This window comes from Paraburkholderia bannensis (assembly GCF_014200455.1).
GTDB classification, from domain to species: Bacteria; Pseudomonadota; Gammaproteobacteria; order Burkholderiales; family Burkholderiaceae; genus Paraburkholderia; species Paraburkholderia bannensis_A.
In genome coordinates, this window is sequence record NZ_JACHBW010000034.1 from 1 (window position 1) to 44384 (window position 44384).

Below are 44384 nucleotides of genomic sequence, written 5' to 3' on the forward strand. Positions count from 1 at the left end.
GCCCGAAACATTGGCTGGGTTGCATTTCGTCGTATTCTCCGTGCTTATGCTCGTCCACTTTGCAGCCCTTAACAAAAGTGCATAACACCTTCTAGGCGTCTTAACTGGCAACGCGGTAAGACCGTGCGCGTCAAAGGTAACTCCGCGCTTGCTTTGTGTCGCAAGTGGGCCGACCTTGATCGATACAGTGCTCTTCAAGCGCATTTTGACGCTTGCGACGGTCAGCTCAGCTAGCCAGTGGTTCGAATTGAGTCGCGCGAGCACAGTGAAGCCTCTTTTCTGCTGGTCGTTGCAAGAGATTGCTCCGCCCACCGCCAAAGAATGCGTGTGCGAGTTCCATCTCGCGATTTAGCGAGGATTGACTGGAAAACTCCCCTCCACAAAGTCCCTCAACTGCGTGCCGTCGGTGCGCGCATAGGCCGCGGTCGTTTGCACCGAGGCGTGACCGAGCAGCGCCTGGGCAACCGGTAATGGGACGCGGTGATCGACCACCAGCGTGCGGGCATAGCCGTGACGCAACCAGTGCGTGGAAGCGCCTTCAAGCGCCGCGCGCATGGCGCTTTCCTCCGGCGGCAGCCGGGTGGCTGCCAGTGCAAACACCGCCCGCACCTCGTCGTAGAGGCCACTCCCACCCAGCGCCCGGCCACGTTCGCTGTGGATGAGCGGTAACTGTTCCCCGGGCGGAGGATCGTCGGGCAGTCCGCGCACACGCCGGTAGGCGCGTAGCGCCGGCAGGCAGGTCGAGGGCAGGGGAACTGCGCGGACCTTGTTGCCCTTGCCGTTGACGTGCAGGGTCCATTGCCGGGCGGCGTCCACCTCGATGCGCGGCAGCGCGAGCGCCTCGTTCCACACCAGTTCGGCGAGCCGGATGCCGGCGAAGCGGTACAGCGCCCAGATGGCGCGGCGCCTCGCCCAGATTACGGAAGGAACGTCTTCCGGCGCGTCTCCGGCTGCGACTGCGTCGCAGTGCGCGAGCGCGGCGGTGGAGAGGAAGCGCACCGGCGTCCACGTCATACGCGCGCGCCGCCCGGCGGCGAGACCCTCGGCCGGATTGACGCTGAGATACCCCGTGCGGTGCCACCAGGCGTAGAGGCTGGAGACCACGGCGAGCGCGCGGGAGACCGACGCCGGCGCCGCGCGCCGCACGGTGCCTGACGCGCCGGCACGGGCGGCCTGGAGAACGTCACGGTACGCCATCAGGTCCTGGCGGGTGAGGTCCGAGAACGGGCCCAGATGTTCGCGCGTGCACCAGGCGGCGAGCCGTCGCAGTTCGGTGACGTAGGCACGCAGCGTGTGCGGCGAGTGCGAGGCCCGCTCGCGCAGGAACAGTCGCACCGCCTGCGCGTCGTCGGCCACCCCGAGGGTGTTGGTCAGCGCCACCGCACTTGCAAAGCGCCCGGCGCGCGCGAGCCACGCGGGCTCGACTCCCGCAGCCTTGAGCGCAGCGTCTTCGGCCACTTCGTGTCGCATTGCAAGTGAGGTGTCGGGCACCTCGTCATCGGGCGCCAGGCGGAAGCGCCGCCGGTGCTGGCGCAGCACCCGCTCGAGCACCATGGCGGCGGAGGGTGCCACTGTTTCCGGCTGGGCGCGCAGGCGCCCGCGCTCCCAGTACTCCACCGCCGCGTCGTGGTCGAGCAGCAGTGCAAACACGGACGGGTGCTCATGCTTCGCGTCGGCAAGCGACGGGCAGCCACGCTTGAGTATCGCGAGTGTCCAGCGTATGTAGACCGGGTGACCGAGCGCCTGCGCGACGTATTCAATCGCCGCCTCCACAGAGTCGGGCAGGCGCTGCGGCGGCCTGCACCCCGTGTCGAGCCAGCGGGGCGCCGGGGGCGCCTGAGACAAACCGGACGGATCGGGTGGATCGGGTGGACAGGACGGTTTCATCGTGGCTTTCTCGTGGACGGGCCGGTCGCCGCTTTTGTCGTCGGGGACGTAGGGCCCGCACTTCGGGCTGCACTTCGCGCCGGACGGCGCGCACCGGCAGCGGGCGTGTTCACCATCGTGGCGCTCATCAGCGCGAGGGTCTGGCGCTGCTGTTCCACCACGGTTGCCAGCGCCGTCGCTTCCGCGGCGGCCTGCTGTCGGGCGGCGCGTTCGTCTGCGAGTTCCGTCAGGATCCGTTCGCGCAGCGACTCGAGGGCGGCGAGCCGCTCGGCCGCGCGTGTGAGTTCGGCTTCGAGGCGCTGGCGCTCCGTCTGGAACGCTTCGCGCTGGTGCGCAGTTTCCCGCAGCAGTTGCTTGGACAGCCCCTCGTAGCGCACCCGCTCGGCGGCGAGTTCGCGCTCGTGCTGCTGCACCGCGTCGGTGGTGGCTGTCTCCGCGTTTGTGAGCCGTGTCCGCAACTGGGTGCAGGTGGACTCCAGCGTCTGGGCGCGTTCCTGCAGCGCCCGGCCTTCGAGCCGCAGGCCAAGCAGGTCATCGTCACGCGCCGAGAGCTGGGCACGCAGATCGGCCAGCTCCGCGCGGAACAGTTCTGTGCGCAGTTCGGCCTCGTGGCGCGCGGCCTCCGCTGTTGCCTTGACGTCCTCTGCCTGCTGACGCAACTGCATCACGTCGGCGAGCTGCGTGGCGACGGCCGCTTCCCACAGTGCGCGCATCTGCGCGGCGATCTCTTGTGGCACGTCGGGCACCGCGAAGCCGGCAAGACCCGCCTGCACGACCTCGGCCTCGATGGCGTTCAGGTGCCGCGAGAGCGTGGCGGGGTCGCCGGCACCCAGCCGTGCGCGGAGTTTTCGCACCGACACGATCTTGCGGAAGCGGGTACCAGACGCGGGGGCCGGGTCGCCCGCCTCGGCGAGCAGGGCGAGGACGGTGGCGCGGATGGCGTCGGGGGTGACAGCGGCGGGGCGGGCCATGGGGGCCTCCGGCAGCAGAGGGAAGCAAACGGGAAGCAGGTTGGCACTCAACGCCGGCGCCACGCGGAGAGGTCGGAAAGGCCGGCCGCGCAAGGCGCAGGGCGGGATTTCCAGTGTGGATTACGCACGCGCCTAACGCAAGGAAACCCGATTCGGCGCGATTAAAAAGAGCCGTGCCGCGATAAACCGCATTATCGCGGCCAGCGCGCCATCGCATGCGAATGGGGGGGCTACCGAGTGGGCGAGCCTGGGCGGAGCGGTCCTTCTGTCGTGGAGCATGGGGTGAACGTTAGTCCCGGGCTTCATCGCTGGGGCCCGGAAAAGATGCGGGGTTGGAATGCGTGAAGATCGAGAAACACCCGACGTCACTGTGCTGCCGGTGGATATGCCACTCGAGACCCGGCGCGGCCATCCCATCGACTCCGGCAGGCTGAGGGCAATGGGAATCAGCGCCTCGCTCGCCGCGCACATCCTGAGTCCGGTGGCTGCAGCGGCTGTCGCAAACAGTCCAAAAGCATGTTGACCGTCTTGGTGTCGGAAGGCGATGGTTCAATCAGACGCGAAACGCCAGGATTGCACTCCAACCAGAAAAAATCGAGGGAGCACCTGATCGCAGCACAAGTGCCATGTGGGTCGTCACTGCTCAGAGGTAGTTATCAACCGGCTGCTGGCAAGAAAAGAATACTTATCGTGCGCCATCCTTTACCGGACGAGCAGGGCGAGCTGTATCCGGTCGGGGCGAACAGAAGTCGTCGCGTGAGTTTTGGTATTTTGAGCCGGCTCAGGCACGTATCGCGCGATGCCCGAACCATCGCCGCTTGGAGCCCGGCCCGACCAGCGACACAGGACGCATTCAAAGGAAAACCCGGCGCGGGCAAAAGGTCGGATCGAAATGCCGAGGCGGATGTCGCCGTGCGGCGCGGGAGGTCAACGGCGCCGAGCGTTTCTCTTTGCCGGAACAGGCCTCCCGTGGTGCTTCGAACCGCTTACAATTCCGCTGGGGAAGCTGCCGGCGCGCCGAGGTTGCGGTCAGGCGGATGGACGAGCAGCAAGTGGTAGCCACTATATTTAAAACGCATGAGATCCGATCAGTATATTGACACCGTTGTCGGGAAATGCACGGCGCTGGTTTCGGCGGGGTTGTGGTGCCGCTCGCCGATAGTCCGCCCAGCGGCATGGCTCAACAATTTCGAGAAGGATGATCAGGTCGCGGCTGCAGTGCTGCTCGATCATTTCACCTACTTCGCGAGCGGTGCGGTCGACCAGATGCTTATGTCCTTGTACCGCCAGATGCGTGACGGGCTTATCTCAAGGATGGGGCCCAGAAAGGCGCTTGAGACGCTGGACAATGCGGTGTTCACCAGCGTTGAAGGCGAGGATCCGAATGTAACCGACTCGGGGAATCTCTTCTGTCGAAAGCTGCGTCAAACGGCAAGAATCGCCGACAACCGCTTTATGGATCCGAAGCGCGCCCTCGAGCAGGCGAAGGCGGGGCGACTGGTGGTTTTCCTCGACGACATACTCGGTTCAGGAAGCCAGATTTCCGCGACGTGGAGGCGCGACTATCTGAGCGAGCAGCCGTATTCGTTCGCCGATCTCGAGGCGATCAATGGCTCGCATGTGATTTACGCCACGCTGGTGGCCACCCGCAAAGGTCTGGATCGCCTGCGCGCCGAGCTCCCCGGACTGCAGGTCGTCGCGGCTCATGTACTCGATGCTGCGGACACGGTTTCGGGTATTCCACGCAGCGCGCTGAAGCCCGACCTGGACGATATTCCTGGAGCGATCCAGCAACTGCTCGAAAAATATGCGCCGCGCCTTGGTGTCCCCCAGTATCTCGAGGCCGCGGCCACGCGCATGTATGGGCACACCGAGGCCGGCTTGCTGCTCGCGTTCGAGCACTCGACGCCCGATTCTACTCTCCCCCTATTCTGGGCCGTTGGGCCAGATCAATGGACGACTTTGGTGCGACGCGTATGAGTTCAAACAAGGAAGTTGTTCAGCATCTGTTTGGCGACTACCGCGCCGAATGGTCCCAGCCCGACTTTGCGTCGCTGTTCACGCCTCCGCCGTACACCGAAAAACTGGTGCACCAACGGCCCAGTTTTCTGGTGGGGGGGCGGGGTACAGGGAAGACGACAGCTCTACGCTCGCTTCGCTTCGACGCGGCGTATGCGCGTTCCCAGGCCTCGGAATCCGGCGGGAGTGGGTTGCCTCATTACGGCATTTATGTCCGGATCAACAAGAATCGAGTGCGTGCGTTTTCGGTGACTGAGCTCGGTCCGACGGATCGGCAGCGTACGTTCGCCCATTATTTCAATATTCTCACCTGCATCGAACTGTGCCAGCTGTCCAGCTGGCTTGAGCGGGACCGTCCATCAGGTCGCCCCATCGAGATTGACGCAATTGCGATCACCTTCGGGCTGGACGAAGTCACCGATCTGAGGCACCTGCAGACCGCGCTTACCGCAGGCCTGGCCCAGCTCGAGCTGTACGTGAACAACGGCGGCCGGACAAAGCCGCCGATACTGTCGGCAAGTGATGCCCCGTTGAAGGCATTTGCATCGGCCCTTCTGGACGCCGGTTACCTCGAAAACAAGCTCCTTTTCTGTTGCATCGACGAATACGAAAATCTCGCGCTCGAACAACAGTCGCTGCTTAACGCGTATATCAAGCATTCCGAACCACCAATCTCGTTCAAGGTTGGTATGCGGCGAGGCGGACTCAAGACGCACCATACGCTGGATTCGGGAGATCAGCTTTCGACGCCGGACGACTTTGCCATCATCGACATTGCCGAAGAGCGGTTCGACACGTTCGCGGAAACCGTTGCGAACCATCGTCTGGCGAGTGCACGGAAGCGTGGCGTGCCGATTCCTTCGGAGCTGGCAGAATTTCTGCCCGACATGTCCTTCGAAGAAGAGGCCGGGAAGTTGGGATGCTCGCGCGTGGCCAAAATCGCTGAACAGGGATTAGAGAAGGCGCCGACGGAAGTACGCGAATGGTTTGCTTCGCTGCCAGATACGAAATCCTACTTTCTTCAATATTGGCACGAAAGCTCCGGCGAGCCTTTGCTCGAACTGGCGAAGAGCTGGATGGAGAGGCCTTCCGAATGGGATACACGACTCGGCAATCACGGTGTTTCGAGTCTCTTCTGGCTATCGAAAGGGCGGAAAGGCGCACGGATCCGAAAATACTATGCGGGCATCAGCACGTATCTCGCGCTCGCCTCTGGAAACATCCGCTTTTTTCTCGAGCTCATTGATGAAGCGATTCAAAATCAACTCGACAACAACGGATGGGATGGTGAAGCACCCCTGGTAATTCTCCCGCGTTCGCAAACCGAATCAGCGCGGCTCGTCGGCAAGCGTCGGCTGGCCCAGCTTGAGGGGCTCAGTGAACACGGGGTCGAGATCAAGCGTCTGGTCCTTGCGATCGGCAAGACGTTCTTCGAGTTCGCCCGTGACCCGATTGGGCGCGCGCCGGAACAGAATTCGTTCGTCGTGAGCGGAGATCCCAGTTCTTGCGCAAAGATCGAGCCGATCCTTGTTGATGGTGTCGCCAATCTGGCATTCGAGGTGACCGCCCGAACAAAACCGACGTCAGAGCTGGAGATGAAGGACGATGAATATCGTCTCCATCCCATCTTTTGCGCATTCTTCGAGTACTCGCACCGACGGAAGCGTCGCGTCACTTTTCGCGCGAGCAGCTTGTTGAAGCTGTCCAGTCATCCCGCAGCGGCACTCGCGGAGATGATGAACACCGGAAACCCGGCGCCGACAGATGAGTTGCCTGCCCAGCTCGCGATGTTTACCGATTTCTACCAGGGTTGATCAATGAATCGATACATCGCGCACGACGGCCACACCGAGACGATTGCAGCGCTCAAGGAGCAGCACCTTGCTGAGAACGCGATTTACGTCTTTGGGGCATTCAGTGAGGAACACCGGCTCCAGCAGGCGATATGGCGACAAATGCAGGACAAGCGTCCCGGGCAATGCGTCCAGATTGTCGAACAGCTTGAGACATCCATACGCTACAGGACAGGGGAAGGCGAAGCATCCGTTGGCCTTTCGGACAACAAAGGCCTACAGCGGTTGCTCGAGTCGCCCGCAGTCTATGTCGATATTACGGGCCTCAACCACAGCGTCTGGGCGGCGCTGATGCGTGTGTTGCTGACAGCCTGTCCGGCAATCTATTTTGTTTATACAGAGCCGGGCGCCTACAAGGAGCACGAAAGCCCTTCGTCATCAAGTCTTTTTGATCTCACCTCGACGTTTGGCGGGGTATCGCCCCTTCCAGGCATGGCGAATCTCGCGGGACCGGACCGGGATGTGAAAAGCGTACTCGTGCCATTTCTCGGCTTCGAGAGCGCGCGCGCCAGGCACATCGCACTCGACTTCGATCCTCAACCGCGGATCATGCCGATCGTCGGTCTGCCCGGTTTCAAGACCGACTATCCGCAGATCACGATAGCCACCAACGAGGAATTCCTGAACGACGCTCGCGCCTTTGATCACATTCGATACGCTCGCGCGAGCTGTCCTTTCGAGGCGTACTCGGCCTTGTTTGAAATCCACCGGGACAACCCTGGCAGTTTTCTGCATATCGCGCCGACGGGCACCAAGCCCCACGCGCTGGGCGCGGTCTGGTATGCACTCGATCACCCACGGGATACCGAAATCATTTATGACCATCCGATTCGCAAGGGAAAGCGAACGACCGGAGTGGGTCCCACGCACATATATTGCATAAAGCCACGCGATGCTCACATCTGATTCGGATGCTTATTACTCGCCGGGACATGTAGCAGACGTGGTTGCGCAAACGGTCGGGCGCGCGCGATTGAAGTCGGTCCTTGACAGTCATTGCGGCCGGGGAGCGCTCCTTGACGCCGTCGAGCGATCCTTTCCCAACGTCCACTGTGCGGGTATCGACCTTGACGGGATCGCGATCTCGCATCTACGGAAGGCGCGTCCGCACTGGACGCTGGTACGTGGTGACTCACTCGCCTGGTCGACGTGGGAAAGGGTGCGTGCGAAGTTGAATGGGAGTGTAGATGTCGCGGTGCTTAACCCTCCCTTCAGCATGGGTCACGCAAAGGGGGTAGATATAGAGCTTGACGGAAGGACGATTCGCGGAAGTCTCGCGATGGCGCACGTTATCGCGACAATCCACCACTCACGGCCGAGGCGGATCGTTGCGGTTCTTCCCGAATCGACCATGTTTGCCGACATGGACAGACAGGGGCGCGCTGAGCTGGAGTCGCTGTACGACATCGATGTTGTCTCCCAGTTCAAGAGCTCGACGTTCCGGGGAGCCCGGGCGAATTCGCTGCTCGTCGCAATGACGAAACGTTCACGGCCGCGATTGCGAAAGCTGGGTGAAGAGTCGAAGGTTCCTGTTGTCCAGGGATCTGTCGTGCGCGGCGGGCTTGCGTGTTTCGAAGCTGTTTCGTTGCGCGGTGGTCTGCCTTTTATTCATTCCACGGACATCAAGGATCTTGTGCGAGGGGCACCGATATCATCTCTCCGGCGGGTGCGCCCTTTCACGCGCGGCATTGTGGCCGGTCATATGATCCTTCTGCCCCGCGTCGGGATACCGAAAAAGGAGAACATTGGCGCATGGCATGTCGACTCGGATGTGCAGCTATCCGACTGTGTTCTCGCGTTGCCGTGTGGCGGAGGGAGCGAAGCAAGCGCGCGGGTCGATGCGATTCAGGCTAGCTATGAAGCTTTCGCGGGTCTATATAGGGGCACGGGTGCGCGCTATGTTACGGTTGAGCGCCTGTTGGAGTGGTTGAACACAGTTTGGTCGTAGGACGCAGAGTCGCGTTGCTCCGGCGTTCTGCAGGCGCTATCGGTCGGCAAGACACGCAACACCGTAATGGCATTCGACAAGGAAGCGACGGCCGTGGCCGATGCTTACGTATTCGCCCCACCGGTCGGTAGCGCCAGCGGACGATCGAGAGTGACCTGCGCAACCCGATCGCTCCCGACGATCATCGTATTTTTGCGGACTCAGGGGTCCCTTTGACTTTCGTGCATATCTCCGGTCACGTGACGCCAAGCGTATAGGAGCTTTGCCTTCGGCCCCCATATAAATTTCGTTTCTAATCAGCGATCTGCTGACTCCTTATCTCATACAGAGATGGCGCTTCCGACGATGATAGCGCTGTTGCGCGTCCCACCACCGTCGTTACTCGTCGGTGCGAACGTTGGAGGTCTTCTAGCTACCGGGTACGCAGAACTGCCAGTGGGTACTGCCACCAGAGCCAAGCGATTTGTGTCGCCTTCTTCAATGAGCGTGACGTTACCGTCACCGATTTACAGCGGTCAGCCTGCAACTCTTGGGATGTCACTGGCGTTAGGCTGTGTGGCTGATTCGGGCAAACGTGTGCGCGACGGCACGAGCAGGATCGGGCATCGGGAGCTTCGTAGTACCCGATCTGCAACACTGCCTAGCACAAGCCGTCTGACGCCACGCCGCCCATGTGTTCCCATCACGATGAGATCTGCTTTGGATTCTGCTGCGGTGCGGGCGATGCAATGCGCGATATCTTCCGCACCGAGATCCACCTCTACCGATCGGGCTACGCCTCTGACGCCAGCCACCATCATTTTCTCTTGCGCGTCGGTGCATAGGAGTCGCCCTTCCTCGAAATACGCATCGCGAACGATCGACGGATCAAAGCCTGGTACATCATAGGCCATGACAGGCAGGTCGATTACATACAGTGGCGTCAGCTCTGCCTGCGATTCCAGCGCAAGCTGTATCGCTGTGTCGAGCGCATGCGAGGCTGTCTTGCTGCCATCGATTGCAACGAGAATACGAGAATACATGAGAGCCTCCAGCACGACTCTTTAGCGATCAGTGCGAGCAATGTATTTATAACGCCTTGTGGCGGTCGTTAATGGGACATCAATACCGGCAGTGTCGCTGTGAGCAGGATGGAGCGCGTCGCGCCGCCCAGTACGAGTTCCTGTAATCGGGCGTGACCATAGGCGCCCATGACAAGCAGGTCGAATCCGCCGTCAACGGCGAAGTTCAGCAGGGCATCGCCCGTGGTTTCTGCTGCGTGCCGGTCGAAGCGCGAGATGTCGATGGAAGTCGCGCCATGACGCGCGAGCATTGCTGCAAGTTCGCTGCACGATGCCTGTGATGGCGCAGGAGAAAATGTCGACGAAGACGTTGCGATTGTGACGTGAGCGGCACTGACGATGAAGGGGATCGCGTCATGCACGGCTCTCGCCGCCTCGCGGCTGCCATTCCAGCCGATAAGCACGCGTGTGCCAACGGTTTCGAAATACCCGGTGTTAGGCACAAGAAGCACTGGGCCTCCGGTGCCCAGGACGACCGTCTCAGAAAAATGGTCGGATACAAACGTTTCCGGATCGTTGGGGTTCGCCTGTCCAATGATCGTCAGATCCGCGCTGCGGCTGTGGTGCAGGAGCGAGGAAACGATATCGGTATTTTTTTCTGCGTCGACAAGTGTGCCTGCGACCTGAGCCCTCTCCAGTTCAGCCCGAAACAGCCGCTCAATGGCTGCACGCTGCTCAGCGCGTAGTTTGCGATGTGCGTCGTAATAGTCCGCCGTGCCGGCCATGACATAGAACTCTCGCGGATGTGGCTCGAAGGCCGCAAACACGCCGGCCAGATGTGATCCAAAAGAACGTGCCAATTTGAGCGCAAGCGAAACGCGCGCATTGGCACGGGTACTCGAATCCAGATGAACCATCAGGGTCTTGTAGCTCATTGCGGATCTCCGGAGAGAAGAAAGAAGTCACGGCCTCGCATAGGGCACGCATCGGGTGAAACTGAGTTTATGAGCCGTCCTCTGTTTGCCGTTGACGTGGATCAAGCGATGACTCGCTGTCCGTTGGACGCGGCAGGTGTTTGCCGAGAAAGGTAGTTGAGGCAGATCAATTGCAAACGGCGCTTATTTCTTACATTGGAAGCGATGTGTGCGAGGGCGCGCGGCTCTACACGGGCCGAATTCCGGAACATTGCGCGGCCCTTTTTGTGCTCGAAGGAGGATGGAAAGATGAACAACCTGACCCGTTATGATCCGTTCGGGATCGAACCAGTTTCTGAGCTGTTTCAGGGGCTTTTCCGCCCGTTACGTAGTGCTTCTGTAACCGACAGCAGTGAGTTGGCATCCATAAAGCTCGACGTGACAGAAAGTCCGCAGGCATACATGGTGAAGGCCGAACTTCCCGGCGTTGACAAGAAGGACATCGACGTGAAAGTCGACGGCAACACAGTTTCCATTCATGCGAAAGTCGAACGCAGGAGCGAGCAGAAAGAGGGTGAACGATGGATTCGACGGGAACGTTATAGCGGATCCTTTGCGCGCACGTTCTCACTCGCGAGCGAGATCGATGACTCTGCAGCAAGCGCCCAGTATCAGGACGGCGTGTTGTCCCTGAACCTTCCCAAACGAGCACCTGCCGCACAGAAGAACGTGCAGATCGATTGATGCATCGTGATTGCGTGCCGGGGAGCCGGCACGCGGTGACTGAACGAAACGATAAAGCGAATGGGATGCTGAATGTGAGCACCATGCCGGCCAGGGAGGCCACACGATGGGACTCGGAATGCAGATGGTCTATCTGGGATTTGCAGGGTCTGCCGCGATCGAGGCAGAGGCGGGCGTGCAACTGTTGCGGCTGGAGCGCTTCGGCAAATTGTTGAAGTCCTGTCACCTCGCGATCGAAGAGGTGCATGGGAGCGATTCGTCGCAGACGTACGATGTGCGTCTCGATCTTGTCACAGTATCAAGAGACTTTAGTCCGGTTGCCCATCATTGCGGTCCAGATCCTCTTGTCGTTATGCGGGAAGCTTTTGACGAAGCGGAGCACGAACTCGAGACGAATTCAGCATGATGAGAAGTACGTGGGGCATTCCGATGCTGGCGAGCTGATGCCAATCAGCGCTCCATCAAGGAGCGCTGCATGCACTGGTACGCTGGGTCAACCTGATCGATAGCAGAACCTACGAGGTGCTATCAGTTTTTTATTTTTTATCAGCCTATACGCGCGCGAGTGCCTGGGCATCGACGATGTGGATCTGCTTGCCGTTGGGTTCGACCAGACCATCACGATGAAAGCGTGAAAACATGCGGCTGACGGTCTCGAGTTTCAGTCCGAGGTAGCAGCCGATTTCCTCCCGGCTCATCTTCAGATTGAACTGTGCGCCGGAGTAGCCTCGCGCACGAAAACGTGCCGCCAGATCCAGTAGAAACGAGGCGAGGCGCTGCTCCGCGGTCATCGTGCCGAGCATCATCATCAGGCTGGATTCGCGCACGATTTCGCTGCTCATCAAATAATAGAGATGACGTTGCATGCGCCGACTGTCGCGGCACAGCGATTCGAACTGGGCAAACGGGATGATGCAAACCGTGCTGTCCTCGAGCGCAATCGCCTCGCAACTGTGCGTGCCCCAGCAGACGCCGTCGAGGCCCAGCGGTTCGCCCGGAATCTGGAATCCGGTGACCTGTTCGCGCCCGTCGCGGTGCATCACGATGGTCTTGAAGGAACCCGTACGCACCGCGTACAGGCTTTGGAAAACATCGTGGGTGCGAAAGAGCGCCTCGCCGCGCCGCACGTGTCGCGTCGTCAGGACGACGCTATCGAGTTGTCGGAGTTCTATGCCGGAAAGATCGGTGGGCATGCAGACCGCACGCAGCGAGCAGGCCGAGCAGCGAGTCGGCAGACATCCCGGCCCGGCCATCGGCGTGAATGACGATACTGACGTTACGGAGGAGGGGGCTTCGCAGACAAACTCGGCATTCATGATCGTCTCCAGTTTCACCGCGCGATGCGCGCGCGGCTTCGGCAAACGCGGCGGGATCTGCATGTATCCAGTATTGGCAGCGCCATCCCGAAAATAAATCGGCGGCGGTGGAAACTGGCGTACGCCGGGAAGAAGTCTTGTAGGGCAATTCCTACAGATATGCGGGGCTCGGCCGCGCGGGTCAATTGCCGTGCCGGGTCCGGCGCCGGTTCGGCCAAAAGCTAGATTTCGTCCTGATCGTCGATCAATTTATGACGCAGGGCATAGCGCACCAGGGCGGCTTCGTGAGGCATCTGCATTTTTTCCAGAATCCGGACCTTGTAGGTGCTCACAGTCTTGCTGCTCACACACAGGGCGTGGGCAATTTCGGTAATGGTCTGCCCGGAGGCAAGCCGTCGGAAGACGTCGAATTCGCGGTCGGAGAGACGCTGGTGTGGGAGAGCATCCGAGGGCTCGTTCAGACTTTGCGCGAAGCGCTCCGCCATGGCCATGCTCACGTACACGCCGCCGGCAGCCACTTTTGTCACAGCGCTCACCAGTTCCGCGCTGGCGCTTTCCTTCGTGAGATAGCCAGAGGCTCCCGCCTTGAACGCACGCACGGCATACTGCTGCTCGGCGTGCATGGTCAGGACGAGGATGCGCAAGGCCGGTTTTTCTTCCTTGATCTGCTTGATGAGATCCACGCCGCTGCGACCGGGCATCGACAGGTCGAGCACGAGCACCTGGGCGGGCTGATTGCGCACAAGGGCCAGCGTGGTCGCGGCGTCCCAACCTTCACCGGCAACCTCGAAGTCATGAGCGCTTTCGAGGATGCGGCGCAGGCCATCGCGCACGAGTGTATGGTCGTCGGCGAGGATTACCTTGATCATGAAGTTGTCTCGTCGGATAGAAGCGCGTCGAGTTCGAATGTGATGGAGAGGGAAAAGCCTTCGCCTGGCGCGGTGTCGATCTCGACGACGCCATTGAGCATGTGGGCACGCTCCCGAATGCCAAGTAATCCAAAGGTTTTGTCGTGTCGTGTCCGATGGTGGGCGTCGCCGCCTTCGCGGGTCGTGCCGCAGCCGTTGTCGGTAATACGCAAGGTGCAACGCCGCGAGTCCACCGCCAGCGTCAGGTCTACCCGGTCTGCCTGCGCGTGGCGGGCCACGTTGGTCAGTGCTTCCTGAACGATGCGAAACAGCGTGGAGGCCGCTGTGCTTGAGAAGACCACATTGCCCGTTTCCAGCCGCAGCCGCACCTTGATGCCGTAACGGCTGGTGAAATCGTTGGCGAGCCACTCGATGGCTGAGGCCAGCCCCAGGTCGTCCAGCATGACGGGGCGAAGATCGGCGGCAATGCGGCGTACTCCGCGCACGGTGGCATCGATCAGTTCGCTCATGCCTGCGAGGCTGGCTGTGATATCGGGCGCAGTCTCAGGCCCCAGACGCTGCGCCAGCGACGACACGTCGATTTTGAGCGCGGTGAGTTGCTGACCGAGATCGTCGTGCAACTCGCGCGCGATGCGGGTCTTTTCGGCTTCGCGCACGTTTTGCAGATTGGCGGACAGCTCGCGCAGTTCTTCGCGCGAACGCTTGAGCGTGTTTTCGGCGCGCAACCGCTCGGTGATATCGCGCAGCATGACGGTATAGAGCTTGCCGGACCCATCGCGGATCTGCGAGATCGAGGCTTCGATGGGAAATTCCTCGCCGTTCGCGCGCAAACCATAGAGCACACGCTGCTGATGGCCCATCTGGCGCTCCGTCACCCCGGTGACGCCAAACTGCTCGACCTGCTGCGCGTGCGCGGTGCGAAACCGCTCGGGAATAAAGCGTGAAAGCGGCGTGCCGATCGCCTCCATGGCGGTCAATCCAAACACATACTCGGCGGCCGGATTAAAAATCACGATCTTTTGCGCCTCGTCGATCGTAATGATCGCTTCCATCGACGATCGGATGATGGCCATCATCCGTACTTCGTTGAGGCGGGCGTCGCTGGCGCTGGTTGACTGCGTCAGTCGCGCGGCGACGAGCCGATACGCCAGCCATGCGCATGCCGCCGCTACGAGCGCCCCCACCAGCAGGATGGCAGTGGCGCTGATGGCTGCGCCGGTGAGCAGTGGACTGCCGTGCGCGCGTGTGTCGATCGTCAGTGCCGTGCCTCCCGCGAGCAACTGATCGGTTTGCTCAAACCGGTGGGAGGAAAAGATTTCGTCACTTTCAAGCGGCGCGCTCCGGTAAACCTCGACCGGCGGATGCGTGGCGCGCACGGTGATTTCGAGTCCTGGCTGGGCCGCCAGCAGCGGCTCGAAGAGGCGCTGGGTATCGAGTGCGGCGACCGCGAAGCCGACTGGATTGCGTGAACCGCTTCCTCGTGCCGCCGAATCCTCGTAGACGGGAAGCCACAGCGTCAAGGCAGTCCTGGTGGTAGGGTCTGCCGCGGCCACAGCCAGCACCACTTCTTCAGGTTGAACTGCGGCAGGCCGATCGGACTGGCCGGGTTCGTTGCCCGAACTGGCTGCCGGACCCGCCCAGAGCGTGACGCCGGATGCGCTGGGGACGTAGCCGAGCGCGACAACCGCCGTGTTCGAGCCGTCCAGATCAAGCGAAGACACATAATGTGTCCAGCTCCCGGCTTCAGGAGAAGGCATCCCGGCGAGATGCGCGCGGGCACCGCGCAGCACGGCTTCGTTGGCGATCAGCGAGAGCGCGATGGACTCGCGCAGTGCAACGGCGCGTTGGCCAAACCGCTGCTCGGCCGCGTTCTGCCATTGCTGCGCGACGAACACGGCTACCGCGCCCGCGAGGGCGAATGCCGTCACAAACGCTGCGATCGCGGCCACGGCTGGCCGGCGGATTTGCGCGGGTAGTGGCGTGACGTCAGTGACCGATGTCATGGCAGCCGTCTCTAGCGAGATGCTCGTGGGCGGGCGAATCGTAAGTCTTTTGTAGGCAAACGGGCGGCGCGATTGAGACGGCCCGGCGCGCGGGCACATACGCCGCCCGTCTCGATATTATGTCCCCAAGATCAAGCGCGTCGCGATCTTCAGGGGGTTCAGTTCGCCGTACCCGGTAACTGAGCGGCTTCGCAGGGCGGACAAGGGTGTTCGCGGACCGGATCTTCAGGGAGTTCCACCGTATCGCGGTATTGCGGCACGCAGCAATCCCAGTGCAGCGTCTCGACGATCCGGCGGCGCAGCGCGTCGGCGGCCGGGGGGTCGCCGTGCGTCACAAAGGTGCGTACCGGCGGGCAGTTCATGCCGGCGAGCCAGCGGATGGTCTCGCGATAGTCGGCGTGCGCGGACAGCGAGGAAATCGACGAGATCTCAGCACGCACGCGCACATAGTCGCCGTGCAATTTGATCACGGGGGCATGAGCTTCCAGCGACGCCCCGCGCGTGCCGGGCGCCTGATAACCGACGAGCGCGATCGTATTGCGCGGGTCGGGCGCATAGCGGTTCAGGTGATGCAGCACGCGGCCTCCCGTGGCCATGCCGCTGCCCGCGATGATGACCATCGGCCCGCGGCGCGAGGCGATCGATTTTGAGTCGTCGACGGTGCGCGCCATGAACGCGGCATGGTCGATTGCGTGCATCTGCGAGACAGTCAGGCGGTGCTCGCCCATGTGGCGGCGATAGAGATCAGTCACGCTGATTGCCATCGGACTGTCCAGGTAGACGGGCACGTTCGGCATACGGCCGCCTTCTTTCAGACGGGCGATGTAGTAGAGAATTTCCTGCGCGCGGCCAACCGCGAAGCACGGCATCACCACGATCCCGCCACGCGCAAAGGTTCGCGCGAACATCGCGGCGAGTTCGTCCTCCGGATTGAGTGCATCGTGCAGCCGGTCGCCATAGGTCGATTCGACTACCAGATAGTCGGCATGCGCGGGCGGAGCGGGCGCGCGCATGAGCGGATCTTCAGGGCGGCCAAGGTCGCCGGAGAATGCGATCACGGTGTGGCCGCAACACAGCACCACGCTGGCCGCTCCCAGAATGTGCCCGGCGGGCAGGAGGCGAAAACCTAGCCGGTTGCTTAGGGCAAAGGGCGAGTCGAACTCGCGTGGCCCGATCAGGCGCAGGGTGTTCTCGACGTCGCTGGTGGTATAGAGCGGCAGCGCCGGGTGATGTTTCGAGAAACCGTGCCGGTTGGCGAACGCGGCGTCTTCCTCCTGCAACCGGGCACTGTCGCGCAGCATCACATCACACAGGTCCGCGGTGCCGGGTGTGCAATAGACCGGCCCTCGATATCCGTTGCGCACGAGTACCGGCAGGTAGCCGCAATGGTCGATATGCGCGTGGGTCAGGATCACGGCGTCGAGCGTGTCCGCCGCGAAGGGCAACGGTTCCCAGTTGCGAAGGCGCAGGTTTTTCGTTCCCTGAAACAAGCCGCAGTCGATCAGCACCCGCTTGCCGTCTGCTTCCAGCAGGTAGCGCGAGCCTGTCACGGTCTGGGCCGCGCCCAGGAAGGTCAGCTTCATCATGTCCTCCTCGCATTGCGCCCGACGGCGCCACTGAGGTCGATTGGAGCGCGCTCCGGGAAAACCCGTTTGATCTGCATCAGAGGGAAAGGGTGGTTCCGAACATTCCATACGGATTGAGCCAGATCAATCGCGCGAGGGCGCCCTTTTCTACAGTGGAAACACTGACCGGATCCGACGCGGCCAGATTCTTGTGGAAACCCGACCATGGCTGTCCGACAACGTTTGTTTCTCCTACCGGTTTCGTTGAGGGTTTCTTTGCTCGCGCTAACGCTGGTCGCGTGTGCTACGGACGCCAGCCGCATGGCGTTCCGGAATTCCGAAGCGGAGCTGGAGCTCGCGCGCGAGCATGCGCAGGTCGAATGTGCCGGACCCCAAGCTTGTGCCCAGGCGTGGGGGCGAGCACGTCTTTTCGTGCAGCAGCACTCCGCTACACCCATAGAGCGCCTGGACGACAACACCATCGAAACCCGGATGCCTCACGAGTTCGGCGTGGCGTATTTCTGGGCGCTGCGTCTGAAGGCGGACGACGGGATGACCGTCATCCGGCTCAAAGGCTTGTGCCGCGGTATGTACAGCGTCGATGGCGGTCCGGGCTGGACCTACCGCAGTTGTGCGGCGCAACTGCGCGAGGCCCAGAACGAGTTTGCGCGTGAGGTGGGGGAAGCGCACTGAGCATCGGGCGGTGCGGGGCCCTGATTCGGATGACAGTCTTGCATGGCGGCGACAAGACGGCATGCTCTGCGCTGATTGAGCAGTGGTTTCACTCCCCACCTCGCGCGCTGACACCACTTCATGTCGATCTACAGCCCGGCAGTGCCCTCGACCCGCGATCGCTACGCCATTGCGGTCCTGCTCGTCTTCCTGAAACTGGGGATTTCGAGTTTTGGAGGACCGATTACGCACATCGGTTACTTTCGGCGCGAGTTTGTCGAGCGCCGGCGCTGGCTGGATGAGCGTACTTTCAGCGATCTCGTCGGCATGTGCCAGTTTCTGCCCGGGCCGGCGAGCAGTCAGGTTGGTTTCTCCATCGGGCTTTTAAAGGCAGGCTGGCGAGGCGGCCTCGCCGCATGGCTTGGCTTTACGCTGCCTTCGGTCCTGCTGATGCTCGCGTTCGCGGCTGCGGCGCCGGACCTGGGCGGCCGCGCCGGTGATGGAGCCGTGCATGGGCTAAAGCTCGTCGCGGTGGCGGTGGTCGCGCAGGCAGTCTGGGATATGGCGCGAAAGCTTTGTCCAGACCGGCGGCGCGCTGGCATCGCGCTGCTCGCGGGATTGGCGACGCCCTATGCGCAGGTGCTGGTGATCGCTGTGGGGGCGCTGCTTGGCCTTGCTTTCTGCGCAGTGATAGCCGCAACGTCCCATGAGCCGCAGCCAGAGCCGCTGGCGCAATGGCGAGGATCGCGCAAGGTATCGGCCGTGGCGCTCGCGCTTTATCTGGGCCTCCTCGCTGGCTTGCCGGTATTGGGCGCTGCGGCTGGACAGGGATGGCGCCTTTTCGATGCCTTCTATCAGTCGGGGGCGCTGGTATTCGGCGGTGGTCACGTCGTGCTGCCCTTGCTCCAGCAGCAGACGGTTGCACCGGGATGGGTGTCGCCCGCGGCATTCCTCGCAGGCTACGGTGCTGCGCAGGCGGTTCCCGGTCCTTTGTTCACGTTCGCCGCGTATCTCGGCTGGGTGAGCCACGCAGGACCCGGCCACGGGTCTGGTGCCGCCATCGCGGTCATCGGCATCTTTCTGCCAGGCCTGCTGCTGGTCGTCGCGGCGCTGCCGTGGTGGCAGGCGATGCGTGAGCGTCCCCGCATGGCGGCGGCGCTTGCTGGCGTGAACGCCGCCGTGGTCGGCCTGCTGGCTTTCGCGTTGTATTCGCCGGTCTGGACAGGTGCGGTGCGTTCGCCTTCTGATTTTGCGATCGCCGCCTGCGGGTTCGTGGCATTGGTGAAGTGGAAGGCACCGCCGCTCGCGGTCGTGCTGTTTTGCACGCTCGCGGCATTGCGGCGAACATGTTGTTTATCTAGCTGTGGGGAAGTTAAGGGGCTCTCGTGAGCAAGCAGAGCGCCTCACGGCATCATGCGCTGTAACGCGCCGTCGCGCAGCACAAATCTATGGTACAGCGCTGCGGTGATGTGCAAGCCAATCAGCACCAGCAGTGCCCATGCGAGCGCGCTGTGCACATCGCCCATCGCATGTCCCAACGACGAGCCGACCGTTGAAAGCGAAGGGAGCGCCACGAGGCCGCCCAGCTTGACGGCCCACGCGCGCGACGACGCATTGATCCACCCAAGCAACGGCACCGCGAGCAAGAGCATGTAGAGAGCGCCGTGCGTAAGTGCGGAAATCGCGCGCATTGCGTTGGGCAGGTTATGCGGCGGCGGCTGGTGAGTGGCGCGCCAGGCGATACGACAAGCCATGACGGCGAGGAGCGCGGTCCCCACGCCCAAGTGCCACGCGATCTCGCCGATGGGCTTCGTATCGCGGTGCACGTCGGGCATCGTCCAGCCAATCACGAACTGCTCCGCAACCAGCAGGACGACGAGCCAATGGAGCAGTCGTGCAGTCGTGCAGTCGTGTCGTAGCGCGTATTGGCGGCAGCGTGCATGGCCACTCTCTCCTGGGAAAATAAGCCGGGCGAAAAGCGCGATTCTAGAAGCCCGGAAATTAACGTTAGATTAAGCACGCTGAAATCAAGCGTCGGGATTGGTCGCCCGGACATCCTCCGGGGCTGGCAAACGAAGTTCGGCCACGATCTCCGTTCCTTTGCCTGGCTTGCTCTCGATCGAAAGTGTGCCGCCCAGTTGCAACATGCGTTCCCCCATCCCGGTCAGGCCAAATGCGTCGGCGCGCGCTGCGGCGTGCGTATCGAACCCGGTGCCGTCGTCACGGATTCTCAGCCTGATGGTCGTGCCGTAACCCGAGAGGTCAAGCGTTACGGTGCGAGCGCTGGCGTGTCGCGCGATATTGGTTAGCGCTTCCTGTGCGACGCGGAAAAGCGCGGTTGAGATGAATTCGTCTAGCCGTGGCATTTGTGGATCTAGATCACAATGCACTGTTACGCTGTGACGCTGCTCGAAGTCATGCGCCATAGATTCAAGCGCGGCCTCAAGCCCAAAATCATCCAGCAGCAGTGGACGCAGATCGGCTGCAATGCGGCGTACAGAGACGGTCAACTCGTCAATCTGCACGGAAATGTCGCCGAGCGAGGCCAGATGTGCGCTATCTACATTGGGCGACTCTTTGATGAGTTCGGCCTGATGACGGGCTAATGCCATCTTCAGGGCGACCAGCCGTTGTCCGAGGTCATCGTGCAATTCGCGGGCAAGGCGTTTTTGCTCGTTTTCGCGAGCTTGCTGCACAAGCGCCGACGCTGTGTGGGAGCGCTCAAGGTCATCCAGCCTGCGCCGTTCGGTCAGGTCACGGGTAATCTTGGCAAACCCAACCAGTGCAGCATGTTCATCGTAGACCGCGGTGATAATGACATTTGCCCAGAAGCGGCCACCATCCTTGCGGACGCGCCATCCTTCGTCCTCCGGCGGCCCAACCGCGCCGCAGAGTCGAGCAGTCGTGCAGGTTTGCCGCTGGCGATATCTTCTGCCGTATAGAACAGCGAAAAGTGCTGGCCAACGATCTGGTCCGGCGTGTAGCCCTTGATACGTTGAGCGCCCGGATTCCAGCTCGCTACGCAGCCGGTCGGATCCAGCATGAAGATCGCGTAATCCTGAACGGCGTCGATGAGCAGACGATAGCGATCGACGATCGCGATACTGCTGTTGTTTCGCCCATTCCAGGACGCCAACCCAGCCGTTTGCATGAAGCACTCCGGTGATTTTGGCGACAATGCGGGAGTCGACGTAGTTTGCACGTCGGCAATGGAAATAATAGGCCAAAGTCGTGGGGCGATCGTAGACGCGCTGCAGGTAGTGGCTTCGCGCTTAACTCCAAAGGGCGGTACTTCAATGCGACATGAGAACCGGCAGTGTCATCGACTCGAGCAGCGTGCGCGTGACGCCGCCCAGCACCCGTTCGTGCAGATTTGAGTGAGCCCATGCGCCCGCCACCAACAGGTCGGCGTTGACATCACTTGCGCGGCTGAGCAGCGTCGCGCCGGCTTCGAAATGATGTTCGCAGACACTTTCGTGGAATGACGCGCTGATGCCGTGGCGCTCGAGCCATCCCGCGGCATCAATTGCAGCGCTGGTTGCGCGAGCGAGATCGGGACTGCGTGGCGGCGTGACGACCGCGAGCGAAACGAACTGTGCATGCGTAAGAAGCGGCAACGCGTCTGATGCCGCGCGCGCCGCCTCGCGGCTGCCGTCCCATGCAATCAGGACATTCTGTCCGAATGAGGCAAATGCGCCTGCATACGGCACGATGACGGCGGGGCGCGCAGTTGTCATCAACAGGTCGGTGACGAAATTTGCAGCGACGGTGATCAACCGGTTTTGCGGGTCATGCTGGCCGAGCACGAGGAGGTCGGCGTGTCGTGCATGGAGCGTCGCAACCGACAGGTCAGCCGGCTCAGGGGCGCGCCATTCGACGATCCGTGCTGCGCGCTCGGCTGCGCAGAGAAAGCTCGCATGGGCGTTGGCCCGGCGTTGTTCCGCTGCGCGCGCATCATCGGGGCCACTGACACGCGAAAGGGGCAAATATAGCCCGACAAGATGGGCGTCGAAGCGCTCGGCGAGATCAAGCGCGAGTGCTACGCGCACGGTGCATCGGTCGGTATCATCAAGGTGCACAAGCAGACTCTTGTAACTCATAGCCAGTTTCCTCCGGACTGTTGCGCAGATCCGTCTCGCGCATTCAATGCGACATCAGGACTGGAATGGGCATCAGCCCCATCACCGCATGCGTCACGCCGCCGAGCAAAATTTCTCGCCATCGGGCATGGCCGTAGGCGCCCATCACGAGCAGGTCACAGCCGTCTTTTTGCACAGTCGACAACAAGGCCTTTTCGACGGAAACCGTCGGCGGCGGACGTAATGCGGAGACCTCCACCTGAATGCCGTGGCGGGCCAGCACGAGGCCGATGTCGGCGCCAGGAATACGGCTGCGTTCCTTGTTTGCGAGGGTGAACGTAACGAGTGAGGTCTGTTGCGCCTGTCGCATGAAGGCCAAGGCGTCGTAGAGCGCGCGCGTGGCCGACTGACCTGCGTCCCATGCAACGACAATCCGGTTGCCGACGCTCGGGAACCGGCCGGTGTACGGCACCCATAGAACCGGTCGGCCGGCCGCCAGGGTGAGGTGCGTCTGGAAGCGGTTGCCCAGCGAGGCATTGGGGTCCTCTGGATCGCTTTGACGCAGCACAATCAGGTCGGCGTACCGTGCACGCGCCATCATTTCCCGCTCCGCGTTTTGCAGTGCCGTGTGCCAATCGCCTTTGAGCTTTGCGTCTACTAGCCGCTGCAAAAAGTAGTGTTCCAGCGCACGTCGGCGATCGTCCTCTTCGCTCATTTGCCGGTCCCAGTATTCGGTTCCGAACGTGAACACATAGTCGAGCCGATGTTCGATGACCGCTGGCGCGTAGAGGGCGCTGACATGTGCGCCATGCCGCTGCGCGACCTGTATCGCAACATCGACGCAGGCTCGCGCTCGCTCGCTGCTATCAAGATGAACAAGGATGCTGCGGTACTCCATGATCGACACTCCCAGCAAGACAAAGGCGAACTGTTTATTCAGCGATTTAGTCTATGCAGTAATGCGTTACGGCGATTGACCTGAATCAACGCTACGCGCGCTCCGTCAGCCAGGGTACCGGCCTGCATCCATGCAATGATCAGCACCGCCGCGGCCGCCATGCCTCCCAGGTGCGCAAAATGAGCCACTGCTGGCTCCAGACGATTGATTCCGAGCACCAGTTCGACAACGGCATAACCCCATGCGAAAAGCCGTGCGGGCATCGGCACAGGAGGAAAAAGCAGCATGACGCGCCGCTCGGGGAACAGCAGTGCGTATGCCATGAGCGCGCCGAAAACTCCGGCTGAGGCGCCAATCGTTGGCCAAGCCGGTGTCGTTGCGGAAATCAGCCACAGCATAGTGGCCAGTTGCGTCAGCGCTCCGGCGACGATGCTTGCGAGGTAGAGCGTGCCCATGCGGCGCGCGCCAACTACCCGTTCTACTTCGCGCCCGAACATGAAGAGTCCCAGCATATTGAAGGCGAGGTGTCCAAAGCTGCCGTGCAAAAAAGGCATAAGTGACAAGTTGCCAGAAATGAAATCCAGCGGAATCGGGCGCGAGTGCCTCGGGCGGCCAAAGCGCGAAGGTATCAAGCAGGCGGTCGCCAACCTGAGTGAGTTCGAGCAGATAAATGGCCACGGAGAGCACGATCAGCATGGCAGTCATGATTGTCGATCCGTCTGGTCTCGTGAACGCTGGGAGATGATGAAGCGACAATAGCCGCCCAGTGGCCATGCTGAGTGATCCAGATCAGTCGAGACCCGCAGCCCCGTGCGACGCTTGCCTTAGGCGAGTGATTTCTGTGAACCCAGGTGGAGGCAGCAATGAAATCTGACCTGCAGATCAGGCATGACGTCGAGGAAGAACTGGAATGGGAGCCCGGCGTAGCAGCATCCAGTATCGACGTCGAAGTCAAGGAGGGTGTCGTGACGCTCAAAGGGCATCTGGCAAGCTTCGGCGAGAAAGTCGCCGCCGAACAGGCGGCGCAGCGTGTAGGCGGGGTTAGAGCGCTGATCGCTGAGCTGACCGTGCACCTGCCGCAGGAAGAGGTTCGCGGCGATGGCGAAATCGCCAACTTCGCGCACAGCATGCTGCGGTGGACCACTGGCGTGAGCGAAGGCTCGGTGCGGGTTCTGGTCAAGCATGGCCATGTCGTGCTCAGAGGCACTGTCGACTATGCCTGGCAAAGCCGTGCCGCAGTGCGGGCGATTGCACAGTTGCGCGGCGTCATCAGGGTTGCCAACGAGATCGAAGTGAAGCACCTCGCCGAACCAGAAGAGATCAGCAGGGACATTCTGGACGCCATGCACCGTCACGCCGAGCGCGAAGCAGGGCACATCCGGGTATCGGTTCGCGAGGGGACAGTGACTTTATCGGGAACGGTACATTCGTATGCGGAGCGCGCAGTGGCGCGCGGCGCAGCTTGGGCCGCGCCCGGAGTTGGGGCGGTGGTCGACGATCTGAACGTGGAGTGAACCGTAGCGGAGGAAACCCTGATGGATGTCGAGAACACGGCACGAACCGGCATCCTGAAGGGGTGTCTTGTCAGGTTGAAGGCGCATCCGCTCTCGAAAGTCGGACCCGGACTGATTACCGGCGTAGCCGACGACGATCCCAGCGGTATCGCAACCTACTCCCAGGCGGGCGCGCAGTATGGTCTGGGAATGTTGTGGACCATGCCGCTTGCCTTCCCGTTGATGGCCACAATCCAGTTGATGTGCGCCGATCTCGGCCGCGTGACAGGCAAAGGGCTAGCAGCCAACATCAAGGCGGCATTTCCGCCATTCGTGCTCTACTCAGTGGTGGTGTTGCTGCTGATCGCTAACACGTTGAATATTTCTGCCGACGTCGCAGCAATGGGCGAGGTCGCGGAACTGGTGACCGGCGTCAACAGGCATTGGATGACGGCCTGCTTCGTATTTGCCACGCTGGTATTGCAGGTCTTCATCCCTTATCACCGATACGTGCACTTTCTGAAGTGGCTGACGCTTTCGCTCGTCGCCTACGCGGCAGTGCTGTTCACCGTACACGTCCCGTGGCGCCAGGTCGCGCTGCGTACGTTCTGGCCGACCTTCACGCTTGATGCTTCCTCGGCCGCAGTCATCGTGGGCGTATTCGGCACGACGATCAGCCCCTACCTGTTCTTCTGGCAGGCCGCAGAGGAGGTCGAGGATATGGAGCGCAGTGATGGGAGCGCTCCGCTGGTGTCTGACGTCCGCGCGGCGCCTCCCGAGTTGCGGAGAATTAGCTGGGACACATGGAGCGGAATGTTCTATTCCGACCTTGCCGCCTGGTTCATCATGCTCGCGACTGCCGTGACTTTACACGTTGCTGGCGTAACGAATATTGATACGGCGGCGCAGGCTGCTAGCGCGCTTCGTCCTCTTGCTGGTGATTTTGCTTATGCACTCTTTGCGGCCGGCATCTTCGGCGTCGGGATGATTGGCGTGCCCGTGCTGGCAGGCTCAGGCGCCTACGCATTGTCGGAGGCGATGGGCTGGAACGAAGGTCTGGAGAGAAAGGTGGCCGATGCCAGTGGCTTTTACGCAATCATCGCGGTAAGCGTGTTGATCGGTCTGGTGTTGCAATATTCTCCGATTAGTCCCATGCGAGCCCTGTTGATCAGTGCGGTCATCAATGGTGTAGTCGCTGTACCGCTCATGGCGGTCGTTATCCTGCTGGTATCAAAAGCCTCAGTGATGGGTAAATTCACAGCGCGATGGCGAATCCGGATGCTAGGCTGGCTGGCCACGGGGGTAATGGGCGTTGCCGCAATTGCGATGCTGGTTGCGCATTGAACTTTGCCTGAATCGGTTGACCGAGATCAATTGCAAATGCGCCTTGAGGGCTAGATTGGCTGTTACAAATCCATTCGACCTTGGGAGCACGCTCATGCAAGCCTCTGACATCATGACAACGGAAGTCATCTCGGTGCCTGTTTCGGCGAGCGTTTTCGACGTTGCCGAGTTAATGGCGAAACATCACATCAGCGGCCTTCCGGTGCTAGGCGATGACGGAAAGATTGCCGGCATGGTGAGCGAGGGCGATCTGCTGCATCGCGTCGAAACCGGCACGGGCAAACCACAGCGTTCCTGGTTTGCCGAGTTTCTCTATTCGACGCGTCGGCTCGCGACGGAATATCTCAAGGAGCATGCGCTGAAAGTCAGCGACGTGATGACGGCGAATGTCGTGAGCGTCCTGCCGCAGACGCCGCTCGCGGACGTGGCTGACCTTTTGCAGCGGCATCGGATCAAGCGCGTGCCCGTGGTCGTGGACGGCAAGGTGCTCGGCATCGTGAGCCGTTCCAATCTTGTGCAGGCACTTGCGCGTGCTGCTCAAGGTCCGTCTGGCGCACTGGCTTCCGACGAAGCGCTGCGCCAGCACGTCGTGCAGGTGCTCGGCGGCCATCGCTGGGCGATGGCTGCGGAAGACGTGGTGGTGAAGGATGGCATCGTCCATCTTTGGGGTACGGTCACCTCGGAAGAAGAGCGCCGGGCGATTTGCGTCAGCGCGGAGCGGGTGATCGGCGTCAAAGGCGTAGAAGATCATCTCGGCTACCCAACCTATTTCACGCCGATGTGACGGCCGATGCGTCGGCTAACCGCTAGCAACACGACCGTGCTCACTGGTTCTGCATTTGGAATACGCGGCACCCTGATAAAGGTCGACGTAGGTTTGCACACCCTGCACGGTCTCGACGTCAGATGCGGATGAAATGCCCTCTGACAAAACGCGCGGGGACAACGCGCAGAGCTGAATCGAGGTTTGTATTCCTCGCGGTCACCATTGATCCAGATCAAATTGGCGGGCGTTGCGCGCAGGCAGCATTCATGGCCGGACAATCTGACTATCAACCACGCCGTGAGGAAATGCTGGATGCGCTCTTATCGTGAGCTGGAACGTGACCTGTTGCATATCGAGGCGGCAATCGCTTTGCTGGAGCAAACAAGGGCTTACCTTTCGTTGGGGGGGCCGGTCAATGACCCTGCCTACTGGAAAGCGAAAATCAGGCAACTCACGTCTGAATGGCCGCGCGACCGCATGCTGGAGCGCCAGGCGGCCGACATGATGACCCGCGTTGAGAATCTCGCGCTGATTCCGACTTCAGACAAGCCGTCACCACAGACAACATGACTAGCCATACTACGAAGCCGACACACATGCACCGTTCCACAACATCGGTGGCGCAAAGCGTTGAGAACATCGAAATAGTGTTCTACAAGCAAATTCTGGATCACCGTGGATTCCCGCACCGGTGCGAACTGATGCGCATCCCTAAAAAAGCAGCGAACGTCGACGGGGCAATCGCCGATGCCATTCTGGAGTTTGAAACGTCGCAGCAGGTGAACGACTGGTCGATCGCGGCAGACTGCTACGACGTACAGCAGCGTTGCGCGGTGTACTGACCGGGGGAGGAGCAAAGCTTTTCAGCAGTTCGAGCCTCCAGACATGGCTCAAGCCGAACCAAAAATGTTGACCGCGAATGAGCGATTTCGGAGCGGCGCTGGGGCGCTCAACAATGGGCACGCAAATGGGCAGCGGTGAACACGATACAAATACAAATCCTGGTCATTCGTCGAACAGAAAAAGCTTGACGGATGCACCGTCGTTCGCGCACTGGGCCTTGCTCACGGGCTGTCTGATTGCCATTCCTGCGTTCTATCTCGAACTACTCGCGACGTCGCACGCTACGCTGCTGATTTCCCGATTGCTTTACGCAGCGATGGCCGCAGCTTGCTCAGCCGCTATTGTTAGACCATTGTGCCTGGAGTTCACGCCCAAGCAGTTTTATGGAAACTATGGTTTCGATGTCGTCATCACTGCTGGCGCCGTTCTTAGTGTGTTCGGTGGCGAGACACCCTGGTCGTCCTTCGAATGGATACTCAGGCTCGCGTTCATGGGAGCGATCGCGCTGCGTATTGCCACTATGCTGCGCGCGTACGTTGAACCAACCCGCCTCGCGTGGCTGCCTGTAGCGGGAGCAGGTGTTCTTTTGCTTGGCGGCGCGGGCTTTTACGCGTTGGAGCCAGGCGTGCACAGCTATGCCGAGGGATTGTGGCTGGCATTCGAGAGTAGCGCTACTGTCGGGTACGGCGATATCGCTCCTACGACGCCCGCGTCGCGCATTTTTGCCGTATTCGTTGTGTTGCTTGGCTACGGCATGTTTTCGCTGGCATTTGGCGGGCTGGCTGCGTGGCTCATTGGCAAGGAAGAGCGGCGGCTGAGACACGAGATGCACCGGGATATCAAATCGCTCCGTGAAGAAATCCAGGCACTGCGTGGGGAGTTCAGCAGCGCGCCTGCGGCCATCACGCTGCGGCATGGAAGAGCTTCGTCCCGTGCTTTCGCGCATCAGGTGCCAAACGCGCGCTCACGGCAAAAAGGGGCACGCGTCAATTAGAGCGTGTTAGGCACTTACGGCTAGACCTGGTATCCTGGGCGGATGGCAAAACGCAAACCTTACCCGACGGATGTGTCCAACGAAGAATGGAGCTTTGCGGCTCCGTATCTGACGTTGATGCACAAAGATGCTCCACAGCGCCGATACGAACTGCGCGAGATGTTCAACGCGTTGCGCTGGATCGTGCGCGCGGGCGCGCCCTGGCGCATGTTGCCAAATGACTTTCCGCCTTGGGAACTAGTTTATCAGCAGACGCAACGCTGGATTCAGGCGGGTTGTTTCGAGGCCATGGTCAATGATCTGCGTTCGGTTATCCGCGTCGCGCAGGGCCGCAAGGGTCAGCCCAGTGCCGTCATACTCGATGGGCGTACGCTGCAATCGAGCTGCGAGAGCGGACCTCGCGCCGGTTACGACGGCTATAAGCGTAAGCGAGGCAGCAAGGTTCACATGGCGGTCGATACGTTGGGACAGTTGCTGGCTGTACACATTACACCGGCCAACGAGCAGGAGCGAGCCCAGGTTGGCGAACTCGCGCGTCAGGTCCAGGAGGTTACAGGCCAGACGGTTAAGGTCGCGTTTGCCGATCAGGGCTATACCGGTGAGGAACCCGCTCAGGCAGCGCTGGACGAAGGAATTGAGCTTGAGGTAATCAAACTGCCGGAAGTGAAAAAAGGCTTTGTTCTGTTGCCACGCCGATGGGTGGTCGATCGTAGCTTCGGTTGGCTGAACCGCTTCCGCCGGTTGGCACGAGACTATGAGCGATTGCCCGAAACCCTAGCTGGTCTGCATTTCGTCGTATTCGCCGTGCTCATGCTTGTCCACTTCGCAGCCCTTAATAAAAGTGCCTAACACGCTCTAAGTGAGGCTGGCGTAGACACTCTCTGAGCGCGGACTTTATTTGGTTTCCTGGATTTTTTGATCAGGCAGCTGCTTGATCGACATCAAACGAGCCGCCTCGCCTCGGGCCATCATTGAATCATTGCCCTGATTTTCATGCACGCGCAGGCGGTCGTCTTCGCGGCGACAGGGGGCAGAATTTCGTGGAGGAAACATGAAAGCCCTGGTCTACAACGGTCCCGGCAAGTTTGCGCTTCAGAGCTGCCCGATGCCCACCTTGCAGGGACCGGGCGATGCGATCGTCAGGATGTCGAAGACGACGATCTGCGGAACCGATCTCCATATCCTCAAGGGTGATGTGCCCAGTTGCGAGCCGGGCCGCATTCTCGGCCATGAAGGTGTTGGCGTGGTGCACGAAATTGGCAGCGGCGTATCGACGCTCAAGCGAGGCGACCACGTACTGGTGTCGTGCATATCGAGCTGTGGTCAGTGCGAATACTGCCGCCGGGGCATGTACTCGCACTGCAAAACAGGTGGCTGGATTCTGGGCAATCGCATCGACGGTACGCAGGCCGAATATGTCCGCACACCACACGCGCAGACGAGCCTGTACCGGATCCCGGCGGGTCTCGACGAGTCAGCGCTCGTCATGCTATCCGACATCCTGCCGACGGGCTTCGAGTGCGGCGTGCTCAATGGCAAGGTTGCGCCAGGTAGCACGGTTGCCATCGTCGGCGCGGGCCCCATTGGTCTCGCCGCGTTGCTGACCGCGCAGTTCTATTCGCCGTCACAGATCATCATGATCGACATGGATGCCAATCGCCTCGCGTGCGCGAAGCGGTTTGGCGCCACAGCGTGCTTCGATCCGCGCACGGGCGATGTCGCCGATGCCGTGATGACACTCACTGACGGCGCAGGGGTGGACTGTGCCGTCGAGGCCGTTGGCGCGCCGGCGGCATTCGAGCTTTGCCAGCAACTCGTGGCTCCGGGCGGGGTCATTGCGAACGTTGGCGTGCATGGCGTACCGGCCTCGATTTTCCTCGACAAGCTCTGGGATCGTAACGTCACGATCACAACGCGGCTGGTCGACACGGTGAGTACACCGATGTTGCTCAAGACGGTATGCGCGGGCCGCATTGATCCTGGTCGACTGATTACTCATCGCTTTGCGTTCGAAGAAATGACGAAGGCCTACGAGACTTTCTCGCACGCTGCCGATACGCACGCGCTGAAAGTGATCATCGAGATGTGATGCGCGAGCGAGTTGGCGTGCTCAACTTGGCGTGCTCAACAAGGAGATCGACACCGTGGCACTCAATGGACATATCGACACTACCGGTTGGCGCGTTGACGCCCATACGTCGCCCGCATCCGAAGGAGGTTACTCGTGCGAGATCGTTGTTTCGCATGGAGATGCGCCACGACAGGCCACGCATACGTTCACGCACCATCTCACTTTCGAAACCGAGCGCGATGCCTTACTGGAAGGGTTGCGCGAAGGCATGGTGTGGGTCGATCTGAAACTGCGCCACGCGTTCGAAATGTAGTCAGCGTTGCGAGCCGGTACTCCGCGCTGTCAATATGCGGGCGGAGATTGCTGTAACCGGCCGCCGGCCTGTTTTTTAGCCCTTGAACCAATTGCTGTTCCAGGCACCTGCTGCCATTCACCATTGACGTTTCAAGTACGTCAATGGTGAATGGCAGCAGTTTTCATCTTCCAAGGTAGGCGACCTACGCGTGCGCAGGAGTTCAGGATCGCCGGTAAGACGCGCAAATTACTGGCTCAATACCCACTGGACAAGTGTACGCGCGTCCTCGGCGGAAAGCGGGCCACCGCGATCTTCAGGTAAAGGCATGGCCATATCGCCCCAATGTGCCTTGCCGCCGTGCCGCAGTTTGTCTTCGAGCATGAAGCGTGCGTCGGGTTTGTCGCGGTAGCGTTGTGCAATCTGGTGGAAGGACGGCGCGAGAAACGGTGCGTCAGACGTGTGACAGAACATGCAGTGCTGCTGGTCGACAAGTTCGGTCGGTTCGGGAACCTGGGCATGTGCGATATTGCCATGCAACGCCATTGCGCATAATGCTACAGCGTGAATGAGGAACAAGGCGGCGCGCGACGTAGGTGACAGCGTTGCTGGAACAGTTGCAATCGTAAGCGGAGTGGGCGACATCGAGCGTCTCCTGGGATGAATAAGGGAACTGGAGGAGAGAGTCATCTGTTCATGGTGTCAGGCATTGGCGCTGTGCCATTGACATGTGTCAAATGGGCACGGCGCGCGTCCCGGCGGCTTACAAAAACAGACGGCGCCGGACCAGGCGCCGTAAAACCACGCGTACCTCAGGGCCGAGGTTCACCGTGCCAGCACTATCTCTGCACCGGTCACGACACGACGTCGCTCAGTGGGCGGCGTGGCGAGGGGCCGTCGGGCGTACCGTGTCCAATGCGCAGCAGGATCTGCGGAAAGGCGGTATTGGGCAGGTCGAGCAGTGCATTTAACTGCGAACGCAGTTCAACCGATTCAATCGGCTGGTTCAGATAAGAGGCGCAAAGTCCATGAGACGTGAGGACAAGCAGCACGCGTTCCAGTGCCTCACCCACTGCGAGCCAGGCGTGAGCGTCGTCTATGCCCGTCGCAATGCACAACAATAGAGGCGATCCCGCAGCCAGGTTCCGATGAGTCGCAGCGACGCCATCGCCGATATCGAACGTTCGCATTGCCGAAGCGGCGAGTGGCGTGGCGAAATCAAGCAGGGCGCCCAGTCCGGCGGCATAGGCTGGCATGCCGTCGCCTTTTCGGCGCGGATGGATCCAGTTAGCCAGTTCGCGTCGGAAGCCTGGGTTACCGAACTGTCGTCTATCGCCTTCAGCAACGAGATCAGCTATTGCCTCGCGCGTGCCCGCATCGCTCGTGCATGCCACGTCGACGCCTTCGGCGACGGCTGCATCGATCAATGCGTTTTCAACTTCCTTCGAAACCGGCTGCGCAGAAAATGGGCGACGCGTGGTGACCCGAAGTGCAATGGCACTGGCAAGCGGTGCCAGTTCGGCCGCCACGGTTCGATCATTCATCAAACGCACATCTGCAAGCAGATCAGGATCGAGAGTTGAAGGGAACAGGGTGATTGCATAGCCAATGTCGAGGCTTGCGAGCGCCACGCGTAAATTAAAGAGCGCAGCTCCACAGCTGATGGTCAGCTCGCGATCGAACGGATCCACGACAGGCAGCGCCCGCAGTCTGTCGGCGCACAGAAGGATCCGGTCGCGGTCGGTAACGAAGCGCCAAGGCTGGCTGTTATGGCTCGACGGAGCAAGTGTTGCCTGACCCAAGGCGTAACGCAGACTGTCGTCGTTGGGTTCGCTGCGTGGCGCGTCAGATGCGCACGCCTGCGTAGTATCGAGCATGGTCATTGGCACCTCTACGATGGCGCGGCGCGCGCCAGGTGTCGATCGCGGGAAACAGGCGGTCCAGAATCATCAATCTGGAAACGTCCTCAGAATGCGAGCCAGTGTAGGGTCGATCGGCCGATTGCAGTTGACCTGAATCAATCCGATCAGATAAGCACACGCAGCCCGACGCGCCCGACATCAGTTGACGCATATCAATTGCGCGCAGGGAGCCATTCGTATAGTAGGGCGATGTTATCCCGAGCCAATTTGTGGCCGGGCCACCGTACGAAGGAGAGCGCGATGCGCAAAGACCGGGTTGCATTCATCAGCGGCGGCATGGGTGGGCTGGGCGCCGCCATCAGCCGGAGGTTGTATGACGCGGGCCTGACCGTCGTCGTATCGCATTCGGAGCACAACGACCATGTCGCGACATGGCTGAATCACGAACAGCAAGCCGGGCGGACGTTTCATGCTCTGGAACTCGACGTATCGAACTACGATTCGTGCATCGAGTGTGCGCGCAAGGTGCTGGCAAAATTCGATGGCGTCGATGTCCTCATCAACAATGCTGGAATTACCCGCGATGCGAGTTTCCTGAAGCTGACCAAGCCCGACTGGGATACGGTGCTGCGCACGGACCTCGACAGCCTGTTCAATCTCACGAAGCCATTCCTGCCCGGCATGGTGGAGCAGGGCTTCGGGCGAATCGTCAATATAGGTTCCGTGAATGGATCACGAGGCGCGTTCGGGCAGACGAACTACGCAGCGGCGAAAGCAGGTATTCATGGATTTACGATGTCGCTCGCACTGGAAGTCGCTAAGCGCGGCGTGACCGTCAATACGGTATCGCCCGGCTATCTTGCGACGGCGATGGTGGAAGCAGTGCCGCAGGACATCATGAATACGCGAATCCTGCCTCAGATTCCAGTGGGACGCCTGGGGCGACCAGAAGAGGTCGCTTCGCTGATTGCCTACCTCTGTTCCGATGACGGAGCATTTGTGACAGGAGCGAATTTTCCTGTCAACGGCGGCATGCATATGCAGTAGTCAACTGTGTCGCGTACGGACGGCATGCCCGGCGATCTCTGTGGTCAGTGCGGGCGAGGCACCGACAGCGCTTCACGAAGCGCGGTGGCGAAGCGCTGAAATGCCACCAGGGACCCCGAGACGCTCTGGTACTTTTCGCGCCCGATCTGGCCGTCGAGCGTGACGAGCATGCCAGCGCTGCGGGCGAGCGTGAGCAGGGATTCAGCGTCATCAGCCGGAATGTTGGGGCGGCTTGCAGTAGTCAGCGGGTTCATCTGGACGGAGGGCATGTCAACGCTCCTTCAAAAGAACGGAGAAAGTCGGGCTTGCTTCGATGTAACCAGTATGGGACGCGCCCGTGTGCGTTCCAATGAGCCACAGCTGAAACTGGCGTAAGTCCAATGCATTGTTTGTAGGGAATTGCCGACACAAGGGAGGTAAAGTGGCCGAGATCGTGACGCTCACATTGAACCCTGCCGTTGACGTCTGGACAGCAGTGGACCGGATTGTCGATACGCACAAGCTGCGCTGCGAGCCCACGCGTTGCTATCCCGGTGGCGGAGGCATCAACGTGGCGCGCGTTATCCGACGCCTCGATGGTCAGCAGGCGCGTTGTCGCGCCCTCTACCTTGCCGGCGGAGCGGCAGGCATCAGGCTTGAACAGATGCTATCTAACGAACGTATACCGAACCGGCGTTTGCGCATTGCAGGCGAGACGCGCGAGAACTTTTCGGTAATGGAACGCGCGACCGGACGCGAGTTCCGCTTTGTTTTGCCGGGCCCGTATGTAAGCGAAGAGGAATGGCAGGCAGCGCAAATGGTGCTCGACTCGATTAAAGCCGCCCCGGGTGAGTCTGGCATGCCAGACTATTGGGTAATGAGCGGCAGTCTGCCTCCGGGATTGCCACCACAAGCCTACGCAGAACTGGCACGCAGCGCGCGCCTGCGTGGAATGCGCGTAGTGCTGGACACCTCGGGTACGGCGCTCTCCCTTGCACTCGACGCGGGTGTCTACCTCGTGAAACCGAGTCTTTCCGAATTGGCAAGCCTGATGGGAACTCCTTTGTCAGAGGAATCTGACTGGACGAAGGCCGCACGGCAGATCGTTCACGACGGCCGGGCGCAGATTGTCGCTCTGACGCTGGGCGCGCGTGGTGCGCTGCTCGTTTCGTCGGAAGAAACAATCCGTCTTCAGGCGCTATCGGTGCCGGTAGCCGGTGCGACCGGCGCGGGCGACAGCTTTCTTGCTGGACTACTTGTCGCTTTGCGGCGTGGTGACCCATTGCGCGACGCAGCGTGCCTCGCTCAGGCAGCTGCCTCTGCAACCTTGTTGTCGAGTGGCACGGCACTGTGCGATCCCAGCGAAGTGGCGCGGCTGTGCGCCGACACGCGCAGAGTCGTCTAAGTGAACGACCGCGTCAGAGCTTGTTGTGCGGAACAGAGTTTCGCGAGGAGACCACGATGTACGAGAAGATTGAACTGGCCTATGACGGCAGTGAAACGTCGAAGCAGGCGTTGACCGAGGCACTGAAAATTGCACTCCTGTGCGGCGCTCAACTTCGAATCGCGTATGTGCTCGATGTTGTTTCACCGATGAGCGTAGGCATGGATTTGACTTATATGCCTGCGGAGGTGATCGACGCATATCGCGAAGACGCCCTGGCGATGCTTGAGGCTGCCGGCAGCGAAGCGAAGACGGCAGGCGTGCGCTGTGAGACGCGTTTGCTCGAAGTGCAGGACATGAGCGACGGCGTGGCGCAATGTCTGGAACGTGAAGCTTCGAGCTATGGTGCGCAACTCGTCGTGCTGGGCACGCACGGCAGGCGTGGCGTTAAACGCGCGCTGCTCGGCAGTGTCGCCGAGCAGTTTGTGCGCATCGCTCAATGCCCGGTGTTGCTCGTCCGCGTGTGAGCAGCCCAACTATAGCGTGAGATCAGGGCACCGTAGAATCAATCCCAGTGCCCTTTTCACGTAGTCGTGTCGGCTACAGCTTCCGAGAACCAGGGAACGTCGGCAGAGAGCGCCGCGGCATACGACTCCCAACCGAACTCATAGTGGTCGAAGAGCCATTCCCTGACCGGCGAAGCCAGAGCGCTGCGGTCGAGTCTCTCTTCGAGTAACAGCGCTGGCCAGCGATAAAATGCGTGAAGTGCACGCTGTTCAAGTTCGCGTAGCGGCATGGTCTGTGCGACGTGGTCGAGCAAAGCCATCTGCGCGAGCGACGGATATTTGCGGATCAGTTCGCCGACAAGCTGCACTTCATATTCGTGTTCCTTCACGGTTGTCAGCATCTCCAGGACGCTGCCAAGCTGCTGCAGCAGCGCCCGGCGCTCAAAGGCATCGTTCATGATTGGTTACTCCACCTGAATCTCATTTCGCCCGACGGATGTGCTCGCGTCCGTTCGGGCGCGTAGTTTGTGACCTCGGGCTATCGGTCACGGTATGAACGTTTAACTGGTGGTATCCGACTTGAGGCGCAACGTTGGCAACTGCCCCCAGCCGAGCGGCGCGTAGACCATTCCCCCCGCAAGCTCGACCAGTTCGGTAAATCGCTGTATCGTCACGCCTGACATGATGTGAATGGGAACACCGCCGAAATAGTTCTCGGAGCGAAGCCACGCTGTCTTCCTCGCGTTAATTTCCTGCACGCTGTAGCTGTGGGCGTGTGCGCCTTCTTCCGGGCCCAGCAGCGGCCCATCGAAGCCGAGCTTGAGAATCTGATCCGGTTCGTCTGCATAGGGCAGGCCCGACTCGCGCATGTACGGCGCGTGCTCCCAGCGCTCACCCCATTGCCGGTCGAGCGCGATGCGCGTGAACCACGCCCAGGGCGTGCGGACGTAGCAGAGTCCATAGGCGTTCTGCACTGCGCTCAAATCAACACGGGCTGACATCTTTCATCCTGATCAGATGGGGGCCGGTCAACCTTGTTTCGCGGTCGACAGCTTGCGCGTCCACGCTGCTTCGCTCGGGCGAACCAGCCGTGGTGTGCATTTATCAGTCTCGCTACTCACGGGTGAGCGCGGTTGACCCAGATCAACCAGTCCTGGAGCGATAAAGGAAGCCCGGAAACCTGGCTCCGATGGGCGGCCAGTTGACAGAGATCAGTTGGTGCCACGGCTGCCGGGGTACTGTGATGGTCGTGCGCGCACGACGCGCCGGGCAGCGGAGGCGATACCATGACAACGACCGCCTATCGAAAAATCTTGCTGGCTGTCGACGGCAGCGGATCGGCACGTCGCGCCGCGCGGGAAGCCATCGCGCTCGCAGCGCTCGCGCATGCGCATTTACACGTGATGTACGTCGTGCATAAATGGGGTCTTGCGCCGTATTCAGGCTATTACGATCCCGACGCGCTCGGGAGGGTGCTAAGCGATGAGGGCCGTCAGGCACTGGACGAGGCGAGGCGCTTGGCAATTGGGCAGAACGTTCCGGTTGCCGTCGAGCTTGGCGAAACACTTGGAAAATCCGATTCGATTGCCCTGTGTCTGCAACGCTGCGCAATCATACGGGAAGCGGATCTGGTGGTCGCGGGTACGCACGGCAAACGTGGGATAAGCCGGGCGGTTCTGGGAAGTGTTGCGGAGGAACTTCTTCGCATTTCGCCTTGTCCGGTTTTGATTGTGCGTTGCTAGCATTGGCAGGACAGGGCTCAGGAGTGATTCATGAGAGCGATGGTCTTCGATGGTGAAAGTCCGGTCCTTCGTGAAACCCACTTGCCCGATCCATCACCGGGAGAGGGGCAGCTATTGATCGACGTGGCTGCGTGTGGTGTATGCCGCACCGATCTCCATGTCATCAATGCTGAACTTGAACATCCGAAGCGACCTTTAATTCCCGGCCACGAAATAGTGGGCAGGGTCGCGGCACTTGGCACCGGCGTTACTGGATTCGCTATTGGCGATCGCGTGGGCGTACCGTGGCTCGGGCATACATGCGGCCGTTGCCGCTTCTGTGTTCATGGTCGCGAAAATCTGTGCGACTCGCCAGGATTCACAGGCTACACGATCGACGGCGGCTACGCGACGCGTACTGTCGCGGATGAACGCTATTGCCTTCACTTGCCACGCCAATACCGTGACGTCGAAGCTGCGCCATTGCTGTGCGCCGGGCTAATCGGTTTTCGTTCGCTCGTGATGGCGGGTGACGCTGAGCGCATTGGTATTTACGGTTTTGGTGCCGCGGCCCACGTCGTGGCCCAGGTAGCGCAGCATCAGGGCCGTAAGGTCTACGCTTTCACCCGTCCCGGCGACAACGACGCACAGGAGCTTGCGCGACGGCTGGGCGTGGCATGGGTCGGCGGCAGTGATGAACAGGCACCCGTTGAACTTGATTCTGCACTGCTGTTCGCACCGGCTGGTGCCCTTGTGCCCATCGCATTACACGCACTTGCTAAAGGCGGGACAGTAGTCTGCGGTGGCATTCATATGAGCGACATCCCGTCGTTCCCTTATGCGTGGCTTTGGGGAGAGCGGCGCATCGTTTCCGTTGCAAACCTGACGCGAGAAGACGGCATCCAATTTATGGACATTGCTGGACAGCACAAGCTGTCGATACAGACTACTGAATATCCTCTCTCGAGTGCCAACCAGGCGCTCGCTGATCTGCGAGAAGGCAGGCTGACTGGCGCGGCGGTACTGACGATGGATTGAGCTTGCTGCGTTGATCAATCGAATGCGTGTGTTGGGCTTAGTGCTCGATGGCCCAGACCGCCCAGACAGCCGCGACGATAAATAATTGCCCGGATATCACGATCACCGCGAATGCGCGCGTGCCTAGAAAAATCGCCACGGCACATTTGGTCAAGGCATTCGACGTCACCGTGACGAGAACGGGAAGTACCGCCTCTTTTGGCGTAATCAGCGATTGAGCCGCCAGAGACGCAACGGAGGCTGCCGTGGAATGGGCGTCTGCCAGGCCGCCGATAGCTGCGGTGATGGCGATCCCCGCGTTACCAAGCCAACGCGTGAGCAGCACGCTGGTCAGCGTGAGTATCATGAGCGTCGCGGCGAGGATCAGTGCGGCCTTGATATCGACTGCACGTCCAACCACCATTGCCTCATGGGCTGGACTCCGGGACGCGAACCACGTCACGACAAGACCGAAGACGAGCGACGCAATGGTGCCAGCCGCGAGCGACGGGCCGAGTGGGAGCAGTAGGGGTTTGAATACGACGCCAACGACTGCACATAGCTGGGTGAGTGTTGCTAGGGAGGACAAAGCGGCTGCAGCCGCCATTGGCAGTGGGGTGGCGGGAGACGCTTTGGCGCGGCGTCCCATCGCGGCTATTGTCGCCACGCTGGAAACAAAACCACCCAGAAGCCCGGCGAAGGCTAGACCAATGCGCGGCCCCAGGGCAACCTGGGAAATGTGACCCATGGTGCTGATCAACATTACCAGCACGGCGAATCGCCATACGGTCTGCGGGTTGATGGCGCCGAAGATGTCGACGGCGCGATCGGGCAGCATCGGAAGAATAACGAGGGCAGACGCCGCGAGCGTTAGCAGATCGAAGACTTCTTCACGTCCCAGTCTGGACGTCACAAAATCGTGCAGTTGTGAGCGGGCGGCGAGCACGATCGTCAGAATCACGCCCAACGCCGCCGCCAGTGTGGCGTCGGCAACGGCGAGGCCACCCAGCAGCAATGTGGCAATCATCGCTGATTCAGTGGTCAGTCCCGGATCGTCGCTTGGTCGTAGGTACGCGGCCGTACTGAGTGCGCTCAACGCCAGGGTTGACGCGACCGTGAGCAGCGTGCCGCCCAGGCGCATGCTGATCGCACCCACGACGGCAATGACAACGAACGTGCGGATGCCTGCCGCCGCGCGCGTTACCCCGGTTCCTTTTCGACGCTCTCGTTCAGCGCCTACGAGAAGACCGATGCCGAGCGCAACCGCAAAAGGCATGTATTCGGCGCTGGGCGAGTTCATGTCGTCGCTTCCGTGAATCGCACGCGACTACTTCGCTGGCGGTACGAGCAACATTGGAGTGGAAGTGAGCCTTGTCATGCGTTCCGCGACACTGCCGAGTATCCAGTGCGTCAAACCGCGGCGCCCATGTGTTCCGACTACGAGCAGTTGTGCGTTCCATCGCATTGCTTCACGATTGAGTGCGTGCGGTACATCATCGAATGAGCTTGCAGTCCTGAGCACGGCAGTTTCGATTTGCCATCCTTTCTGGCGATATGCGTCAAGTTTGGCGTGCGCGTTTACGATGGCCGTATTTCCGACCTCTCTGAGCGCATCTTCAAGACGGGTTTCAAGGCTTCCCGTGCCAAAGGCGAGGAGGCGGTCAACGACGTAGATGACCCGCCAGTGCGCCTGCGATGTCGCCAGTCGAGCCGCAACGGGGAGAGCCGCGAGCGACTCGTTGCTGCCATCGGTGGCGAACACAATGCGTGAGGGTTGCTCATCGGCATTGAGTTCGTACCCTGCCGGGATGATTAACACCGGCCAGCGAAGCAACTGCGTGAATGGTGCGCAAACTTCTCCAACTACCCATCGTATCAGGCGTCGATGCTGGTGGCTGCCGAGAACGACCAGATCCACCGCGTAACGTTCGGCGACTTCATCGAGTGCCTCGACGATGTTCCCGTCTTTTTTGCAGAGATCGATGACCTCTGCTTCGACGCGCGCGCCGCACTGATCCAGTGATTCGCGCGCTGCCTTGACAGCTTCGTCAGCATCCCGACGCAGTTCGCTCCTCGCAACGTCCAAAGTCTGGCCGGACCATGATCCAAGGGGCGCGAACGAGCGTGGGTCTTCCGCCACGCTCACGATATGCACGGTCATATTTGATCGCAACAGCGAACGGAGATATTGCAGAGCGACAATTGACGCTGGCGAGGCGTCGACCGCAACCAGAATGTTCGAAATCACTGGTAGCGACGCGGAGTCATTCGTAAGGGCGGTCATCGCAGTCTCGATCGGTAGACAAGTGGTATGTCTACATTGAAACGTAGCTGCCGCGCGCGATTGACAAAGGTCAACTGAACGCCTTTTGAGGGCCGATTGCTCGGTCGGCTGATATGCAGCGAGTGTTTGCGCGCGCCGACCTTAAGCGTCACGTCAAAATTTTCCTTGGCGCTGGTACAGGCGTGTTTTGGCGCCGCGTCAACGGGATTCAAGGCTTTTTGGGACATGCCTCGTCGGCTGTGTTAGGGGCGTCAGCAAGTTATGGGAGAGGATGCGCGAAAGTGAGCTTCCTCGAGTCGACTGGCCGCAATCTGCCGCAGATCGGCCCCTCGTTGTGCCGACGCGGCTGACCGTTCATGGCACTGCGTCCGACGACCGAGAGCGGCGACCACCTCGACCGCACGTCTTAAGCAAAGGGCATAACCCGACCCACTGCAGTCGTTCGGTACAGCGCGGCCTGGACGGATGGTCCGCCGGAGATTCCGGCCATTCCCACGGCTGCGCTAGGGGCACGCCTTTTCAGTCCTGCTTCGACGATTGCGGCGCTTCACGCGTCAGCTTCGCCTGTCGTCTGGATTTTTCGTTGAGGATCTGATGACGCCGGTGGTCCGTCATCTTTTTCCAGCCGCGGGCTTCCTCACGCGTCCGGTAGCAGCCAGTGCAGAGCCCGGTCTTGCCATCGAACGCGCATAGGTCGATGCAGGGCGATTTAACTGCCACGGCTCAGGTAACAGCCCGGTTGGGATTCACTTCGACCGTCACATGCGACAGTCCCTTGAACCGCTTGAGCGCCGCGTGATAGAAACCCGGGTTGCGCTGTGCTTCACCTGTGGCGACCGAAACGACCGCGCTCATGTGCCCTGGGCCTACGCGCCACACATGCAGGTCGAGCACGGTGTCGCCGTTGTCTTCGATGACGTGGCGGACGTTCTCGGCCATGCGGCGGTCCGTGTTCATGTCGAGCAGGATGCCACCCGTATCGCGCATGAGGCCCCACGACCAGTTTGCAATGACGAGCGCGCCAATTACGCCTGCAAGCGGGTCCATCCAGACCCAGCCAAACGCGCGGGCCAGCAACAGGCCGATGATGGCCAGCACGGAAACTGCAGCGTCTGCAATCACGTGAATGTAGGCTGAGCGGATGTTGTGGTCGCGGTTCGCGGCAGTCTGTGCATCGTCGTGGCCGTGCTCGTGCTCCTCGAACTCGACCTCGTGTTCACCGTCGGGCAGGCGGACAACTGCCTTGAACGCGTGCGGCTCTGGAATGTCGTTCTTCGACTCCAGATAACCACCGCGATCGGCAAACGCGAAGGTCTGGTGCGTGCCATCGGGGCGGATTGTCGTCACTGAAACAGCATCGGCGCTCACGTTCGAAGCAGCCGTTTCCGGCTTGATACGAAAGACGGGCGGCACACCATCTTCGAAGATCGACACAGCAAAGACTCCAGCGCTACCGAAGATGCGTTGCACATCCTCTTCGTGGTCGTGATCGTCTTCATGCCCATGCCCATGCGCGTGGTCATGAGCGTGCCCGTGACTGTGTCCGTGGCTGTGCCCGTGATGGTCGCCGCTCAGCAGCCAGACGCTCGCCAGATTGACCAGCAGACCAAGCACCGCGATAGGGATCGCCTGACCGAAGTGAATGGGCACAGGCGAGAGAAAGCGCGAAACGGCCTCGTACCCGATCAGCAGCGCAATCATCGCGAGCACGATGGCGCTCGTAAAGCCCGCAAGGTCTCCGAGCTTGCCGGTACCGAATACGAAGCGCGGGTCGGACGCGTGCCTGCGTGCGTAGGTATACGCCAAAGCAGCGATCAGCATCGCGCCGGCGTGCGTCGACATGTGCAGGCCATCGGCGACGAGCGCGAGTGAGCCAAAAAGACTCCCGCCGACGATCTCGGCCACCATCATCGCACTGCACAACGCGATCACCATCCAGGTTCTGCGCTCGTTCTCTTCATGGGCTGCGCCCAGAAAGATGTGGTCGTGTCCCGCCCCGAAAGCGGCGTTCTCGAATTGGCTCATGTTTCTCTCACTTGAAATAGCTGTGCACCACTTCGATCAATTGTTCGGTGCCGCTGCCGTGCTCGTCGTCGTGCGGCTCCGCGTCGACAAGGTGCGTCCGGATGTGGTCTTCGAGAACCACCGCGAGCAGCCCGTTCATCGCGCCACGGCTGCTCGTGATGAGCTGCAACACATCCATGCAGCCGCGCTCGTCCTCCAGCGCACGCTCGATGGCCTCGACCTGTCCCTTGATGCGGCGCACCCGGTTGAGCAGCTTCTGTTTTTCGCGAATCGTATGGCTCATGCTGCGCCTCCAATCATAGAGTAGGGGGGTATATTATCAGAATAGGGTGGAGGGGTATACCAAAATGCCGCTGCGCGACAGGGCGCGAAGCTTTTATAATCGCCGCGCTCTTCGGGGAGTAGCCGCTTCAGGCGCGATGTCTGGCGGCGCACGTCAACATAGTTCTACCTCAACCCTGGTCGCTCGATGAAGCGGCATCTCGCCCGTTTTTCCGGCAGGCACTGGAAGCGGGCATCAATTTTTTCGACACTGCAAATATCTATTCGGGCGGAAGCTCCGAGGAAATTACTGGACGAGCGCTTAACGACATGGCCCGGCGCGAAGAGATTGTCGTCGCGACAAAAGCCTTTTTCCCTTGGCGCAACTCGCCCAATACTGGATTCCTGTCCCGCAAAGCGCTTTTCCAGTCAATCGACGACAGCCTGAACAGACTGGGGATGGACTATGTGGACCTTTACCAGATCCACCGCTTCGATCACGGCACCCCTGTCGAAGAAACCATGGAAGCGCTGCACGACATTGTGAAAGCGGGAAAGGCCCGCTACATCGGTGCGTCGTCCATGGAGGCATGGCGCTTCGCGAAGATGCAACACATCGCAGAGCGCAACGGCTGGACACGTTTCATTTCAATGCAGCCCCAATACAACCTTCTTTACCGCGAAGAAGAGCGGGAAATGCTGCCGCTTTGCGCCGATCAGGGCGTTGGCGTCATTCCCTGGAGTCCCATGGCCCGTGGCAGGTTGACGCGCAACTGGAGCGAAACCACCTCGCGGACGCAGAACGATGCGTTTGCTTTGAAGATGTACCAAAACGCCGAAAGTCAGGATCAAAGAGTCGTCGAGGTCGTGGCGCGTATCGCCGAGAATCGCCAGGTGCCCCGCGCGTACGTTGCGCTGGCGTGGTTGCTGTCAAAGCCGGGCATCACGGCCCCGATCGTCGGGGCGACAAAGCCAGAACATCTTGCGACCGCCATAAGCGCGCTCGACTTCTCATTGACGGAAGTCGAAATCGCTGCACTCGAGGAGCCGTATGTTCCGCATCCTGTCGATGGGATCGTGCCCCCGCTCCCCGAGCAGCCGCCGACGATTACGCCGCCGCGCGGCTGATTGGTTCACTGACAGCGACAGCAACCCTAATCGTGCCTGGTCTAAAACCTCGCTGAGAGCGTTGCTGCTCGAAAGTGTGAATCGGAAGAATCGGATAATCCACCATGCTCAAAAGATACTGCCCCACGTCCGGCCTCATATGGGTGCTGATCTGCGCCCTCGCGCTTTTGACCGCACACGCCGATGTGTACGCGCAGGAACCGACGACCATGTTAGTGCGCATTTCCGAGATCGAGGTCTTCAGCCAACGTCTCGATGAATATCAGCGCACCTTGAGTGAAGAGGCGGAAGCCTCGGTGCGTCTGGAACCGGGAGTTCTCTGCATCTTCCCGTCCGCTCAAAGGGAGAATCCGACTCAGATCAGGATTCTGGAAATCTATGCGAACCGCGATGCATACAATGCCCACCTAAGGTCGCCGCATTTCCGGAAATATAAGACTTCAACGTTGGAGATGGTGAAATCACTGCGGCTTGTGGACATGCACGCCATGGATGCAAGTGCGATGCCGTTAATCTTCAAAAAAATGGGCGATCTGAACCGCCCCGGGAATCGTGGAGGCTGGTTGGTTTAAGTTAATGCCGGTTCAGCGGCAACCGTTTCAAGTTGCCGATAGTAGTTTGCCTCAGC

At 60.6% G+C, this 44384-nt stretch carries 48 protein-coding genes and 2 pseudogenes; 26 read left to right on the top strand and 24 right to left on the bottom strand.

Annotated features, from left to right (window positions below; all coding sequences use genetic code 11):
• Positions 1-348 precede the first annotated feature (348 nt).
• Both F4827_RS33010 and F4827_RS33015 read right to left on the bottom strand, forming a co-directional pair.
• Positions 349-1887: a tyrosine-type recombinase/integrase gene (locus tag F4827_RS33010; RefSeq protein WP_183732855.1), complete on the bottom strand. Its 1539-nt coding sequence runs from the start codon at positions 1885-1887 to the stop codon at positions 349-351.
• A complete protein-coding gene (locus tag F4827_RS33015; RefSeq protein ID WP_183732858.1) occupies positions 1884-2858 on the bottom strand; it encodes a DNA-binding protein in 975 nt (324 codons plus the stop codon). Before F4827_RS33015 ends, F4827_RS33010 begins: the two co-directional genes overlap by 4 nt.
• A gap of 1077 nt (positions 2859-3935) precedes the next feature.
• Between F4827_RS33015 and F4827_RS33020 the strand changes: the two genes are divergently transcribed.
• The 5 genes and pseudogenes from F4827_RS33020 to F4827_RS35700 all read left to right on the top strand — a co-directional run bounded on the left by F4827_RS33020 (position 3936) and on the right by F4827_RS35700 (position 8678).
• On the top strand, positions 3936-4838 hold the full coding sequence (locus F4827_RS33020) for a hypothetical protein (protein WP_183732861.1): 903 nt from the start codon (positions 3936-3938) through the stop codon (positions 4836-4838).
• Positions 4835-6691: a hypothetical protein gene (locus tag F4827_RS33025; protein WP_183732865.1), complete on the top strand. Its 1857-nt coding sequence runs from the start codon at positions 4835-4837 to the stop codon at positions 6689-6691. The genes F4827_RS33020 and F4827_RS33025 overlap by 4 nt, the downstream gene beginning before the upstream one ends.
• Before the next feature lie 3 nt (positions 6692-6694).
• On the top strand, positions 6695-7636 hold the full coding sequence (locus F4827_RS33030; protein WP_183732869.1) for a hypothetical protein: 942 nt from the start codon (positions 6695-6697) through the stop codon (positions 7634-7636).
• Positions 7623-7958: pseudogene (locus tag F4827_RS36100) on the top strand (methyltransferase); the annotation flags it as partial. The gene F4827_RS33030 and the pseudogene F4827_RS36100, both read left to right, overlap by 14 nt.
• 123 nt (positions 7959-8081) lie before the next feature.
• Positions 8082-8678: a hypothetical protein gene (locus F4827_RS35700; RefSeq protein WP_260175537.1), complete on the top strand. Its 597-nt coding sequence runs from the start codon at positions 8082-8084 to the stop codon at positions 8676-8678.
• A gap of 515 nt (positions 8679-9193) precedes the next feature.
• Here the strand turns inward: F4827_RS35700 and F4827_RS33040 are convergent.
• Both F4827_RS33040 and F4827_RS33045 read right to left on the bottom strand, forming a co-directional pair.
• A complete protein-coding gene (locus F4827_RS33040; protein WP_183732875.1) occupies positions 9194-9700 on the bottom strand; it encodes a universal stress protein in 507 nt (168 codons plus the stop codon).
• Positions 9701-9768: 68 nt separating this feature from the next.
• On the bottom strand, positions 9769-10614 hold the full coding sequence (locus tag F4827_RS33045) for a universal stress protein (RefSeq protein ID WP_183732879.1): 846 nt from the start codon (positions 10612-10614) through the stop codon (positions 9769-9771).
• Between the two features lie 288 nt (positions 10615-10902).
• Between F4827_RS33045 and F4827_RS33050 the strand changes: the two genes are divergently transcribed.
• Together F4827_RS33050 and F4827_RS33055 are read left to right on the top strand one after the other, a co-directional pair.
• Positions 10903-11337 carry an Hsp20/alpha crystallin family protein gene (locus F4827_RS33050; RefSeq protein WP_183732882.1) on the top strand — a complete coding sequence of 145 codons (435 nt, stop codon included), beginning with the start codon at positions 10903-10905 and terminating at the stop codon, positions 11335-11337.
• A gap of 106 nt (positions 11338-11443) precedes the next feature.
• Positions 11444-11743 (top strand): hypothetical protein, encoded by a 300-nt coding sequence (locus F4827_RS33055; RefSeq protein WP_183732885.1) that lies wholly within the window; start codon positions 11444-11446, stop codon positions 11741-11743.
• Between the two features lie 145 nt (positions 11744-11888).
• On the opposite strand, the gene F4827_RS33060 is transcribed toward F4827_RS33055, so the two are convergent.
• From F4827_RS33060 to F4827_RS33070, 3 genes are all read right to left on the bottom strand, one after another.
• Entirely contained in the window at positions 11889-12590 is a 702-nt protein-coding gene (locus F4827_RS33060; protein WP_260175542.1) for a helix-turn-helix domain-containing protein, read from the bottom strand.
• A gap of 284 nt (positions 12591-12874) precedes the next feature.
• A complete protein-coding gene (locus F4827_RS33065) occupies positions 12875-13522 on the bottom strand; it encodes a response regulator transcription factor (RefSeq protein ID WP_183732888.1) in 648 nt (215 codons plus the stop codon).
• Entirely contained in the window at positions 13519-15312 is a 1794-nt protein-coding gene (locus F4827_RS33070) for a PAS domain S-box protein (protein WP_311735614.1), read from the bottom strand. The genes F4827_RS33065 and F4827_RS33070 overlap by 4 nt, the downstream gene beginning before the upstream one ends.
• Here F4827_RS33070 and F4827_RS35705 point away from each other — a divergent pair.
• Entirely contained in the window at positions 15289-15498 is a 210-nt protein-coding gene (locus F4827_RS35705) for a hypothetical protein (RefSeq protein WP_260184728.1), read from the top strand. The two genes, F4827_RS33070 and F4827_RS35705, sit on opposite strands and share 24 nt — an antisense overlap.
• 185 nt (positions 15499-15683) lie before the next feature.
• On the opposite strand, the gene F4827_RS33075 is transcribed toward F4827_RS35705, so the two are convergent.
• Positions 15684-17108 carry an MBL fold metallo-hydrolase RNA specificity domain-containing protein gene (locus F4827_RS33075; protein ID WP_183732978.1) on the bottom strand — a complete coding sequence of 475 codons (1425 nt, stop codon included), beginning with the start codon at positions 17106-17108 and terminating at the stop codon, positions 15684-15686.
• Positions 17109-17411: 303 nt separating this feature from the next.
• Between F4827_RS33075 and F4827_RS33080 the strand changes: the two genes are divergently transcribed.
• Both F4827_RS33080 and chrA read left to right on the top strand, forming a co-directional pair.
• Positions 17412-17783, top strand: coding sequence for a hypothetical protein (locus F4827_RS33080; RefSeq protein ID WP_221303911.1), 372 nt, complete (start codon positions 17412-17414; stop codon positions 17781-17783).
• Between the two features lie 120 nt (positions 17784-17903).
• Positions 17904-19151, top strand: a complete 1248-nt coding sequence (gene chrA / locus F4827_RS33085) for a chromate efflux transporter (RefSeq protein WP_183732897.1) — start codon at positions 17904-17906, stop codon at positions 19149-19151.
• Between the two features lie 14 nt (positions 19152-19165).
• Here the strand turns inward: chrA and F4827_RS33090 are convergent, their stop codons facing one another.
• The 6 genes and pseudogenes from F4827_RS33090 to F4827_RS33110 all read right to left on the bottom strand — a co-directional run bounded on the left by F4827_RS33090 (position 19166) and on the right by F4827_RS33110 (position 23444).
• Entirely contained in the window at positions 19166-19654 is a 489-nt protein-coding gene (locus F4827_RS33090; RefSeq protein WP_221303914.1) for a cytochrome b, read from the bottom strand.
• 135 nt (positions 19655-19789) lie between these two features.
• A complete protein-coding gene (locus F4827_RS35710) occupies positions 19790-20458 on the bottom strand; it encodes a sensor histidine kinase (protein WP_311675151.1) in 669 nt (222 codons plus the stop codon).
• 53 nt (positions 20459-20511) lie between these two features.
• A complete protein-coding gene (locus F4827_RS35715) occupies positions 20512-20913 on the bottom strand; it encodes a PAS domain S-box protein (protein WP_260175538.1) in 402 nt (133 codons plus the stop codon).
• A 142-nt stretch (positions 20914-21055) separates the two neighbouring features.
• Positions 21056-21862 carry a universal stress protein gene (locus F4827_RS33100; RefSeq protein ID WP_183732900.1) on the bottom strand — a complete coding sequence of 269 codons (807 nt, stop codon included), beginning with the start codon at positions 21860-21862 and terminating at the stop codon, positions 21056-21058.
• 43 nt (positions 21863-21905) lie between these two features.
• Positions 21906-22739 (bottom strand): universal stress protein, encoded by an 834-nt coding sequence (locus tag F4827_RS33105; RefSeq protein ID WP_183732903.1) that lies wholly within the window; start codon positions 22737-22739, stop codon positions 21906-21908.
• A 38-nt stretch (positions 22740-22777) separates the two neighbouring features.
• Positions 22778-23444 (bottom strand): annotated as a pseudogene (locus F4827_RS33110) (rhomboid family intramembrane serine protease).
• 158 nt (positions 23445-23602) lie between these two features.
• Between F4827_RS33110 and F4827_RS33115 the strand changes: the two are divergent.
• The 9 genes from F4827_RS33115 to F4827_RS33155 all read left to right on the top strand — a co-directional run bounded on the left by F4827_RS33115 (position 23603) and on the right by F4827_RS33155 (position 30563).
• Positions 23603-24253, top strand: coding sequence for a BON domain-containing protein (locus tag F4827_RS33115; RefSeq protein WP_183732906.1), 651 nt, complete (start codon positions 23603-23605; stop codon positions 24251-24253).
• A gap of 21 nt (positions 24254-24274) precedes the next feature.
• Positions 24275-25576, top strand: a complete 1302-nt coding sequence (locus tag F4827_RS33120) for an NRAMP family divalent metal transporter (protein ID WP_183732911.1) — start codon at positions 24275-24277, stop codon at positions 25574-25576.
• Positions 25566-26360: a CBS domain-containing protein gene (locus F4827_RS33125; RefSeq protein WP_311675155.1), complete on the top strand. Its 795-nt coding sequence runs from the start codon at positions 25566-25568 to the stop codon at positions 26358-26360. The genes F4827_RS33120 and F4827_RS33125 overlap by 11 nt, the downstream gene beginning before the upstream one ends.
• A 204-nt stretch (positions 26361-26564) precedes the next feature.
• Positions 26565-26912 (top strand): hypothetical protein, encoded by a 348-nt coding sequence (locus F4827_RS33130; protein WP_221303912.1) that lies wholly within the window; start codon positions 26565-26567, stop codon positions 26910-26912.
• 26 nt (positions 26913-26938) lie between these two features.
• A complete protein-coding gene (locus F4827_RS33135) occupies positions 26939-27184 on the top strand; it encodes a hypothetical protein (RefSeq protein ID WP_183732917.1) in 246 nt (81 codons plus the stop codon).
• Positions 27185-27261: 77 nt separating this feature from the next.
• Positions 27262-28179, top strand: a complete 918-nt coding sequence (locus tag F4827_RS33140; protein WP_260175539.1) for a potassium channel family protein — start codon at positions 27262-27264, stop codon at positions 28177-28179.
• A 42-nt stretch (positions 28180-28221) separates the two neighbouring features.
• The gene (locus tag F4827_RS33145; RefSeq protein ID WP_183732920.1) at positions 28222-29028 is read left to right on the top strand and encodes an IS5 family transposase; all 807 of its coding nucleotides are present in this window, start codon (positions 28222-28224) and stop codon (positions 29026-29028) included.
• Positions 29029-29230: 202 nt separating this feature from the next.
• Positions 29231-30268, top strand: coding sequence for a zinc-dependent alcohol dehydrogenase family protein (locus F4827_RS33150; RefSeq protein ID WP_183732923.1), 1038 nt, complete (start codon positions 29231-29233; stop codon positions 30266-30268).
• A 55-nt stretch (positions 30269-30323) separates the two neighbouring features.
• Complete coding sequence (locus F4827_RS33155) at positions 30324-30563, top strand: UDP-glucose 4-epimerase (protein ID WP_183732926.1); 240 nt, start codon at positions 30324-30326, stop codon at positions 30561-30563.
• 228 nt (positions 30564-30791) lie between these two features.
• Here the strand turns inward: F4827_RS33155 and F4827_RS33160 are convergent, their stop codons facing one another.
• Entirely contained in the window at positions 30792-31088 is a 297-nt protein-coding gene (locus tag F4827_RS33160) for a c-type cytochrome (RefSeq protein WP_183732989.1), read from the bottom strand.
• 308 nt (positions 31089-31396) lie between these two features.
• A complete protein-coding gene (locus F4827_RS33165; RefSeq protein ID WP_183732929.1) occupies positions 31397-32425 on the bottom strand; it encodes an Acg family FMN-binding oxidoreductase in 1029 nt (342 codons plus the stop codon).
• Between the two features lie 279 nt (positions 32426-32704).
• Between F4827_RS33165 and phbB the strand changes: the two genes are divergently transcribed.
• On the top strand, positions 32705-33451 hold the full coding sequence (phbB, locus tag F4827_RS33170; protein WP_183732932.1) for an acetoacetyl-CoA reductase: 747 nt from the start codon (positions 32705-32707) through the stop codon (positions 33449-33451).
• 44 nt (positions 33452-33495) lie between these two features.
• Here phbB and F4827_RS33175 read toward each other — a convergent pair whose 3' ends face one another.
• Positions 33496-33720: a hypothetical protein gene (locus tag F4827_RS33175; protein ID WP_260175540.1), complete on the bottom strand. Its 225-nt coding sequence runs from the start codon at positions 33718-33720 to the stop codon at positions 33496-33498.
• A 152-nt stretch (positions 33721-33872) separates the two neighbouring features.
• Here F4827_RS33175 and F4827_RS33180 point away from each other — a divergent pair, with 152 nt between their 5' ends.
• Both F4827_RS33180 and F4827_RS33185 read left to right on the top strand, forming a co-directional pair.
• The gene (locus F4827_RS33180; protein WP_183732937.1) at positions 33873-34835 is read left to right on the top strand and encodes a 1-phosphofructokinase family hexose kinase; all 963 of its coding nucleotides are present in this window, start codon (positions 33873-33875) and stop codon (positions 34833-34835) included.
• A 56-nt stretch (positions 34836-34891) separates the two neighbouring features.
• Positions 34892-35341 (top strand): universal stress protein, encoded by a 450-nt coding sequence (locus F4827_RS33185; protein ID WP_183732940.1) that lies wholly within the window; start codon positions 34892-34894, stop codon positions 35339-35341.
• A gap of 56 nt (positions 35342-35397) precedes the next feature.
• On the opposite strand, the gene F4827_RS33190 is transcribed toward F4827_RS33185, so the two are convergent.
• Together F4827_RS33190 and F4827_RS33195 are read right to left on the bottom strand one after the other, a co-directional pair.
• Positions 35398-35778, bottom strand: a complete 381-nt coding sequence (locus tag F4827_RS33190; RefSeq protein ID WP_183732943.1) for a hypothetical protein — start codon at positions 35776-35778, stop codon at positions 35398-35400.
• Between the two features lie 102 nt (positions 35779-35880).
• Complete coding sequence (locus F4827_RS33195) at positions 35881-36321, bottom strand: hypothetical protein (protein ID WP_183732946.1); 441 nt, start codon at positions 36319-36321, stop codon at positions 35881-35883.
• Between the two features lie 285 nt (positions 36322-36606).
• Here F4827_RS33195 and F4827_RS33200 point away from each other — a divergent pair, with 285 nt between their 5' ends.
• Both F4827_RS33200 and F4827_RS33205 read left to right on the top strand, forming a co-directional pair.
• Positions 36607-37062: a universal stress protein gene (locus tag F4827_RS33200; RefSeq protein WP_183732950.1), complete on the top strand. Its 456-nt coding sequence runs from the start codon at positions 36607-36609 to the stop codon at positions 37060-37062.
• A 30-nt stretch (positions 37063-37092) separates the two neighbouring features.
• Positions 37093-38079 carry a zinc-dependent alcohol dehydrogenase family protein gene (locus F4827_RS33205; protein WP_183732952.1) on the top strand — a complete coding sequence of 329 codons (987 nt, stop codon included), beginning with the start codon at positions 37093-37095 and terminating at the stop codon, positions 38077-38079.
• 37 nt (positions 38080-38116) lie between these two features.
• Here the strand turns inward: F4827_RS33205 and F4827_RS33210 are convergent, their stop codons facing one another.
• The 5 genes from F4827_RS33210 to F4827_RS33230 all read right to left on the bottom strand — a co-directional run bounded on the left by F4827_RS33210 (position 38117) and on the right by F4827_RS33230 (position 42650).
• Entirely contained in the window at positions 38117-39358 is a 1242-nt protein-coding gene (locus tag F4827_RS33210) for a DUF4010 domain-containing protein (RefSeq protein ID WP_183732954.1), read from the bottom strand.
• A 27-nt stretch (positions 39359-39385) separates the two neighbouring features.
• A complete protein-coding gene (locus F4827_RS33215; RefSeq protein WP_183732956.1) occupies positions 39386-40342 on the bottom strand; it encodes a universal stress protein in 957 nt (318 codons plus the stop codon).
• Between the two features lie 519 nt (positions 40343-40861).
• Positions 40862-41062 (bottom strand): DUF1289 domain-containing protein, encoded by a 201-nt coding sequence (locus F4827_RS33220; protein ID WP_183732958.1) that lies wholly within the window; start codon positions 41060-41062, stop codon positions 40862-40864.
• Positions 41063-41065: 3 nt separating this feature from the next.
• Positions 41066-42367, bottom strand: coding sequence for a CDF family Co(II)/Ni(II) efflux transporter DmeF (gene dmeF, locus F4827_RS33225; RefSeq protein ID WP_183732972.1), 1302 nt, complete (start codon positions 42365-42367; stop codon positions 41066-41068).
• Between the two features lie 7 nt (positions 42368-42374).
• Positions 42375-42650 carry a metal/formaldehyde-sensitive transcriptional repressor gene (locus tag F4827_RS33230; RefSeq protein ID WP_115532886.1) on the bottom strand — a complete coding sequence of 92 codons (276 nt, stop codon included), beginning with the start codon at positions 42648-42650 and terminating at the stop codon, positions 42375-42377.
• A 140-nt stretch (positions 42651-42790) separates the two neighbouring features.
• Here F4827_RS33230 and F4827_RS33235 point away from each other — a divergent pair, with 140 nt between their 5' ends.
• Together F4827_RS33235 and F4827_RS33240 are read left to right on the top strand one after the other, a co-directional pair.
• Positions 42791-43756, top strand: a complete 966-nt coding sequence (locus tag F4827_RS33235) for an aldo/keto reductase (RefSeq protein ID WP_183732995.1) — start codon at positions 42791-42793, stop codon at positions 43754-43756.
• Between the two features lie 104 nt (positions 43757-43860).
• Positions 43861-44328 (top strand): putative quinol monooxygenase, encoded by a 468-nt coding sequence (locus F4827_RS33240; protein WP_260175541.1) that lies wholly within the window; start codon positions 43861-43863, stop codon positions 44326-44328.
• Positions 44329-44384 lie beyond the last annotated feature (56 nt).

What these genes read in the sequence shown, in the direction of transcription:
- F4827_RS33160 (WP_183732989.1), bottom strand. Translation starts at nt 31,088, where the DNA reads ATGGCGTTGCATGGCAATATCGCACATGCCCAGGTTCCCGAACCGACC.
- F4827_RS33010 (WP_183732855.1), bottom strand. Translation starts at nt 1,887, where the DNA reads ATGAAACCGTCCTGTCCACCCGATCCACCCGATCCGTCCGGTTTGTCT.
- F4827_RS33115 (WP_183732906.1), top strand. Translation starts at nt 23,603, where the DNA reads ATGAAATCTGACCTGCAGATCAGGCATGACGTCGAGGAAGAACTGGAA.
- F4827_RS33015 (WP_183732858.1), bottom strand. Translation starts at nt 2,858, where the DNA reads ATGGCCCGCCCCGCCGCTGTCACCCCCGACGCCATCCGCGCCACCGTC.
- F4827_RS33025 (WP_183732865.1), top strand. Translation starts at nt 4,835, where the DNA reads ATGAGTTCAAACAAGGAAGTTGTTCAGCATCTGTTTGGCGACTACCGC.
- F4827_RS33030 (WP_183732869.1), top strand. Translation starts at nt 6,695, where the DNA reads ATGAATCGATACATCGCGCACGACGGCCACACCGAGACGATTGCAGCG.
- F4827_RS35705 (WP_260184728.1), top strand. Translation starts at nt 15,289, where the DNA reads ATGCGCGCGGGCACCGCGCAGCACGGCTTCGTTGGCGATCAGCGAGAG.
- F4827_RS33135 (WP_183732917.1), top strand. Translation starts at nt 26,939, where the DNA reads ATGCACCGTTCCACAACATCGGTGGCGCAAAGCGTTGAGAACATCGAA.
- dmeF (WP_183732972.1), bottom strand. Translation starts at nt 42,367, where the DNA reads ATGAGCCAATTCGAGAACGCCGCTTTCGGGGCGGGACACGACCACATC.
- F4827_RS33175 (WP_260175540.1), bottom strand. Translation starts at nt 33,720, where the DNA reads ATGCCCTCCGTCCAGATGAACCCGCTGACTACTGCAAGCCGCCCCAAC.
- F4827_RS33045 (WP_183732879.1), bottom strand. Translation starts at nt 10,614, where the DNA reads ATGAGCTACAAGACCCTGATGGTTCATCTGGATTCGAGTACCCGTGCC.
- phbB (WP_183732932.1), top strand. Translation starts at nt 32,705, where the DNA reads ATGCGCAAAGACCGGGTTGCATTCATCAGCGGCGGCATGGGTGGGCTG.
- F4827_RS33140 (WP_260175539.1), top strand. Translation starts at nt 27,262, where the DNA reads ATGAGCGATTTCGGAGCGGCGCTGGGGCGCTCAACAATGGGCACGCAA.
- F4827_RS33065 (WP_183732888.1), bottom strand. Translation starts at nt 13,522, where the DNA reads ATGATCAAGGTAATCCTCGCCGACGACCATACACTCGTGCGCGATGGC.
- F4827_RS35700 (WP_260175537.1), top strand. Translation starts at nt 8,082, where the DNA reads ATGTTTGCCGACATGGACAGACAGGGGCGCGCTGAGCTGGAGTCGCTG.
- F4827_RS33195 (WP_183732946.1), bottom strand. Translation starts at nt 36,321, where the DNA reads ATGTCAGCCCGTGTTGATTTGAGCGCAGTGCAGAACGCCTATGGACTC.
- F4827_RS33190 (WP_183732943.1), bottom strand. Translation starts at nt 35,778, where the DNA reads ATGAACGATGCCTTTGAGCGCCGGGCGCTGCTGCAGCAGCTTGGCAGC.
- F4827_RS33150 (WP_183732923.1), top strand. Translation starts at nt 29,231, where the DNA reads ATGAAAGCCCTGGTCTACAACGGTCCCGGCAAGTTTGCGCTTCAGAGC.
- F4827_RS33075 (WP_183732978.1), bottom strand. Translation starts at nt 17,108, where the DNA reads ATGAAGCTGACCTTCCTGGGCGCGGCCCAGACCGTGACAGGCTCGCGC.
- F4827_RS33165 (WP_183732929.1), bottom strand. Translation starts at nt 32,425, where the DNA reads ATGACCATGCTCGATACTACGCAGGCGTGCGCATCTGACGCGCCACGC.
- F4827_RS33040 (WP_183732875.1), bottom strand. Translation starts at nt 9,700, where the DNA reads ATGTATTCTCGTATTCTCGTTGCAATCGATGGCAGCAAGACAGCCTCG.
- F4827_RS33200 (WP_183732950.1), top strand. Translation starts at nt 36,607, where the DNA reads ATGACAACGACCGCCTATCGAAAAATCTTGCTGGCTGTCGACGGCAGC.
- F4827_RS33120 (WP_183732911.1), top strand. Translation starts at nt 24,275, where the DNA reads ATGGATGTCGAGAACACGGCACGAACCGGCATCCTGAAGGGGTGTCTT.
- F4827_RS33020 (WP_183732861.1), top strand. Translation starts at nt 3,936, where the DNA reads ATGAGATCCGATCAGTATATTGACACCGTTGTCGGGAAATGCACGGCG.
- F4827_RS33100 (WP_183732900.1), bottom strand. Translation starts at nt 21,862, where the DNA reads ATGAGTTACAAGAGTCTGCTTGTGCACCTTGATGATACCGACCGATGC.
- F4827_RS33060 (WP_260175542.1), bottom strand. Translation starts at nt 12,590, where the DNA reads ATGGCCGGGCCGGGATGTCTGCCGACTCGCTGCTCGGCCTGCTCGCTG.
- F4827_RS33105 (WP_183732903.1), bottom strand. Translation starts at nt 22,739, where the DNA reads ATGGAGTACCGCAGCATCCTTGTTCATCTTGATAGCAGCGAGCGAGCG.
- F4827_RS35715 (WP_260175538.1), bottom strand. Translation starts at nt 20,913, where the DNA reads ATGCAAACGGCTGGGTTGGCGTCCTGGAATGGGCGAAACAACAGCAGT.
- F4827_RS33230 (WP_115532886.1), bottom strand. Translation starts at nt 42,650, where the DNA reads ATGAGCCATACGATTCGCGAAAAACAGAAGCTGCTCAACCGGGTGCGC.
- F4827_RS33145 (WP_183732920.1), top strand. Translation starts at nt 28,222, where the DNA reads ATGGCAAAACGCAAACCTTACCCGACGGATGTGTCCAACGAAGAATGG.
- F4827_RS33185 (WP_183732940.1), top strand. Translation starts at nt 34,892, where the DNA reads ATGTACGAGAAGATTGAACTGGCCTATGACGGCAGTGAAACGTCGAAG.
- F4827_RS33055 (WP_183732885.1), top strand. Translation starts at nt 11,444, where the DNA reads ATGGGACTCGGAATGCAGATGGTCTATCTGGGATTTGCAGGGTCTGCC.
- F4827_RS33205 (WP_183732952.1), top strand. Translation starts at nt 37,093, where the DNA reads ATGAGAGCGATGGTCTTCGATGGTGAAAGTCCGGTCCTTCGTGAAACC.
- chrA (WP_183732897.1), top strand. Translation starts at nt 17,904, where the DNA reads ATGTCGATCTACAGCCCGGCAGTGCCCTCGACCCGCGATCGCTACGCC.
- F4827_RS33210 (WP_183732954.1), bottom strand. Translation starts at nt 39,358, where the DNA reads ATGAACTCGCCCAGCGCCGAATACATGCCTTTTGCGGTTGCGCTCGGC.
- F4827_RS33080 (WP_221303911.1), top strand. Translation starts at nt 17,412, where the DNA reads ATGGCGTTCCGGAATTCCGAAGCGGAGCTGGAGCTCGCGCGCGAGCAT.
- F4827_RS33240 (WP_260175541.1), top strand. Translation starts at nt 43,861, where the DNA reads ATGCTCAAAAGATACTGCCCCACGTCCGGCCTCATATGGGTGCTGATC.
- F4827_RS33215 (WP_183732956.1), bottom strand. Translation starts at nt 40,342, where the DNA reads ATGACCGCCCTTACGAATGACTCCGCGTCGCTACCAGTGATTTCGAAC.
- F4827_RS33050 (WP_183732882.1), top strand. Translation starts at nt 10,903, where the DNA reads ATGAACAACCTGACCCGTTATGATCCGTTCGGGATCGAACCAGTTTCT.